The sequence below is a fragment of the Agrobacterium vacciniicorymbosi genome, assembly GCF_040427045.1.
Taxonomy (GTDB): Bacteria; Pseudomonadota; Alphaproteobacteria; order Rhizobiales; family Rhizobiaceae; genus Agrobacterium.
On the sequence record NZ_JBETMF010000018.1, the window covers coordinates 1 to 54737 of the forward strand.

60 protein-coding genes and 1 other RNA gene (1 of these 61 running past the window's edge) are annotated in these 54737 nt (G+C 58.0%); 43 read left to right on the forward strand and 18 right to left on the reverse strand.

Translation table 11 applies throughout. The features are described from left to right. Positions 1-154: 154 nt before the first annotated feature. Positions 155-1672, reverse strand: a complete 1518-nt coding sequence (locus tag ABUK73_RS21845; protein ID WP_353579108.1) for a surface lipoprotein assembly modifier — start codon at positions 1670-1672, stop codon at positions 155-157. A 159-nt stretch (positions 1673-1831) separates the two neighbouring features. Here ABUK73_RS21845 and ABUK73_RS21850 point away from each other — a divergent pair, with 159 nt between their 5' ends. Next, positions 1832-2827, forward strand: coding sequence for a KpsF/GutQ family sugar-phosphate isomerase (locus ABUK73_RS21850; protein ID WP_353579109.1), 996 nt, complete (start codon positions 1832-1834; stop codon positions 2825-2827). 17 nt (positions 2828-2844) lie between these two features. Here the strand turns inward: ABUK73_RS21850 and ABUK73_RS21855 are convergent, their stop codons facing one another. The 5 genes from ABUK73_RS21855 to ABUK73_RS21875 form a co-directional block, all read right to left on the reverse strand. Further along, positions 2845-3471 (reverse strand): tetratricopeptide repeat protein, encoded by a 627-nt coding sequence (locus ABUK73_RS21855; RefSeq protein ID WP_353579110.1) that lies wholly within the window; start codon positions 3469-3471, stop codon positions 2845-2847. Positions 3472-3572: 101 nt separating this feature from the next. Next, complete coding sequence (ykgO, locus tag ABUK73_RS21860) at positions 3573-3698, reverse strand: type B 50S ribosomal protein L36 (RefSeq protein ID WP_062584498.1); 126 nt, start codon at positions 3696-3698, stop codon at positions 3573-3575. A 127-nt stretch (positions 3699-3825) separates the two neighbouring features. Then, positions 3826-4917 carry a 5-(carboxyamino)imidazole ribonucleotide synthase gene (locus ABUK73_RS21865; RefSeq protein WP_353579111.1) on the reverse strand — a complete coding sequence of 364 codons (1092 nt, stop codon included), beginning with the start codon at positions 4915-4917 and terminating at the stop codon, positions 3826-3828. Continuing rightward, the gene (purE, locus tag ABUK73_RS21870) at positions 4914-5381 is read right to left on the reverse strand and encodes a 5-(carboxyamino)imidazole ribonucleotide mutase (protein ID WP_454892408.1); all 468 of its coding nucleotides are present in this window, start codon (positions 5379-5381) and stop codon (positions 4914-4916) included. Before purE ends, ABUK73_RS21865 begins: the two co-directional genes overlap by 4 nt. A 46-nt stretch (positions 5382-5427) precedes the next feature. Then, positions 5428-5631, reverse strand: a complete 204-nt coding sequence (locus ABUK73_RS21875; RefSeq protein ID WP_067650819.1) for a YdcH family protein — start codon at positions 5629-5631, stop codon at positions 5428-5430. A gap of 234 nt (positions 5632-5865) precedes the next feature. Here ABUK73_RS21875 and ABUK73_RS21880 point away from each other — a divergent pair, with 234 nt between their 5' ends. Further along, positions 5866-6042 carry a YdcH family protein gene (locus ABUK73_RS21880; RefSeq protein ID WP_113089419.1) on the forward strand — a complete coding sequence of 59 codons (177 nt, stop codon included), beginning with the start codon at positions 5866-5868 and terminating at the stop codon, positions 6040-6042. Between the two features lie 100 nt (positions 6043-6142). Here ABUK73_RS21880 and ABUK73_RS21885 read toward each other — a convergent pair whose 3' ends face one another. Then, the gene (locus tag ABUK73_RS21885; protein WP_353579113.1) at positions 6143-6910 is read right to left on the reverse strand and encodes a sulfite exporter TauE/SafE family protein; all 768 of its coding nucleotides are present in this window, start codon (positions 6908-6910) and stop codon (positions 6143-6145) included. Positions 6911-7016: 106 nt separating this feature from the next. Between ABUK73_RS21885 and ABUK73_RS21890 the strand changes: the two genes are divergently transcribed. The 5 genes from ABUK73_RS21890 (at position 7017) to ABUK73_RS21910 (ending at position 12081) form a co-directional block, all read left to right on the forward strand. Continuing rightward, the gene (locus ABUK73_RS21890) at positions 7017-7670 is read left to right on the forward strand and encodes a thiamine phosphate synthase (protein WP_353579114.1); all 654 of its coding nucleotides are present in this window, start codon (positions 7017-7019) and stop codon (positions 7668-7670) included. Positions 7671-7678: 8 nt separating this feature from the next. Continuing rightward, on the forward strand, positions 7679-8875 hold the full coding sequence (locus tag ABUK73_RS21895) for a tetratricopeptide repeat protein (protein ID WP_353579115.1): 1197 nt from the start codon (positions 7679-7681) through the stop codon (positions 8873-8875). Positions 8876-9015: 140 nt separating this feature from the next. Further along, positions 9016-9816 carry an inositol monophosphatase family protein gene (locus ABUK73_RS21900; protein ID WP_353579116.1) on the forward strand — a complete coding sequence of 267 codons (801 nt, stop codon included), beginning with the start codon at positions 9016-9018 and terminating at the stop codon, positions 9814-9816. A gap of 211 nt (positions 9817-10027) precedes the next feature. Next, a complete protein-coding gene (locus tag ABUK73_RS21905) occupies positions 10028-11047 on the forward strand; it encodes a flagellar motor protein MotA (protein WP_353579117.1) in 1020 nt (339 codons plus the stop codon). Positions 11048-11049: 2 nt separating this feature from the next. Then, positions 11050-12081: a peptidoglycan -binding protein gene (locus tag ABUK73_RS21910; protein WP_113089423.1), complete on the forward strand. Its 1032-nt coding sequence runs from the start codon at positions 11050-11052 to the stop codon at positions 12079-12081. A 152-nt stretch (positions 12082-12233) separates the two neighbouring features. Here ABUK73_RS21910 and ABUK73_RS21915 read toward each other — a convergent pair whose 3' ends face one another. After that, positions 12234-12389 (reverse strand): hypothetical protein, encoded by a 156-nt coding sequence (locus tag ABUK73_RS21915; RefSeq protein WP_353579118.1) that lies wholly within the window; start codon positions 12387-12389, stop codon positions 12234-12236. Positions 12390-12684: 295 nt separating this feature from the next. On the opposite strand from ABUK73_RS21915, the gene ABUK73_RS21920 reads away from it, so the two are divergent. The 3 genes from ABUK73_RS21920 (at position 12685) to rcdA (ending at position 15024) form a co-directional block, all read left to right on the forward strand. Continuing rightward, positions 12685-13962, forward strand: coding sequence for an MFS transporter (locus tag ABUK73_RS21920; RefSeq protein WP_113089424.1), 1278 nt, complete (start codon positions 12685-12687; stop codon positions 13960-13962). Continuing rightward, positions 13959-14153: a DUF1192 domain-containing protein gene (locus ABUK73_RS21925; protein WP_353579119.1), complete on the forward strand. Its 195-nt coding sequence runs from the start codon at positions 13959-13961 to the stop codon at positions 14151-14153. The genes ABUK73_RS21920 and ABUK73_RS21925 overlap by 4 nt, the downstream gene beginning before the upstream one ends. 355 nt (positions 14154-14508) lie before the next feature. Beyond that, a complete protein-coding gene (rcdA, locus tag ABUK73_RS21930) occupies positions 14509-15024 on the forward strand; it encodes a protease adaptor protein RcdA (protein ID WP_062585549.1) in 516 nt (171 codons plus the stop codon). A 325-nt stretch (positions 15025-15349) separates the two neighbouring features. Here the strand turns inward: rcdA and rpmE are convergent, their stop codons facing one another. Beyond that, positions 15350-15571, reverse strand: coding sequence for a 50S ribosomal protein L31 (rpmE, locus tag ABUK73_RS21935; protein ID WP_062452087.1), 222 nt, complete (start codon positions 15569-15571; stop codon positions 15350-15352). A 256-nt stretch (positions 15572-15827) separates the two neighbouring features. Here rpmE and ABUK73_RS21940 point away from each other — a divergent pair, with 256 nt between their 5' ends. Next, a complete protein-coding gene (locus ABUK73_RS21940) occupies positions 15828-17636 on the forward strand; it encodes an ABC transporter transmembrane domain-containing protein (RefSeq protein ID WP_353579120.1) in 1809 nt (602 codons plus the stop codon). On the opposite strand, the gene ABUK73_RS21945 is transcribed toward ABUK73_RS21940, so the two are convergent. Both ABUK73_RS21945 and ABUK73_RS21950 read right to left on the reverse strand, forming a co-directional pair. Next, on the reverse strand, positions 17633-19279 hold the full coding sequence (locus tag ABUK73_RS21945) for an FAD-binding dehydrogenase (protein WP_353579121.1): 1647 nt from the start codon (positions 19277-19279) through the stop codon (positions 17633-17635). The two genes, ABUK73_RS21940 and ABUK73_RS21945, sit on opposite strands and share 4 nt — an antisense overlap. Before the next feature lie 1962 nt (positions 19280-21241). After that, positions 21242-22267, reverse strand: coding sequence for a class I fructose-bisphosphate aldolase (locus ABUK73_RS21950; protein WP_353579122.1), 1026 nt, complete (start codon positions 22265-22267; stop codon positions 21242-21244). Between the two features lie 219 nt (positions 22268-22486). On the opposite strand from ABUK73_RS21950, the gene ABUK73_RS21955 reads away from it, so the two are divergent. Further along, entirely contained in the window at positions 22487-22768 is a 282-nt protein-coding gene (locus ABUK73_RS21955; RefSeq protein WP_353579141.1) for a type II toxin-antitoxin system RelE/ParE family toxin, read from the forward strand. Beyond that, positions 22761-23054, forward strand: coding sequence for an addiction module antidote protein (locus tag ABUK73_RS21960; protein ID WP_062452080.1), 294 nt, complete (start codon positions 22761-22763; stop codon positions 23052-23054). Before ABUK73_RS21955 ends, ABUK73_RS21960 begins: the two co-directional genes overlap by 8 nt. Positions 23055-23065: 11 nt before the next feature. Here the strand turns inward: ABUK73_RS21960 and ABUK73_RS21965 are convergent, their stop codons facing one another. Together ABUK73_RS21965 and ABUK73_RS21970 are read right to left on the reverse strand one after the other, a co-directional pair. Further along, the gene (locus tag ABUK73_RS21965; protein WP_353579123.1) at positions 23066-24268 is read right to left on the reverse strand and encodes a phosphoglycerate kinase; all 1203 of its coding nucleotides are present in this window, start codon (positions 24266-24268) and stop codon (positions 23066-23068) included. A 74-nt stretch (positions 24269-24342) separates the two neighbouring features. Further along, a complete protein-coding gene (locus tag ABUK73_RS21970; RefSeq protein WP_353579124.1) occupies positions 24343-26217 on the reverse strand; it encodes a potassium/proton antiporter in 1875 nt (624 codons plus the stop codon). Between the two features lie 326 nt (positions 26218-26543). Here ABUK73_RS21970 and ABUK73_RS21975 point away from each other — a divergent pair, with 326 nt between their 5' ends. Both ABUK73_RS21975 and ABUK73_RS21980 read left to right on the forward strand, forming a co-directional pair. Further along, a complete protein-coding gene (locus ABUK73_RS21975; protein WP_045228457.1) occupies positions 26544-26834 on the forward strand; it encodes a type II toxin-antitoxin system RelE/ParE family toxin in 291 nt (96 codons plus the stop codon). 9 nt (positions 26835-26843) lie between these two features. Next, positions 26844-27176, forward strand: a complete 333-nt coding sequence (locus ABUK73_RS21980) for a HigA family addiction module antitoxin (RefSeq protein WP_353579125.1) — start codon at positions 26844-26846, stop codon at positions 27174-27176. Between the two features lie 81 nt (positions 27177-27257). Here ABUK73_RS21980 and gap read toward each other — a convergent pair whose 3' ends face one another. Together gap and tkt are read right to left on the reverse strand one after the other, a co-directional pair. Then, positions 27258-28268 carry a type I glyceraldehyde-3-phosphate dehydrogenase gene (gene gap / locus ABUK73_RS21985; protein WP_353579126.1) on the reverse strand — a complete coding sequence of 337 codons (1011 nt, stop codon included), beginning with the start codon at positions 28266-28268 and terminating at the stop codon, positions 27258-27260. A 94-nt stretch (positions 28269-28362) separates the two neighbouring features. Continuing rightward, on the reverse strand, positions 28363-30345 hold the full coding sequence (gene tkt / locus ABUK73_RS21990; RefSeq protein WP_353579127.1) for a transketolase: 1983 nt from the start codon (positions 30343-30345) through the stop codon (positions 28363-28365). A gap of 324 nt (positions 30346-30669) precedes the next feature. Between tkt and ABUK73_RS21995 the strand changes: the two genes are divergently transcribed. From ABUK73_RS21995 to ABUK73_RS22025, 7 genes are all read left to right on the forward strand, one after another. Then, positions 30670-30942: a DUF4164 domain-containing protein gene (locus ABUK73_RS21995; protein ID WP_062584532.1), complete on the forward strand. Its 273-nt coding sequence runs from the start codon at positions 30670-30672 to the stop codon at positions 30940-30942. A 12-nt stretch (positions 30943-30954) separates the two neighbouring features. Next, positions 30955-31332, forward strand: coding sequence for a cell division protein ZapA (locus ABUK73_RS22000; RefSeq protein WP_113090060.1), 378 nt, complete (start codon positions 30955-30957; stop codon positions 31330-31332). A gap of 126 nt (positions 31333-31458) precedes the next feature. Beyond that, positions 31459-31617: non-coding RNA, 6S RNA (gene ssrS, locus ABUK73_RS22005), on the forward strand. Between the two features lie 303 nt (positions 31618-31920). After that, on the forward strand, positions 31921-33183 hold the full coding sequence (locus ABUK73_RS22010) for a hemolysin family protein (RefSeq protein ID WP_162727928.1): 1263 nt from the start codon (positions 31921-31923) through the stop codon (positions 33181-33183). Continuing rightward, complete coding sequence (locus ABUK73_RS22015) at positions 33183-33788, forward strand: 5-formyltetrahydrofolate cyclo-ligase (protein WP_353579128.1); 606 nt, start codon at positions 33183-33185, stop codon at positions 33786-33788. The genes ABUK73_RS22010 and ABUK73_RS22015 overlap by 1 nt, the downstream gene beginning before the upstream one ends. After that, positions 33785-34609 (forward strand): TIGR00282 family metallophosphoesterase, encoded by an 825-nt coding sequence (locus ABUK73_RS22020; protein WP_113090064.1) that lies wholly within the window; start codon positions 33785-33787, stop codon positions 34607-34609. The genes ABUK73_RS22015 and ABUK73_RS22020 overlap by 4 nt, the downstream gene beginning before the upstream one ends. 326 nt (positions 34610-34935) lie before the next feature. Further along, the gene (locus ABUK73_RS22025) at positions 34936-35790 is read left to right on the forward strand and encodes an MBL fold metallo-hydrolase (RefSeq protein WP_353579129.1); all 855 of its coding nucleotides are present in this window, start codon (positions 34936-34938) and stop codon (positions 35788-35790) included. Between the two features lie 27 nt (positions 35791-35817). Here ABUK73_RS22025 and ABUK73_RS22030 read toward each other — a convergent pair whose 3' ends face one another. Continuing rightward, positions 35818-36321, reverse strand: a complete 504-nt coding sequence (locus tag ABUK73_RS22030) for a pyridoxamine 5'-phosphate oxidase family protein (protein ID WP_113088934.1) — start codon at positions 36319-36321, stop codon at positions 35818-35820. A 306-nt stretch (positions 36322-36627) separates the two neighbouring features. Here ABUK73_RS22030 and ABUK73_RS22035 point away from each other — a divergent pair, with 306 nt between their 5' ends. Together ABUK73_RS22035 and ABUK73_RS22040 are read left to right on the forward strand one after the other, a co-directional pair. Continuing rightward, the gene (locus ABUK73_RS22035) at positions 36628-37374 is read left to right on the forward strand and encodes a YebC/PmpR family DNA-binding transcriptional regulator (RefSeq protein ID WP_353579130.1); all 747 of its coding nucleotides are present in this window, start codon (positions 36628-36630) and stop codon (positions 37372-37374) included. A 160-nt stretch (positions 37375-37534) separates the two neighbouring features. Beyond that, positions 37535-38230 (forward strand): DUF3592 domain-containing protein, encoded by a 696-nt coding sequence (locus ABUK73_RS22040; RefSeq protein ID WP_353579142.1) that lies wholly within the window; start codon positions 37535-37537, stop codon positions 38228-38230. 28 nt (positions 38231-38258) lie between these two features. Here ABUK73_RS22040 and ABUK73_RS22045 read toward each other — a convergent pair whose 3' ends face one another. After that, positions 38259-39260, reverse strand: coding sequence for an LLM class flavin-dependent oxidoreductase (locus ABUK73_RS22045; protein WP_353579131.1), 1002 nt, complete (start codon positions 39258-39260; stop codon positions 38259-38261). Positions 39261-39489: 229 nt separating this feature from the next. Here ABUK73_RS22045 and ruvC point away from each other — a divergent pair, with 229 nt between their 5' ends. The 8 genes from ruvC (at position 39490) to ABUK73_RS22085 (ending at position 44114) form a co-directional block, all read left to right on the forward strand. Then, positions 39490-40002 carry a crossover junction endodeoxyribonuclease RuvC gene (gene ruvC / locus ABUK73_RS22050; RefSeq protein ID WP_113088932.1) on the forward strand — a complete coding sequence of 171 codons (513 nt, stop codon included), beginning with the start codon at positions 39490-39492 and terminating at the stop codon, positions 40000-40002. A gap of 24 nt (positions 40003-40026) precedes the next feature. Further along, positions 40027-40644 carry a Holliday junction branch migration protein RuvA gene (ruvA, locus tag ABUK73_RS22055; protein ID WP_353579132.1) on the forward strand — a complete coding sequence of 206 codons (618 nt, stop codon included), beginning with the start codon at positions 40027-40029 and terminating at the stop codon, positions 40642-40644. Between the two features lie 84 nt (positions 40645-40728). Next, positions 40729-40998 (forward strand): AbrB/MazE/SpoVT family DNA-binding domain-containing protein, encoded by a 270-nt coding sequence (locus ABUK73_RS22060; RefSeq protein ID WP_353579133.1) that lies wholly within the window; start codon positions 40729-40731, stop codon positions 40996-40998. After that, a complete protein-coding gene (locus tag ABUK73_RS22065; protein WP_353579134.1) occupies positions 40995-41399 on the forward strand; it encodes a PIN domain-containing protein in 405 nt (134 codons plus the stop codon). The genes ABUK73_RS22060 and ABUK73_RS22065 overlap by 4 nt, the downstream gene beginning before the upstream one ends. Next, positions 41396-42436 (forward strand): Holliday junction branch migration DNA helicase RuvB, encoded by a 1041-nt coding sequence (gene ruvB / locus ABUK73_RS22070; protein WP_113088928.1) that lies wholly within the window; start codon positions 41396-41398, stop codon positions 42434-42436. Before ABUK73_RS22065 ends, ruvB begins: the two co-directional genes overlap by 4 nt. Positions 42437-42438: 2 nt before the next feature. After that, a complete protein-coding gene (locus tag ABUK73_RS22075; protein WP_454892407.1) occupies positions 42439-43332 on the forward strand; it encodes a metallophosphoesterase in 894 nt (297 codons plus the stop codon). A 49-nt stretch (positions 43333-43381) separates the two neighbouring features. Further along, complete coding sequence (locus tag ABUK73_RS22080; RefSeq protein ID WP_353579135.1) at positions 43382-43600, forward strand: hypervirulence associated TUDOR domain-containing protein; 219 nt, start codon at positions 43382-43384, stop codon at positions 43598-43600. Between the two features lie 202 nt (positions 43601-43802). Then, positions 43803-44114: a hypothetical protein gene (locus ABUK73_RS22085; RefSeq protein WP_156462727.1), complete on the forward strand. Its 312-nt coding sequence runs from the start codon at positions 43803-43805 to the stop codon at positions 44112-44114. On the opposite strand, the gene ABUK73_RS22090 is transcribed toward ABUK73_RS22085, so the two are convergent. Beyond that, positions 44107-44700: a hypothetical protein gene (locus tag ABUK73_RS22090; RefSeq protein WP_113088947.1), complete on the reverse strand. Its 594-nt coding sequence runs from the start codon at positions 44698-44700 to the stop codon at positions 44107-44109. The genes ABUK73_RS22085 and ABUK73_RS22090 overlap by 8 nt on opposite strands. A gap of 110 nt (positions 44701-44810) precedes the next feature. On the opposite strand from ABUK73_RS22090, the gene ABUK73_RS22095 reads away from it, so the two are divergent. The 11 genes from ABUK73_RS22095 to ftsH form a co-directional block, all read left to right on the forward strand. Beyond that, the gene (locus ABUK73_RS22095) at positions 44811-45299 is read left to right on the forward strand and encodes an NUDIX hydrolase (protein WP_353579144.1); all 489 of its coding nucleotides are present in this window, start codon (positions 44811-44813) and stop codon (positions 45297-45299) included. Then, positions 45296-45814: an NUDIX hydrolase gene (locus tag ABUK73_RS22100; RefSeq protein ID WP_353579136.1), complete on the forward strand. Its 519-nt coding sequence runs from the start codon at positions 45296-45298 to the stop codon at positions 45812-45814. Before ABUK73_RS22095 ends, ABUK73_RS22100 begins: the two co-directional genes overlap by 4 nt. Further along, complete coding sequence (ybgC, locus tag ABUK73_RS22105) at positions 45807-46247, forward strand: tol-pal system-associated acyl-CoA thioesterase (RefSeq protein ID WP_353579137.1); 441 nt, start codon at positions 45807-45809, stop codon at positions 46245-46247. Before ABUK73_RS22100 ends, ybgC begins: the two co-directional genes overlap by 8 nt. A 260-nt stretch (positions 46248-46507) precedes the next feature. Then, on the forward strand, positions 46508-47227 hold the full coding sequence (tolQ, locus tag ABUK73_RS22110; protein WP_113088925.1) for a protein TolQ: 720 nt from the start codon (positions 46508-46510) through the stop codon (positions 47225-47227). A 30-nt stretch (positions 47228-47257) separates the two neighbouring features. Beyond that, complete coding sequence (gene tolR / locus ABUK73_RS22115) at positions 47258-47713, forward strand: protein TolR (protein WP_113088924.1); 456 nt, start codon at positions 47258-47260, stop codon at positions 47711-47713. Positions 47714-47720: 7 nt separating this feature from the next. After that, positions 47721-48905 (forward strand): hypothetical protein, encoded by a 1185-nt coding sequence (locus ABUK73_RS22120; protein WP_353579138.1) that lies wholly within the window; start codon positions 47721-47723, stop codon positions 48903-48905. An 81-nt stretch (positions 48906-48986) separates the two neighbouring features. Continuing rightward, positions 48987-50300, forward strand: coding sequence for a Tol-Pal system beta propeller repeat protein TolB (gene tolB, locus ABUK73_RS22125; protein WP_113088922.1), 1314 nt, complete (start codon positions 48987-48989; stop codon positions 50298-50300). A 203-nt stretch (positions 50301-50503) separates the two neighbouring features. Beyond that, positions 50504-51040 (forward strand): peptidoglycan-associated lipoprotein Pal, encoded by a 537-nt coding sequence (gene pal / locus ABUK73_RS22130; protein WP_113088921.1) that lies wholly within the window; start codon positions 50504-50506, stop codon positions 51038-51040. A gap of 156 nt (positions 51041-51196) precedes the next feature. Beyond that, positions 51197-52213, forward strand: coding sequence for a tol-pal system protein YbgF (gene ybgF / locus ABUK73_RS22135; RefSeq protein WP_353579139.1), 1017 nt, complete (start codon positions 51197-51199; stop codon positions 52211-52213). A gap of 9 nt (positions 52214-52222) precedes the next feature. Then, positions 52223-53575, forward strand: coding sequence for a tRNA lysidine(34) synthetase TilS (gene tilS, locus ABUK73_RS22140; protein WP_353579140.1), 1353 nt, complete (start codon positions 52223-52225; stop codon positions 53573-53575). Between the two features lie 154 nt (positions 53576-53729). After that, a protein-coding gene (ftsH, locus tag ABUK73_RS22145) for an ATP-dependent zinc metalloprotease FtsH (RefSeq protein ID WP_113088920.1) crosses the window boundary here: on the forward strand, positions 53730-54737 show its 5' portion. Its footprint extends 939 nt past the window's final position; 1008 of the gene's 1947 nt are visible here — the first part of the coding sequence; it begins with the start codon at positions 53730-53732; its stop codon lies off the right edge, out of view.

Here is a 54737-nt window from a genome sequence, read left to right on the forward strand (position 1 = left end):
CGTCGCCAAACGCTTGAATACGAGTAGAATCAACACCGTGCGCCGTGTCTACAGATTTAAACCGGACAGTAGTGGCACAAGGCCGAGGATGACGTCCAGCAAGAATTGAAGCTGTGCCTTCCCTGAATCCCGGCCTCGTGCCGGGATTTTTCGTTCAGCGCTTCAGCGTCAGACCCGCGCCGATCCGCCATGTGCTGTTGTCGGTCACGGGCGTGGTTTCGTAGGTGATGTCGGTGGTCAGATCGAGGTAGCGGTTGATGCTCCAGGTCAAGCCGGCACCCAGCGCATATTCCGTCTGGTCCTCGATAGAGGAGGTGAGATAGGAGCGGCGCTCAAGACCGGCGGTTAGTTTGGCCACCAGATCGCTACGCAATTGCTGGGTCAGGCCGACGATCAGCTCACGCGAAATCCAGCCGCCGATAGGGCCGCCCGCGAAATCTTCGATTGTGGTGCGCAGGCCAAGGCTGACATCGGTGCCGCGTTGCGGTGACCAGACGAGCGTGCTGTCCAGCGACAGAGCATTGATGGCCGACAGGCGGTTGTCGTCATATTCCTTGCGTAGATAACCGACGGCGGCTTCGCCTTTCAGCTTTTCGCCGAGATCGATCTGTGCGCCGACCTTTGCGCCATAGGTCTGGGACGAACGCTCATAGCCGGTATTGTCCCGTGTCTGATCGTAATTGGTGAGCGACGCCGTCGCTTCCAGAAACGGTATGAGGGCAGGGGAAAGCTCATAGCCCAGACGTCCACGCAGGCCAGCGCCGTAACGGTCGCGGTCGCTGAGGCTGATCGACTGGCCGTTGATACCCTTGGCATCCGTATAGACGGTGCGCGACAGGTCGAGCGCGGCGAGAGCCTTGAGGATGCCGACATTGCGCTCGACGGACGCGCCGCCGGTAAAAATATGTTCGCCGCCCTGCACGGACGCGCCGGAGACGGCGTTGGGATCATTGGTATCTTCACGGCTGAACGCATAGCCCGCCGTCAGATTGGCCTGCGTGCCATCGCCGAGGTCGAGACGAAGATTAGCGGCGATATTGGCGGTCGGCTCTTCGCCAGCACTGCTGCCACCCAGATTGCGCTGGTAGGCACCGTCCCCGGTAATGGTCAAAGCGTGGCGGGCCCAATCGCTGGTCAGCGTGCCACGAATGCCCGTGGTCAGATAATTGCGGCTGGTCGATCCGCCGGGGAACGACTTGCTTTCGTGATTCACAGTCTGGCTGATGGAGGGGCGCAGCGTCAGCGTGCCGATGCGAATGCCCGGCGTCTGTGTCGGGTCATTGACCGTGACGTTCTCGCCACCATCGACGGTCGGCTCATAGGGGTTTTGCGGGTCTTCGTAATTGACCGTTGCCTCATCACTCGGCTGCGAAATGTCTTCGCTCAGATTGGATGTGGTGCGAAGACTGCCCGTGGTGACGGCGTCCGCAGCAGTTGGCTGAGTAGGCGTAACCGGCTGGCGGCTGACGCTATCGGGATCGATGACGGAAAGATCGTTCTGGCCGAGATAGGGGTCGGCGCTGGTCAGCGTTCGGGGCGCACTCGTGGCCGCTGTCGGGGTGGTGGATTGCGCGAAACTCAATGCCGCCGGGCACAGCATGGTACAGGCCAGCAGCAGAGTGGCTGCTTTCCGCCACGTCATTAGACGTCTTGCGGTGCTCTGATGAACCATGCTTGCTATTACCTGGGTCTGTTCAAATCGTTACCCGAAAGTAAAAGCATAGGGTTAATAACTTGTTGACCGCGCCTGCAAAGCCCGGATGTATTTATAGGCCTTGCTGGCAGTTTTGCCGGATAGACATATTTTGCCGAAAAGAGTATCTGTCCGGGCATGATTACGAGAGCTGTCACACTGGTTGAAAACCACGCCATTGAATCCGCTTTGCGGACCGTCTCCATCGAGAAAAACGGTCTGATCGCGCTGGAAAAAGCGCTGATGGGCACGCTGGGCGATGGTTTTTGCAAGGCAATTGATGTCATCGGCAAGTCCGATGGTCGGCTGATCATTACCGGTGTGGGCAAAAGCGGGCATATTGGCTCCAAGCTTGCCGCCACCTTTGCATCGACAGGAACGCCTGCCTTTTTTGTGCATGCGGCGGAAGCCAATCACGGTGATCTGGGCATGATCGGCGGCAATGATGTGGTGTTGGCCATCTCCAAGGGTGGCGAAAGTGCCGAGCTTCGCAGCATCATCAATTACACCCGCCGTTTTTCCATTCCGCTGATTGCGCTGACCTGCGCTGAGCAGGGTTCGCTTGCCAAGTCATCGGATATCGTTCTGCTGGTGCCGGATGAGCAGGAAGCCTGCCCGCATGGTCTGGCCCCAACGACGTCGACCATGATGCAGCTGGCTCTTGGCGATGCGCTGGCCATTGCGCTTCTGGAAGCACGCAGTTTCACCGCCGGGGATTTCCGTGTGTTCCATCCCGGCGGCAAGCTGGGTGCGAGCCTTGCGCTGGTTGGCGATATCATGCACACGGGCGAGCGTCTGCCGCTGGTGCCGAAGCGCACCTCCATGCAGGAAGCCATCGGCGTTCTGGCGCGCAAACATTTCGGCTGCGTTGCGGTACTGGATGATGACGGTCGTCTCTGTGGCATCGTCACCGAGGGCGATATGGCGCGTAATCTGACGCGCAATCTCTCTGAACTGGTTGTCGATGACATCATGACCACGAAGCCGAAGACGGTGGCGAAAAGCGTGCTGGCAACGGCGGCCCTGGCGACGCTGGAAAAACACCACATCGGTGCACTGATCGTGGTGGATGAAGACAACCGCCCTATCGGCCTCGTGCATTTCCACGATCTGTTGCGCATCGGCGTGGCGTAACCGCCACTCACTACAGGTTAGCTGCGTGTCCCGGCGAGCTTTTCTGAAAGGTCGCTGGCTTCCTTCTGCGCTTCCTTATCTGCCGGGTAGAGCGCCAGATACTGTTCCCAGACTTTCAGCGCCAGTTCATTGCGCTCCGTGCTTTCGAGAATATTGGCAAGGCTTGCCAGCGCCGGGAAATAGCGCGGCTCTTTTTCCAGTGTCTGGTTGAGGTCCGACATGGCCTTGCGGGTGTCGCCATCGGCAAAATGGACGAGCGCGCGACGGTACCAGGCCTGTGCGTAGTCCGGATCGAGCAGAATCGCCTGATCGAGAAAATCGTAAGCTGCGGCCTTACGTTTCTCGTCGGCGGCCTCTTCGGACCACTTCATCAAAAGATTGATTGTGGCACTGCCGGAATCATTCCATTCGCCAACGATTTCATTGGCGATCACGCGCGCTTTTTGGGCGTCACGCTCTTTCTTCAGGTTGGTAAACAGGTTGCCGACAGAATCACCGGGGATCGCTTGCGGCTGTTCTGCACTGTTTCCCGGCTTGGTTTCCGTCACGGGCTCTGCGGCGTGAAGCGGAGAAAAACCGGCGGAGGGCAGGGCAGTCAAGCCAAGCACGGCAGCGAAAAGGGCGTGGAAACGAAATTGGCGCATGCGAATAGAGTAATCCGCCTGCGCCAATTATGGAATCAAATTCTGTATGCTATCAACAATGTGATCCGTCTTTAGCAGACGGAACGCCTTGCGATCCACGATCAGCCCTGACGAGCCTTGAAGCGTGGGTTCAGCTTGTTGATGATGTAGACGCGGCCCTTGCGGCGAACCAGACGGTTATCGCGGTGACGGGCCTTAAGCGCTTTGAGCGAGTTCTTGATCTTCATTTTTCTGGTCCGCAGTTTGGCGCGACGTCTTTTGCCACGCGTAGCTAAACAATCAAAAGCGCGCTACGAGGGCGCGCCTTTTTCGGTTGGCAGGCAAATACCTCGTCAGTCTTTGCCTGTCAACACGTCAAGGAGTCTTTTGCCGGGAAAGACTTGGTTTTCCGGGGTTCGTCAGCTGTGTGACATGGCCCATCTTGCGGCCCGCACGCGCTTCCGTCTTGCCATAGAGATGCACGAGGCAATCGTTTTTCGAAAGCCATTGCGGCACGTCGTTCATGTCGTCACCGATCAGATTGGTCATCACGCAGTCGGAATGACGATGGGTTGCGCCCGGTGCAAGCCCGGCCACGGCGCGAATATGCTGCTCGAACTGAGAAATCACACAGGCCGCTTCCGTCCAGTGCCCGGTATTGTGGACGCGCGGTGCCATCTCATTGGCCACCAGCGATCCATCCTGCAGGACGAAGAACTCGATGCCGACGACGCCGACATAATCCAGCGCGGCCAACAGCTTTTCAGCTGATTCCGTGGCCACCGACGTTGCCTGCTCGGACAGCTGTGCCGGAACGGTGGACGTGTGCAGAATACCGCCCAGATGCACGTTTTCCGCCGGGTCGTAGCAAGTGACAGTGCCGTCCTGAAAGCGCGCGGCAATGATGGAGACTTCGCGCTCGAAGGCCACGAAACTTTCGAGAATGAGCGGTACGCCGCCCAGCGCGTCGAAGGCGCCGGTCAGGTCTTCGCCGCCCTTAAACACGCGCTGGCCCTTGCCATCATAGCCCATGCGGCGGGTCTTCAGCACGCCCTTGCCGCCGAAATCGGAAAGCGCAGCTTCCAGCCCGGCCTGATCATCTACCTGCCGGAAATCGGCGGTGGGAATGCCGCAATCATTGAGGAACCGCTTTTCCGTCAACCGGTCCTGAGAGGCATTCAAGGCCTGTGCCGGTGGATAGACGGGAACGGAAGCCGCCAGCGTCTGTGCAGCGACGACCGGGACGTTCTCGAATTCATAGGTCACGACATCGCAGACGCTTGCGAGTTCCGCCAGCGCCTTTTCGTCGTCATAGGCAGCAACGATCTGGCGGTTGCAGACCTGCGCTGCCGGACAGTCGGCCTGCGGCTCCAGAACGATGGTGCGGAAGTTGAGGCGGGCAGCCGCCATGGCCAGCATGCGGCCAAGCTGGCCGCCACCGATAATGCCGATGGTTCCAGATTTCATTGCGGGGTGTCCATTGGGTATTCGGCAATGGCCGCCGTCTGGCGGGCGCGATATTCGTACAGCCGGTCGGCCAGATCTTCGTCAGACAGGGCCAGAACCGCAGCAGCCAGAAGGGCTGCGTTGATCGCACCGGCTCTGCCGATGGCAAGCGTGCCGACAGGAATGCCAGCGGGCATCTGCACGATGGAATAGAGACTGTCCTGCCCGGACATGGTTTTGGACTGCACGGGAACGCCGAAAACCGGCAGTGGCGTCAATGCCGCCGTCATGCCCGGAAGGTGGGCCGCACCACCGGCACCGGCGATGATGACCTTGAAGCCTTCGTCGCGTGCACCGCTGGCAAAGCTGAACATCCGCTCTGGTGTGCGGTGGGCGGAAATGATGCGCGCTTCATATTCCACATCAAGCGCGTCCAGCGTATCGGCGGCGTTTTTCATGGTCTCCCAGTCGGACTGGCTTCCCATGATGATGGCGACGGGCGGTGTCTCTGTGCTCAACGGTCTCTCCGTCTCAGGCAATGATATCGGGGATGATCTGGTCTTCGATCTGGGTCATCTTGTCCTTGATGACCAGCTTTTTCTTTTTCATGCGTTGAATGCGCAATGCTTCGCAGTTGGTCTGGATCATCGCGTTGATTGCCGCATCGTAGTCTTCGTGCTCTTGCCGCAGTCTTGCCAGCGCAAGCCGAACATCAGCATGGTCCTGATCGGGCATGTCTTTATCCCCATATGATACAACCGGACCGCCATCCGGCCATTTTGTTGTCGGTCTTCGTGCCTGTACCACCAAATCACGGTAACGGGAAGTTTCCCTTGCGACCATTTTGCCCAACTATTGCCTTGATTCCTCCTTCGACAATCGCGGCATTCCATGTCACATTGCCGTCGTAAACCTGAAACTCCAGCGATGGAGCGCTGGAGGTAGGTTCAACAAGGAAGGACGTGCCGCATGACCATTCAGGCTCATATTGCATCGCTCGAAAAGAAACACGGTGCTCTTGAGGAGGAGCTCGAAAGTATTCTTGCTTCCCCCTCCTCAGATGATCAGCAGATTGTGGACTTGAAACGCAAAAAACTGCGCCTGAAGGATGAGATGCAGAGGCTACAGGCCTCGACAAGGCATTAATTGACAAAATGTCTGCCAGCTTCATGATTGAAGCGGCTTGAAAATTCGGCCCTGGTTGCTCTCGCGATCAGGGCCTTTTGATGTGTAGGGATTGCCGTACTTAGATCGGCAGTCCGTCCCATAGGAGTTTCAGCGCCGCCATGAAGGCCATGGCGTACATCAGTGGGTAGAACACGGCTGGTTTCATGTATTTCACGACTTTTGCCCCGGCAAAGGTCGCAATCATGGCCACCGGCAACAGCATGGCGGATGTCGTTAGATTGGTCGCATCCAGCGCGCCAAGGGCGAAATAGGGTATGAGTTTGATGGCGTTCATGATCGCGAAAAAGCGAACGCTCATGCCGGTATAGACCTTCGGGTCCAGTTTCAGCGGCAGCACGTAAATCTGGAAGGGCGGGCCACCCGCATGGGCCACGAAGCTGGCATAACCCGAGAGACTGGACCAGATGGTGGCCAGGACCGGGCGTTGTCCCTTCGCGGGTGTTTCATGTGCGCCGCGTGCGGTTTTGAAGGCGTCGTAGAAATAGCGCAGGACGAAAATGATCGTCACGCTTGCCACCACGAGACGCATCGCATCCGGCGAAATCATGCTCGACATCGCCCAGCCCAGCGTTATTCCGGCAATGGCGCCGGGAAGCATGATCAGCAGGGTCTGGCGGTGGTTATATTTGCGCCAGGCAATCAGCGCCACAATATCCATGACCACCAGAATGGGCAGAAAGATTGCGGCGGCCTGCACCGGGGGCACGGCCAGCGCCATCAAAGGTACACCCATCAGTGCCAAAGCGCCGCCCAGCCCGCCCTTGGAAAGGCCGACGAGGATGACTGCGGGAATGGCGACGACAAAGAAATGGAAATCAGTCAGCATGGATGGACAGTTGATCCTTTCGCCTGTCCGGTCTATCGGAATTAGAACATGAAAACGAGTGCAGATTGCGCGCGAAGCGTCCTCTCTGCGGAAAATGGATAATTCGATGAGTGCACCTGAAGATCGCTGCCGCCTCGTTCTGATCGTTCCAGCAAACGACGATGCTGCAAATCAGGCCAAGACCCTGGAAGATGCGCTGCGCGGCGGTGACGTTGCTTCCGTTATCATTCCGCAATACGGGCTGGATGATGGCGCTTTCCAGAAACTGGCCGAGACACTGGTGCCGATCGTTCAGGAAGCCGGTGCGGCGGCGCTGGTGGCAGGCGACAGCCGTGCCGCAAGCCGTTCCAAGGCAGATGGTCTGCACGTCGTCGGCAATGCCGAGGCGCTTTCTGAAGCCGTGGAGAATTTTTCACCCAAGCTGATCGTTGGTGGCGGCAATGCGGATGATCGCCACAAGGCGCTGGAGCAGGGCGAGTGTACGCCCGATTACATGTTCTTCGGCAAGCTGGAAGGCGATATCAAGCCGGAAGCGCACCCCAAGAACCTCGCGCTTGGCGAATGGTGGGCCTCGATGATCGAGATTCCGGCCATCGTCATGGGCGGTTCTGATGTCGCTTCTGTTGTTCCCGTTGCCGAAACCGGCGTGGAATTTGTGGCGCTTCGTCTGGCCGTGTTCAGCCATGCCGGTGGGGCGGCCCAAGCGGTTGCAGAAGCGAATGCGCTGCTTGACGAAAAAGCGCCACGGTTTGGCGGTTGATACAGGCGATGATCGCTCGCTCTTTGTCTTTTCGTTTGTCCGTCTCTGCCCTTGCCATCGTCTGGGCAGCGATGCCGCATGTGGCGTTGGCGCAAAACCCGCAGCCGCAACAGCCGGCCCTTTTGCCGGGCCTTGAGAATCAGGCCCCGGCAGGCGATGTGACACCGACGGAAGACGATACGGATTTCGGCCCCGCGGCTCCGGCTGGCCCGGAGGTGCTGTCGCGCCCTTCGGATGAGAATGCCGAACCAATCCGCAAGGGGCGTGTCATTTCCGAAGAGCAGAAGGATTTGCAGCCATCTGGAGGCGTCAATGTCTACCAGCGCATGGGTGCCGATCTTCCCGCTCTGCCGCCTGAGAAGAAATTTACCGGCAAGGTCGATGAGGCTTACGGACACTACCAGCGCGGCGAATATGTGCAGGCGCTGGACAAGGCGCTGGCCCGCGCCCAGAACGGTGACGCCGTCGCTCAGACACTTGTCGCCGAAATGATGTCGCGCGGCTTCGGCATTGCCCGGGACGATAAAACCGCAGCTTTCTGGTACGAGCAGGGGGCAAAGGGCGGCGATGCCGTTGCCATGTTCAAATATGCATTGCTCTTGATGGAAGGCAAAGTCGTCAAGCACGACAAGACGCTGGCAGACGATTACATGCGCCGCGCAGCGGAAGCGGGCAATGGCGAGGCGGAGTTCAACTGGGCGCAAATCCTCGTCTCGCAGACCCCCGGACCTGCCGGACTGCATGCCGCCCTACCGTTTTATGAAAAATCCGCCGAAAAGGGCATTGCCGACGCGCAATATGCCGTGTCGCAAATCTACTGGAACCTCAAGGACATTCCGGCCGATAAAAAGGCGAAAGCCCGCGATTGGCTGACCCGTGCGGCAAAGGCCGGTTTCGATACGGCGCAGGTCGATCTCGGCATCTGGCTGGTCAATGGTGTTGGTGGCGAGCGCAACCTGGAAGAGGGTTTCCGCTGGCTTTACGGTGCCGCCCAGCGCGGCAATGTGGTTGCCCAGAACAAGGTTGCGCATCTCTACATTCAGGCGCTCGGCACCAAGCCAGACCCTGTCGAAGCGGCCAAGTGGTATGTGCTGTCACGCCGCGCGGGCCTCAAAGATCCGGGTCTTGAAGATTTCTATCTCGGCATCGAAGAGGAACAGCAGAAAAAGGCTATCGAGGCCGCCAACCGCTTCCGCCCGGCCTGAGCCAAGGCGGTTTACGGCTTTTTGCCTTGAATTGCAGCGCGTTTTGTGGTCTTGAACCGCAAACTTTCCATCAGAAACCATATCTGCGTGCCTGCCAGACTTTTGGCTAGCAGGTTCAGCCACCTTTCAGGAACATCTTCATGGCCCGTTCAGCCCTTCTCAATGTCATGGTTCAGGCCGCGCTCAAGGCGGGAAAATCTTTGGCGCGTGACTTCGGTGAAGTGCAGAACCTTCAGGTTTCGGTCAAAGGTCCCGGCGATTTCGTTTCGCAGGCGGACCTGAAGGCCGAAAAAATCGTCCGTGACGAGCTGATGAAGGCCCGCCCGACCTATGACTTTCTGGGCGAAGAAGGCGGCGAGGAAAAGGGCTCTGACGGCGCGCATCGCTGGATCGTCGATCCCTTGGATGGCACCACCAACTTCCTGCACGGCATTCCTCAGTTCGCCGTTTCCATCGCGCTGGAGCGCAATGGCGAGGTCGTGGCAGGTGTGATCTTCAATCCTGCCACCGACGAACTCTTCACCGCCGAGCGTGGTTTTGGCGCGTTCCTCAATGACCGCCGCATTCGCGTGGCCGCCCGCAAGCAGATCACCGATTGCGTCGTCAGCTGCGGCGTGCCGCATCTGGGCCGTGGCAATCACGGCAAATTCCTGGTCGAGCTTCGCCACGTCATGGGTGAAGTCGCCGGTGTGCGCCGCTTTGGTGCCGCTTCGCTCGACCTTGCTTATGTCGCGGCTGGCCGTCTGGACGGTTTCTGGGAAGCCGATCTTGCGCCATGGGACATGGCCGCTGGTCTCATCATCATCCGTGAAGCGGGTGGCTTCGTCAGCGAGATGGGTGGGCAGCAGGATATTCTCAACCAGGGCAACGTCGTTGCCGGAAATGAATATATCCACAAAGCGCTGATGGAAATCGTCAACCGCCCCGTTCCTGGCCGCTAAGGTCGGTTTTTCGCTGGATAAACTGCAAGAGAGGCGCCTTGAAACGCCTCTCTTGGCATAAGGTGTAAAAAGCCTTGCTGCCTTACCGGCTTTTCACTTCAATTCGTCGTAATTTTCTACTAGCTTCCGGTCGGAACCGCGATCACGCCTGACATAAACCCTTTAAGGTTTTCGCGCGGGCGTTGCGGCAATGCCAGAGGGAATGAGAATTATGGCGGATACGGAACGGCTCGATGTTGGCGTCGAAAAACCGGTGACGAAACAATATCATCACAAGCTGTCGAGCCCCACGCCGTTTTTGTGGACGATGGTCATCTTCCTCATCATCGTCGCCTTTCTTGTCGCCATTCTCTTCCGGCAGGCACAGACTGCTTTCATGACCAATCCGGGCCTCAACGGCTTCATTCTCGGCGTTTTGGTCATCGGCATCATTCTGGTTTTTACGCAAATTCTCTCGCTTCGTCCGGAAGTGCGCTGGTTCAACGGCTTTCAGGCCGCCGGCACGGTGGACAAAGCAGGCCGCTCGCCGAAGCTTCTGGCACCCATGCGCTCCGTCATCGGCAAGCGTGGTGAGGTGCGCCTGTCCACTGTCACGCAGCGCTCCATCCTCGATTCCATCGCCACACGGCTGGACGAATCGCGTGATACCTCGCGCTATCTCATCGGCCTTCTGGTGTTTCTCGGCCTGCTCGGCACCTTTTGGGGTCTGATCGGCACGATTGGGGCCATCAGCGATGTCATTCAGGGGCTGGACCCGACGGCGGGCGATAGCACCGATATTCTCTCCTCGCTGAAATCCGGTCTGACGGCACCGCTTTCCGGCATGGGCACGGCGTTTTCCTCGTCGCTTCTCGGTCTCTCCGGCTCGCTCATTCTCGGCTTTCTGGATTTGCAGGCCGGTCGCGCACAGAACCGCTTCTACACCGAACTGGAAAACTGGCTGTCTTCCGTGACCGATCCGGGCACGGATGCGAGCGGCGAGGCGCGTGGCAGCGGTTACGGAACTGTCGGCACCGAACGGTCGCTGGCCGCCATGACCAGCCTTGCAGAGGGCATTCAGGGACTGGTCAAGAATATGCGCGGCGAGCAGCAGATGCTGCGGGACTGGATCGAGGCACAGCAGGAGGAATCACGAGCGCTACGACGCACGCTCGACCGCCTTTCTGCCCGCATCGATGCCGAGCAGAAAACTGCCCCCCGTCCCATCCGCCACGATAACGGGAGCGAGTGATCATGGCGCTTGCGCGCAACCGCCGCCGCGACCGGGGTGTCGATTACTGGCCGGGCTTCGTCGATGCCCTGTCGACCCTGCTCATGGCCATCATGTTTCTGCTCACGGTTTTCGTGCTGGCGCAGTTCATCCTCTCGCGGGAAATTTCCGGCAAGGATGAGGTGCTGAACAGGCTGAACAACCAGATTTCGGAACTCACTGAATTGCTGGCACTGGAGAAGGGCAGCAAGCAGGATATCGAGGACACGCTGGCCAATCTGCAATCCACGCTGGCTGCCTCCGAAAGTGAACGCTCACGCCTGCAATCCCTGCTCGATTCAGGCGCTGGTAACAGTTCCGCCGCCAATGCGCGTGTTGGCCAATTGTCGGGTGAACTCGAAGATGCGCGTCAGGCGGGTCAGCGGGCCTCGGCCCAGATCGATCTTCTGAACCAGCAGATCGCCGCTCTTCGCGCCCAGATATCTTCGGTCGAAGCTGCCTTGCAGGCATCCGAAGCCAAGGATTCCTCATCGCAGGTCAAGATCGCCGACCTCGGTCGCCGCCTTAACGTGGCGCTGGCGCAGCGTGTGCAGGAGCTTAACCGCTACCGTTCGGATTTCTTCGGGCGCCTGCGGGAAATCCTGTCCGACCGCGAAAACATCCGCATCGTCGGCGACCGTTTCGTTTTCCAGTCCGAAGTGCTTTTCCCCTCGGGCGGCAACGACCTGAACCCCGAAGGCCAGGCCGAAATGGCCAAGCTCGCCACTGCCATCATTGATCTCGCCAAGGAAATCCCGGCAGAGATCAACTGGGTACTGCGCGTCGATGGTCACACAGACAACGTCCAGCTTTCCGGCTCTGGCCGCTTCCGCGACAACTGGGAACTCTCCTCAGCCCGCGCCACCTCCGTCGTCAAATACCTCATCTCCAAGGGCGTGCCCGCCAACCGGCTTGTTGCCGCAGGCTTCGGGGAATATCAGCCGCTGGCCGAGGGTGACACGCCGGAAGCACGCTCGCAGAACCGGCGGATCGAGTTGAAGCTGACGGAGCGGTGAGGGGATGCTGCTTCGGTAGCAATCCTCATTCTGAGGCCGAAGCGAAGCGACCCTCGAAAGAAGAGGGTTGCGGTCTTTGGGAGTGTGCTTTGATTTCTGGCCAAAGCGCTTCAGCATGAGGCTGGAAGTACGGCTTCTATATTTGCTCGCCCTTAAGGCCGCAACAACAGCACCAGCGTCCAGATCACGAAGGCAGCTACGGCGATCTTCCAGCAATCCCCGCGCTTGCGAAGCCCCGGCAGGCCGAGCGGGCGGATGAGCTGGATGCACATGGCCAGAAGCAGAAAAAGCCCGATTGCTTTCGTCATCGTTAGAGCCTTTCTGGGGCAAATAAAACCGTTCTGCGGGAGCAGATTTTCGGCAAGGCAGAGGTGATTGGCGAAGAGCATATCTCCGGATATTGTCGAGACGAGCGTCTCTGATCCTGATGGAAATATGCCCGGTAGAATGGTTTCATTTGCTCCCGAAAGACTCTAAACCTTTTGGCTTTATTGAAACAGCGTCACAGGCTGGACATTTTTAATGTTCACCAATGACCGGCAACCTATTCGCGCGTCGTCGACCCAGATCTACACCTTGAATCGCTTAGCATGAAAGTGGCTTATGAGCAGAAACCTTCTACCCGTATTCGCTCTTTTATCCAGCACCTTGTTTCTGTTTCTGGGCAATGGCCTGCAAGGGCTTCTGCTTCCCGTGCGGGGATCGGCGGAAGGGTATTCCAATGAAGTTCTCGGCTTCCTCGGCACGTCATGGGCGGCGGGATTTGTTATCGGTTGCTTTGTAGCACCGGCCATCGTGCGGCGTGCGGGCCATATCCGCGCCTTTGGCAGTTTCGTCGCCCTCATCTGCCTCACTGTGCTTTTGACCGGTCTGTTCATCGATGACGTCGCATGGGTCACGTTGCGCGCGCTCACCGGCTTCTGCACTGCCGGGACGTCGATGATCATCGAAAGCTGGCTGAACGAACGCGCCACCAATGAAAGCCGGGGCGCAATTTTCTCGCTCTACATCGCCATCACGCTGTTCGGCGTCGTCGCAGGTCAGCTCGTTGTTCCCTTTGGTACGGTCAGCGGCACGTCGCTCTTCATGGTCTGCGCCATCATCTATTGCGTCGCCATCATGCCCGCCATGCTGTCCAAGGCGGAAAGTCCGCAGCCTTTGAAAAAGGTGAAGCTGGATCTACCCGCCCTCTACCGAACGTCGCCCGTATCCTTCGTCGGCATCTTGCTGATCGGCATTGCCAACGGCGCTTACGGCACGCTGGGTGCCGTGTTCGGTGCCCGCGCCGGGCTGGACCCGACGACGATTGCCATCATGGTCAGTGTCACCATCTTCATCGGCGCGCTGGCGCAGTTTCCGGCCGGAAAGCTGTCCGACCGTATCGACCGTCGTTTCGTGCTGGCTGGCCTCTCGGGGGTCGCGGCTTTTGCGGGCCTTGCCGTTACTCTCATCCAGCCGAGCCATGTGTATATGCTGATTGGCATGATCGCGGTTTATGGTGCAGCGGCCAATGCGCTCTACCCGATTGCGGTTGCCCACGCCAACGACTTCGCCTCTTCGGAAGACTTCGTCAAAGTCTCCGGCGGCCTGCTGCTGCTCTATGGTATTGGCACCATTATCGGCCCCACACTTGGCGGCCCGATCATGACCTCCTTCGGCCCCTACGCCCTGTTCATGGTCACGGCGGTTTCCCACCTTCTCATCAGCGCTTATGCTATATTCCGCTCCAGGCAACGTGCAGCCCTGCCAACGGCAGAGAAGGATAACTTCTCCACGGCAGCCGCAGCACCGCTGGCGACACCCGAAAGCGTGTCGCTCGACCCGCGTGCGCCTCACTATCCCGAGGACGAGGCGGAACTGGAAAAAGGAGCTGGCATATGAGTGTTTTCGAAGAAGAACCGCTAAAACAGCAGGCCACGACTCACGTAGTGGGTGGCGATCTCAGCCTGCTTTCCGTAGACGAACTGACCGGTCGCATCGCTATTTTACAAATGGAGATCAAAAGGCTGGAAGCCGAGCGTGAGAAGAAGTCCGCAGGTCGCAAGGCCGCAGAAAGCCTTTTTCGGTCTTGAGGCGGCAAGAAACGCTTCATTAACGTTACGGCGCGGTGCAGCTTTTCGTTTACCATTAACGAAAAATTAAGCTTTTTGAGCGATTACTATACATGTCCAGTTCTTCTGGACCTCAGGCAGTTTCTCCTATCGGCGAATTGGTCTGATTTTTCTCCCTGTTTTACCTTGAGAGCCGCTTTTGCGGCTCTTTTTTTATCCCTTAACAATATTGCCAAAACTGTGGGTATTAACCTTTCTTTAATAATCAGCTTGCGCATTTGCGTTATTGATATCATCCTGAAAATACAAAGAGGCCGGAACTATTAAGCCTCTATCCCGTTGCCAGTAGTATGGTGCGTAAGCAGGATTTGGAAAAATGTCAGAACAGGTTTTGAATACCATCAGTTTTGCTGGCCGTGCTGCAGCATCCAACCAATTTAAGACTCTCTATTCTGAGGGTATGACTTTGGTGGAGGAAACGGCGACCTATCTGGACGGTTCCGGACGCGCCGCCTCCAAGGTTCTGCCCCGCATGGCATCGGTTCTCTACGCAGCGGAATCCATGCGCCTCACAACACGTCTCATGCAGATGGCCTCCTGGCTTCTTCTTCAGCGCGCCGTCAACAATGGCGAGATGAGCCGCGATCAGGTTCTCAGCGAGAAGAACAAGGTCCGCCTCGACAACTTCAATGTCGACCGCAACGCACCGGGCTGGAACGACCTTCCAGAATCCTTCCGCGATCTGGTCGAGCGTTCGCTTCGCCTCCAGAACCGCGTCGCTCTTCTCGACCGCGAAATCTATCGCCCGGCAGAAGCTGCGAAGGTTCCAGACAATGAGAACAGCGTTCAGGCCCAGCTCAACCTGCTGCGTACCGCATTTGCCGGCAACTGATTCAGCTGACATCAATGGTTGAAGAAGCAGGCTTCCGCCTGCTTTTTTGTTTTTGTGCTGTCAGTACAGGTCGCGGGTGTGACTTACCCCCCTCTGCCCTGCCGGGCATCTCCCCCACAGGTGGGGAGATTGGCTGGGCGCTCCCGCTCGCCTCATCTGCAACGTTTAAGATAGGTGAGACATGGCCACGATTCGATCTCCCTCCTTGTGGGGGAGATGCCCGGCAGGGCAGAGGGGGGTAAGCCACACCCACCAACGTCAGACCCCCAAACAACAAAAACCCCGGATCGCTCCAGGGTTTTTGCATTCGACAGTATCAACAGGATTAGAGGCCGAGGCCGCCGAAACGCTTGTTGAACTTGGAAACGCGGCCGCCGCGGTCCATGAGCTGCTGGTTGCCACCAGTCCATGCTGGGTGCGACTTAGGATCGATTTCGAGGTTCATGGTCTGACCCTCGGAGCCCCATGTGGAGAATGTTTCGTATTCTGTGCCATCGGTCATGACCACTTTGATCATGTGATAGTCGGGATGAATTTCAGCCTTCATGACAATCTTCCTGCTTTAGTGACATGCGGACCATTTGCCGCAATTGCGTCAACTGAGCCAATTCAATAATGAAGCTCTAGACCATTTGGCCATGGCTTCCCAATTCGATGCGGAGCCTATACATGAAGGTCGCCGAGATAACAAGTGCCTGCCGATGCTTGGACCCATAGTTGGTCACACATCTGACATGACACATTTGAGATTGCCGCAGGCTGGTGAAAACCAAAGCTTACGCTGGCAAATGCAGGAGTAGAACGTGGCAGACATTCAGGAACAGAAATCGGCAGGCCGCAAGACGCCAAAGCCGCTGGCCAGCCTCTTTCCCTATCTGAAGCGCTATCGCGGGCTGGTCGCAGCTGCGCTGTTTGCCCTCGTTCTCTCGTCCGCCACTACCCTTGCTTTGCCGCTGGCCGTTCGCCGCATCATCGATCATGGTTTCGAGGGCGCCGATGGCGCGATGATCAACAGCTATTTCGCCGTGCTTCTGGCCATCGCCGTCGTTCTCGCGCTGGCCAGCGCCATGCGCTATTACTACGTCATGACAATCGGTGAGCGGGTCGTTGCCGATCTGCGCCGCGACGTTTTCGCGCATCTGACGTCTCTGTCGCAGGCCTTTTTTGACGTCAACCATTCCGGTGAGCTGACATCGCGCCTGACAGCAGACACGGTACAGATCCGCTCGGCTTTCGGTTCCTCCGCATCGGTCGCCCTGCGCAACATTCTGCTCTGTCTCGGCGGCGTGGCGATGATGGTCTATACCAGCCCCAGCCTTTCCGGCCTTGCGCTGCTGGCCATTCCGCTCATCGTCTTCCCGCTCATTGCCTTTGGTCGCTCCGTCCGTTCCCGCTCGAGAACCACGCAGGATACGTTGGCCGCATCCGCTGCCTTTGCGGCAGAGACCATTTCCGCCAGCCGCACCATCCAGTCTTTTAACGCCGAAACGCTGGCCAATGCCCGCTATAATGAGGCGGTGGAAAAGGCCTATCACGGCGCTCGCGCCGCCATCAGCGCCCGCGCGGTTCTGACCGCCGTCGCCATCAGTTTCGTCTTCGGCAGCGTCGTGGCCGTTCTGTGGTATGGCGCCCATAGCGTGCTGGTCGGCACCATCTCTGCCGGTACGCTCAGCCAGTTCGTTCTTTATTCCGTCATCGCCGCCAGCTCGCTTGGCCAGTTGTCGGAAGTCTGGGGCGAGCTTTCGCAGGCGGGTGGCGCAGCAGAACGCCTGTCCGAACTGTTGAACGAAAAATCCCCGGTCGAAAATCCGGCTGCACCGATGACGCTGCCATCACCCGCACGTGGTGAAGCCAGCTTTGAGAGCGTTGCCTTCCATTACCCGCAGGGCGACCACAAGCCGATCATTTCGGACCTGTCCTTCAAGGTCGCAGCGGGCGAAACCGTCGCCATCGTCGGCCCATCGGGAGCTGGCAAGAGCACGGTCTTTTCGCTGCTGATGCGCTTTTACGATCCGCAGGCCGGACGCATCACCGTCGATGGCACCGACATCCGCTCTGTTACGCTGGAAGAGCTGCGCTCCCGGCTTGCCATCGTGCCGCAGGATGTGGCGATTTTCGCTTCCTCCATTCACGATAACATCGCCTTCGGCAAGCCCGGCGCGACGCGTGATGAGGTCCGCGCTGCTGCCTTAGCCGCACAGGCCGATGGCTTCATCTCCAGACTTTATGACGGCTATGACACCGTTGTCGGTGAACGCGGTGTCACCCTTTCCGGCGGTCAGCGCCAGCGCATCGCCATCGCCCGCGCCATCCTTCGCGATGCGCCGATTCTGTTGCTGGATGAAGCGACTTCGGCGCTGGATGCCGAAAGCGAAACGCTGGTGCAAAAGGCGCTTGATCAGCTGATCAGCAAACGCACCACCATCGTCATCGCCCACCGCCTCGCCACCGTGCTGAAGGCCGACCGTATTCTGGTCATGGATGAAGGCCGCATCATCGAGGAAGGCACGCACCAGAGCCTGTCGCGGCAGGGAGGCCTCTACGCCAAGCTCGCCCGCCTGCAATTCGAAACGGGCAGCGATGACGTGGTGCCGCTGGTGAAGACCAGCTAAGCACCGACGCTGCGGCCCGCAACCCGTCCGGAAAACAGGCATCCGCCGAGAAACGTGCCTTCCAGCGCGTTGTAACCATGCATGCCGCCACCGCCAAAACCGGCGACTTCGCCCGCCGCGTAAAGCCCTGGCACCGGCGCACCGCTACCATCCAGCACCCGCCCGTTGAGGTCGGTATGCAGACCGCCCAGCGTCTTGCGGGTGAGGATATGCAGCCGCACGGCAATCAACGGCCCGGCGGCGGGGTCCAGCAGCCGATGCGGCTTGGCCGTGCGCATCAGCTTGTCGACGAGATAATTGCGCGCACCTCTGATGGCCGTGACCTGCGCATCCTTGCTGAAGCCATTGGCAAGCTCCCGGTCCCGCGCTTCGATCTGCGTGCGGATATGGGAAACATCCAGCCGTTCCTCACTGGTGATCGCATTCATCGCCTGCACCAGTTCTTCCAGCGTATCGCGCACGGCGAAATCCTCGCCCCGCTCCATGAAAGCTTTCACCGGCCCCGGCGGCTCCTTGCCCAGACGTTTCAGCAGCAGGCGAATGTTCTTGTCAGTGAGATCGGGATTCTGCTCAGAGCCGGAAAGCGCGAATTCCTTCTTGATGATCGCCTTGGTCAGAATGAACCAGCTGTAATCGCTATTTCTCTCCCGCAGGATTTTCAGCGTTCCGAGCGTATCGAAACCCGGCATGGCAGGCGCCGGTAATCTCTCGCCATTGGCATCGCACCAGAAGGATGAGGGCCCGGGTAGAATGCGGATGCCATGGTTCGGCCAGATCGGATCGTAGTTCTTCACGCCTTCGGTATAGTGCCACATACGGTCGCGGTTGATGACGGAGCCACCCGCCGCTTCAGTAATGCCAATCATCCGGCCATCCACATGGGCTGGCACGCCGCAAACCATATCCGCAGGCGGCTGACCCAGCCGCTCCACCGGCCAGTTCTGGCGCACCAGATCATGATTACCACCGATCCCGCCGGAGGTGACGATAACGGCAGCGGCCTCGTATCGAAAATCTCCTGTCACAGCCCGACTGCTTTGCTCGCCGCGTTGAACAGAATCGGCCTCTAGCAGGGTACCGGACACGCCGGTAATAACCCCATCCGTGCTTTCTAGAGCATCAACTTGATGGCGGAATTTGAAGGTGATCCGCCCACTCTGTGCATAGGTTCTCGCTTTTTTGACGAAGGGGTCCAGAACGCCCGGTCCAGTTCCCCATGTCACATGAAAGCGCGGCACGGAATTACCGTGACCATGGGCATGCGCCCCGCCGCGCTCCGCCCATCCCACGACGGGAAACCAGCGCATGCCAAGCCCATGCAACCATGCCCGCTTTTCACCCGCCGCAAACTCAAGATAGGCTTCGGCCCACCGGCGCGGCCAATGATCTTCAGGGCGGTCAAAACCGGCAGAGCCCAGCCAGTCCTGACGGGCGAGATCGAGACTGTCACGAATGCGCATGAAGCGTTGTTCGGGACTATCGATGAAAAACAGCCCACCCAGAGACCAGAAAGCCTGGCCCCCAAGGTTCTGCTCTCCCTCCTGATCAAGGACGCAAACCCTCAACCCCCGCTCCGCAGCCTCCGTCGCCGCCACCAGCCCGGCAAGCCCCGCACCCACGACAATAACGTCAAATCTCTCCATCAACCCCTCCCGGTGGATTCGGATTACTTTTACGCGAACGTCAATGTGTTGCAACGGGGGTGGGTGTGAATGTGGGTGGAGGGGGCTGGTTCGGCTTTTGGAAAGGGGCGGGGAGTTGCTTTTGGATGATGCCAACTGGGAAGGGTGGGGGCTTGCTCTGCGCCCTCATGGGTAGGGTCAGCCACACCCTCCGCCCTCATGCTGAGGTGCTTTGGCCGAAGGACAAAGCCTCGAAGCATCCGCCGCATACTCTGCCACAAGCCCGCACTGCCACAAGCCCGCAACCCTCGTCCTTCGAGGCTCCGGCTGCGCCTGCGCACCTCTCCTTCGACAGGCTCAGGATGATGGATGAGGGTTGCTCCGTTGTGCCCTGCCTCATCGGCTTTTTTTCGTCAGCCGGGCAACCACAACCTCCACCCTCTCATGGGGAGGCCTGCCACACCCACTGCCCTCATGCTGAGGTGCTTTGGCCGTAGGGCAAAGCCTCGAAGCATCCGCCGCGCATTCTGCCTCAAGCCCGCAACCCTCGTCCTTCGAGGCTCCGGCTACGCCTGCGCACCTCAGGATGAGGGTTGCTGCGGTGTGCCCCGCATCACCGTCCAAAGCATTCTTCATACCCGCTTGCATGCCGCGTTGGTTCGGTGAAGGCAATCACACCCACCAACCTCAGCATCATCCTGAGCCTGTCGGGGAGATGCCCCGCAGCGCCCTCGACGCATCCAGCCACACCCTCCAAAATCCAATCCTGTCAAAAACCCCGGCCTGCTCGTGCCCAAGCTTCGCCGTTCACGCGGCAGCATCTGCCCGTGGTGTGCTTTACTCTCAGGTCCCATCACCATTTACGGCCATGGGTATGTCGGACGGGGCGCTGTAAGCTGCCTCGTTGGGTAGTCTAAGAATGGCACCTCGCAGCGCCCCGTTCGGCTCTTTTGGCCAAACAGCAATCCACTTGCCACGGCTGGCAGAAACCGGATGGCGAAGGCGAAACCTTGCCGGAGAACCGGTCGGACATTTTTCAAGGTCCAACCCTTCCCATCCGGGTGGTGCTGCTTCCTTGCGGGAAAAGCACCCTGCCAGTTCGGCCACACCTGCCTTCGATTTGCTCCCGCGCCGATAATCCAGGGGCGGAAGGATCGATCCGTTTTTCGCAAGGGTTTGCCGCGTCCATAATGGCTGCGGTTCATCCTTGCGATCCGTCCGCGCCGTCATCCGACGGTGCGGGGCAGATGCAGCGTGTTCCTGTGTACCGCCTGACTTTCGCTTCAATCCCCATGGTCGCGTTCGACCAGAGGACGATGAGCTGTCGGTACACCCGGCGGCGGTTAAGCCTTTCGGGCATCGGGAGAATGACACCGGCCGGTCCGAAACCGTGTCACGCTCCTCCCGTTGCCGCCGGGGGGATTGCTGCTCGACCCCGATGGTCAAGAGGTTGCGTAGCCTCTCACCCATCAGCGCCGGTCCTGCCTCGCCGCAACGCCTTGCGGTGTATCCGAGGGCGGAACGGGGCCATTGTCGCTGAGGTTGGGAGGCTGTGAATGAAATTTTGTGGGAATTTTTTTGGGGGTTTGGCGGATTTTGTTTAAGGTGTTGATTTGGTTTGTATGTTTTTATTGTTTGAGGGTTTTGGGTGGGGTTTACCCCCCTCTGCCCTGCCGGGCATCTCCCCCTCAGGTGGGGAGATTGGCTGGGGGTGAGCTTGTTGGCCATCTTGAGCGTTGTGGACGGGGGAAGGCGATTCAGCCGGTTACCAATCCCTCTGACAACTACGATTGGAGCGAGGAGCGTGCCTCTTGCCAATCTCCCCACCCGTGAGGGAGATGCCCGGCAGGGCAGAGGGGGTGAGCGGCTGGCTCCGGCCTTGCGCCCCCTGGAAGCAATTGCCGCATGGCATGAGCTTGAAAAGAAAACCGCCCGCAACAGGGTTGCGAGCGGTTTCATAAGACGGTCGTCGAAGCGCTAAGCTTAAGCGGCCTTCTCGAGTTCCTGCTTCCAGTTGCCGAGTGCGGCGAGCGTGTTCATTTCGGCGCGGTGGCGGAAGGCGCGTTGGCCGGCGGCGACGTTTTCAGGCTTGCCACCCCATGCATTGAGAGCGGCTTCCTGCAAAGCGCGGCCATAGGAATAGGTGAGGGGCCACGGCAGGTCGTAACCGCTGTTCATGGCAGAGAGGTGGGCGGTTGCTTCTTCCGAGGACTGGCCACCGGAGAGGAAGGCGATGCCGGGAACGGCGGATGGCACAGTGGCCTTGAGAACCTTGACGGTCTTTTCAGCCACTTCGGCAACCGATGCCTTACGGGCATTCTTGCCATCAATGACCATGTTCGGTTTCAGGATCATGCCTTCGAGGTTGACGCGGGCGTCATAGAGGTCTGTGAAGACAGTGCGCAGAACCCATTCGGTCACTTCGGCACAGCGATCGATGCTGTGCGTGCCGGGCTCGCCATCCATCAACACTTCAGGCTCAACGATGGGCACGATGCCTGCCTGCTGGCAGAGGGCTGCGTAGCGGGCCAGCGCCTGCGAATCCGCCTTGATGGAACCCCACGTCGGCAGTCCATCGCCGATGTTGATGACGCCACGCCACTTGGCGAAGCGCGCACCGGCATCGTAGTATTTCTTCAGGCGATCAGCGAGGCCATCGAGACCTTCGGTGACGGTTTCGCCGGGGAAGAAAGCCTGTGGCTTTGCGCCCGTGTCCACCTTGATGCCAGGAATGGAGCCTGCAGCCTTGATGATATCCACGAAGGGCGTGCCATCGGCAGCCTTCTGGAACAGGGTCTCTTCGTAAAGAATGACGCCGGAAATGCAATTCGTCATCGCTTCGTCTGTGCGGAACAGCATTTCGCGATAATCACGACGGCTGGTTTCCGTCGATTCCAGATTGATGCTGTCAAAACGCTTTTTGATCGTGCCGGTGGATTCATCCGCAGCCAGCAGACCCTTGCCATCGGCAACCATTTTCAATGCGATATCTTCAAGACGCTCAGTCATTTTTCAATCTCCCTTGGCATAATGATTTTTGGGTATCAGAAGTTCCAAGGCGAGAAAATGGCACGCTAACTCATTGAAACGATTGAAATGATTTCAATCGTTTGAAACTTTAGGAAATCTTTAAAAAAATTTAAATGCAAAATGGCCTTCCACCAGAGGATTGTGTGTTTGTAGTTTTTATACTACAAAACATTCATGATCGAGCTAAGGTAGACGACCATATTCGCCAGATGGGAATCCCGTCTCAGGGACAAGCGTGCCAGAACCCTCATCGCATCGCGATTGATGCGGCTGGCGGCAGGGTTGCCCGGTGATGTCGAGCCAGTTGGTGAGGGCGTCAGTGAATTACGAATTCACCACGGGCCGGGATATCGCGTCTATTTTCAGCAGCGCGGAAATCTCCTGATCGTCTTGCTCTGTGGTGGAGACAAGGGATCTCAGGCCCGCGACATTGCTGCTGCCAAGAAGCTTGCCAAGGAATGGAGTTTAGAAAATGAGTGAAAAGCTTTCCACTTACGACCCAGCCGCCGCACTGGTGGATGATGAAGAAATCGCCGCTTTCATGGCTGATGCCTTTGAAACCGGCGATGCGGCCTATGTTGCCAAAGCCCTTGGCGTAGTGGCACGCGCCAAGGGTATGACTGAAATATCCCGCAAGACCGGGCTGTCGCGTGAACAGCTTTATCGGTCCTTCAGCGAACGGGGAAACCCGACGCTCAAGACAACGCTGGCCGTTATGCGTGCGCTTGGCGTCGATATGACCGCCAAGGCGCATTCGGCACAGTAATTTTTGAGCGATTACTTCTGTTCGTTGAGGATCGCTACACCCGGAAGAACCTTGCCTTCCATCCATTCCAGGAAGGCACCGCCTGCGGTGGAGATGTAGGTGAAGTCGTCTGCCACGCCGGCGTGGTTGAGAGCTGCTACCGTATCGCCACCACCGGCCACGGAGACGAGCTTGCCGGACTTGGTGCATTCGGCGGCGTGCTGGGCGGCGGCGACTGTTGCCTTGTCGAAGGGGGCGATTTCGAAGGCGCCGAGGGGGCCGTTCCAGACCAGCGTTTCGGCGCGGGAAATCCAGCCCTTGATGGCTTCGACGGATTTGGGGCCGACGTCCAGAACCATGGCGTCTTCGGGGATTTCGTTGATATCAACGACGTGGTTTTCGGCATTGGCCTTGAACTCGCGGGCAACGACGCCGTCTTCCGGCAGCACGATGGCGCAGCCTGCGGTGGCGGCTTCGATCATGATCTGCTTGGCGGTTTCGGCCAGATCATGTTCGCAGAGCGACTTGCCGACATGGGTGCCGCGTGCGGCCAGGAAGGTGTTGGCCATGCCGCCACCGATGACGAGAGCATCGACTTTCTTGACGAGGTTCATCAGCAGGTCGATCTTGCTCGATACCTTTGCGCCACCGACGATGGCAACGACCGGGCGGGCGGGTGCGCCGAGGCCCTTTTCCAGCGCTTCTAGCTCTGCCTGCATGGTGCGACCGGCGTAGGCAGGCAGGTGGCGGGCGAGGCCTTCCGTGGAGGCGTGGGCGCGGTGGGCGGCGGAGAAGGCGTCGTTGACGTAGATATCGCCGTTCTTTGCCAGTTCGGCCACGAAGGCGGCATCGTTCTTTTCTTCGCCCTTGTGGAAGCGGGTGTTTTCCAGAAGCAGGACATCGCCGTTCTGCATCTTGGCGACCGCATCGGCCGCCGGTGCGCCGATGGCTTCCGCAGCGAAATGGATGGAGCTGCCGAGCACCTCTTCGACGGCGGAGGTGATGAGGGAGAGCGACATATCGGCGACCGGCTCACCCTTCGGGCGGCCGAAATGGGCCAGCAGAATGACTTTCGCGCCCTTTTTCGACAGTTCGAGAATGGTCGGAGCAACGCGCTCGATGCGGGTCTTATCTGTGACCTTGCCGTCAGCAACCGGCACGTTGAGATCGACGCGGACGAGAACGCGCTTTCCGGTGATGTCGGTGAGGTGATCGAGGGTCTTGAAGGCGGGCATGTATCGATCCTGTAACGTTGAACGGAATGGCTTGGGGCGCGACCATACTATGCCTGACCGGCGGTGCAAGTCGCTCAGTGATCATTTTCTGCGTGACCGGTGGCGTCTGCCGAAGCTGGTATCTTGCTACCGGCGACAGCGGCTCTGCGCGCCCTCCGTTTTTCGGCAAAATGGCTGCGGGTGCGATGGACGATTTCCTTGAGGCTGATGAAGACGGGCAGCGCCATGGCAGGCTCCACCGGCTCCAGCGAAATGCCCACGCTGGATATTGCGTGGTTTTCATCGAGGTCACGGACGATGAGGATGAGCGAGCCGAGGCGGACGCGGTCGGCATATTCCGCTTTTCCACCGAACCTGTTCTGGATGAGTTCTCCGACTGTCATTGACAGTTCCTGCTGTGACAGGAGGCCGGGGCCGTACGACGCATCGAGTTCCTTTGCCGGGCCTTGAGGCGAAATGGCGAAGGTGCCGAAAATGTCCTCGTCATCCTTTGTCACCGGTTTGGCGCTGGCAAACAGCCGGTCCAGCAGGCGGGCATAGCTGGGCATGACGAAGAGATAGACCAGATCGTTTTCGCGCAGGCGACCGGCATATTGATAGCGGATGGATTTGCCATCGCGCACCACCAGCGAAGGCATGGCCCAGCGGGGAATACGCTCACCCTGAAGCACGGCGCTGCCTTTGGCGACGCGGTAGGAGATGAGTTCGTGGTTGGCGGTGCCGGGCAGGTCTACCTCCAGCTTGTCCACATCGCCCATGCGCGGTGGTACGATGAGGCCAAGGCGGGTGGCGACGGGCTTGATGGTCCAGCCTTGCAGCAAGAGCGACACCAGCACGATGATAAAGGCGGCGTTGAAATAGGTTTCAGCGCCCTCAAGCCCTCCGAGAGCAGGAAGAATGGCAAGAAGAATGGAGACAGCGCCACGCAGGCCGACCCATGCGACAAAGGTGGTTTCCTGCTGGGTATAGTTGAAGGGCATGAGGCTGAGCCAGACGGCGAGCGGCCTTGCGATGAAGATGAGAAATAGCGCCAGCAGCACCGCAGGCACGATGATGGCGGGGAACTGTGAAGGCGTGGCGAGAAGGCCGAGCATCAGGAACATGATGATCTGGGCGAGCCACGTCATGCCCTCGTGGAAACGGCGAATGGCGCCTTTGGCGAAAATCTTGCGATTGCCCGCCACGATGCCAGCGACGTAAACGGCAAGGAAGCCGCTGCCATGCAGCGCGCCGGTGAAGGAAAAGACCAGCAGCGCCAGCGCCAGAACGAGAATCGGCACCAGCCCGCGATCCACCTGAAAACGGTTGACGACATTGACGATCATCAGGCCGCCCAAGACGCCGAAGATGACGCCGAGGCCCATTTCTTGGATGAAGAGCAGCAGGAAGCTGGCATCGATACCCGCCAGCCCCTGACCTTTCGAAACGATTTCCACCAAGGCCACGGTGAGGAAGATTGCCATCGGATCATTGGTGCCGGATTCGACTTCCAGCGTGGAGCGGACCTGATCGCGGATATGGATGCCGCCGATGCGCAGCAGGAAGAACACCGCCGCCGCATCGGTCGAGGCCACGATGGAGCCGAGCAGAAGGCCTTCGAGCCATGAAAAGCCGAGCAGCAGGGCTGCGGCACCGGCGAAAAACACCGAGGTCAGCACCACGCCAACAGTAGCAAGCGAAATGGACGGCCCGGCAGACAGTTTGAAGGATTGGATGGAGGTGCCGAAGCCGCTATCGAACAATATGACGGCCAGCACCAGCGAGCCCAGCATATAGGCGAGCGGATTGTTGCTGAAATGAATGCCGAGCCCATCCGTGCCCGCGGCAAGGCCGATCATCAGGAAGAGCAGCAACAGCGGAGCGCCGAAGCGGTAGGCAATGAGACTGGAAAAAGCGGCAACGAGAACGAGGACGGTGGCGACCAGCAGCAATAAATAAAACGATTCCACGCACACGTCCTTTTCATGAAAGGCCGCGTGGCACACATGCTCCCGCACGTCAGCAGTCAATGCGCCACGTTTTGGACGGTCACGGCGCAGGGGTTTCGCGCAGCAGACAGGGCAAGGCGAGGTGTATCGAATGATACGGCAGGGCACGATGCGCAATAGAACGCGACCGAATCCCTCGCTTGGATTTTTCCGTATCAAAATGGACCAGAGCAAGGCGAGCGGCGAGGAAAATGACGCTTTTGCCCATCGATTTGACGTTACGTCAGCTGGGTATCGAGTGTATAGCGTAGCTTGACACTTTTCGCAGTGCCGGATAGTTTTAATCCATGAAAATCCGAAACGTGATCCATAAGGGTTTGCGCCGTTTGATTGAGGACGATGACGCGTCCGGCTTGCAAGCCGCCGTGGTCCCAAAACTGCTCCGCATCGTTTCCTTTCTGCAGGATATGGAACGCGAAGATGAATTGCGCACGGTGCCGAGCTGGAAAGCGCATCAGCTGACCGGTGATCGCAAAGGTACGTGGAGCCTGTTCGTCACCAAAAATTGGCGGATTACACTGCGGATCGATCAAGCGGAAATCGAGATTGTCGATCTGGACTATGAAGACTACCACTAGGAGGTGGCTATGAATGCGATGCAAGGCATCCGTCTGAAAAACCCCGCTCACCCCGGCGGTTTCATCAAAAGTGAGATTATCGAACCGCTAGGCCTTTCGGTGACGGCTGCGGCGCAGGTTCTCGGCGTCACGAGAGCGGCCTTGTCGGCTCTGCTGAATGAACGCTCGCATCTCTCCTCGGAGATGGCGTTGAGAATCGAGAAAGCCTTTGGCGTGTCCATGGATACACTGATGAGGATGCAGAACAGCTTTGATATTGCTCAGGCCCGCAAGCGGGAAGGGGAGATCAACGTCGAACCTTTCCAAGGGAAGCCAATCGAGCAGCATACCGCGCTGGGCTGACGTAAAAACTGATAGTCCCAAAACACAAAACCCGGCGGGATTGCTCCAGCCGGGTTTTGCTTATTCGCTCTCTGCGAAAAATCAGATGGTCTTGGCCAGTGCTACTGCCGTGTCGGACATGCGGTTGGAGAAGCCCCATTCGTTGTCGTACCAGGTGAGAATACGCACGAAGTTGCCTTCCATGACCTTGGTCTGGTCCGTTGCGAAGATGGAGGAGTGGCTGTCGTGGTTGAAGTCACGGCTTACCAGCGGCTCGTCGGTGTAGCCAAGGATGCCCTTCAGCTTGCCGTTGGAGGCAGACTTGATGGCTTCGTTGATCTCTTCGACGCTGGTTGCCTTCTTGGCTACGAACTTGAAGTCGACGACCGAGACGTTTGGTGTTGGAACGCGGATCGAGGTGCCGTCGAGCTTGCCCTTGAGGTGCGGCAGCACGAGGCCGACGGCCTTGGCAGCGCCGGTCGAGGTCGGGATCATGGACAGGGCTGCGGCGCGGGCGCGGTACAGGTCCTTGTGCATGGTGTCCAGCGTCGGCTGGTCGCCCGTGTAGGAGTGGATCGTGGTCATGAAGCCGTGGTCGATGCCGACTGTATCATCCAGAACCTTGACGACTGGCACCAGGCAGTTGGTGGTGCAGGACGCGTTGGAGATGACGAGGTGTTCGCTCGTCAGCTGGTCGTCGTTGACGCCGAAGACGACCGTGAGATCCGCACCTTCAGCCGGAGCCGAGATGATGACGCGCTTTGCGCCAGCGGTCAGATGCGCGGCTGCCTTGTCGCGGGCGGTAAAGATGCCCGTGCATTCCAGAGCGATATCGACGCCGAGTTCCTTGTGCGGCAGCTGGGCTGGATCGCGCACGGCTGTAACCTTGATCGGCTTGCCGCCAGCAACGATGATCGTGTCGCCTTCGACCTTCACGTCTGCCGGGAACTTGCCGTGGATGCTGTCGTAGCGCAGCAGGTGAGCATTGGTTTCAACCGGGCCGAGGTCGTTGATGGCAACGACTTCGATGTCGGTGCGGCCGGATTCCACAATGGCGCGAAGGACGTTACGGCCGATACGGCCAAAACCGTTAATGGCAACTTTCACAGTCATTTACATACTCCCTATCAATATTTTCGAACGTGATTGGAATGGTGACGGTCTGGCGCGGCGAGATCGGTTCCGCCGCACCAGATGGAAGAATTCGTCAGCCGAGCTTCGCTTCTGCGGCGGCAACAACGGCTTCCGCCGTGATGCCGAAATGCTTGTAGAGATCCTTGGCCGGGGCAGATGCGCCGAAGGAATGCATGCCGACAAAGGCGCCGTCATTGCCGATGAAGTAATCCCAGCCCTGACGGATGGCAGCTTCAACGCCGATCTTGACCGGCGAATTGCCGATGATGGCCTTGCGGTAAGTCTCTGGCTGCTCCTTGAAGAGTTCGAAGCAGGGAACGGAAACGACGCGGGTGGAAATGCCCTTTACCTTGAGGTCGGCGGCAGCCTTCAGCGCGATTTCGACTTCCGAACCGGAAGCGAAGATCGAGACCTTGGCATCGCTTGCCGAAACCAGCTCGTAAGCACCGTAGGAAACGAGGTTCTTTTCCTCATATTCCTTGCGGGCCGGTGCCAGGTTCTGACGGGTCAGCGCCAGCGCCGACGGGCGGTGCTTTTCATGCAGTGCGATCTGCCAGGATTCCGCGGTTTCCGTTTCATCCGCAGGGCGGAAGACCAGAAGGTTCGGAATGGCGCGAAGCGCTGCAACCTGCTCCACCGGCTGGTGGGTCGGGCCGTCTTCGCCAACGCCGATCGAGTCATGCGTCAGAACGTGAACGACGCGGATGCCCATGAGAGCGGCGAGGCGGATGGACGGACGGCAATAATCCGAGAAGATCATAAAGCCGCCAGCGTAAGGAATAAGACCGCCATGCAACGCGATACCGTTCATGGCAGCTGCCATGCCGTGTTCACGGATGCCATAGTGCAGGTAACGGCCCGAGAAATCGGTCGGCGTGATCGACTTCATCTGGCTGGTCTTGGTGTTGTTGGATGGCGTCAGGTCGGCAGAGCCGCCGACTGTTTCGGCCAGTACACCGTTGATGACTTCAAGCGCGTCTTCGGATGCCTTACGGGTGGCAACCGTTGGGTTGTCAGCGGCAACCTTCTTCTTGAAGGCGTCGATGGAGCTGTCGAAGTTGCCGGTCAAGTCACCAGCAAAGCGGCGCTTGAACTCGGCCTTCTTGTCGGCATCGGTTGCTTCGAGGCGGGCTTCCCATTCCTGACGGGTCTTGGTGGAGCGAAGACCGGCCAGACGCCATGCGTCGAGCACATCTTCCGGTACCACGAAAGCGTCGGCTTCCCAGTTCAGGGCCTTGCGGGTCGCTGCAATTTCTTCAGCGCCGAGCGGAGAACCGTGAACCTTGTGTGTACCGGCCTTGTTTGGCGCGCCGAAACCGATGGTGGTCTTGCAGGCGATGAAGGTCGGGCGGTCGGATGTCTGCGCGGCTTCGATGGCGCTTGCAATCGCTTCCGGATCATGACCGTCAACTTCGATGGTGTTCCAGTGAACGGCCTTGAAACGGGCAACCTGATCGGTCGAATCGGACAGGCCAACTTCACCATCGATGGTGATGTTGTTGTTGTCCCAGAAGAGAACCAGCTTGTTGAGCTTCAGGTGGCCAGCCAGCGCAATGGCTTCGTGGCTGATGCCTTCCATGAGGCAACCGTCGCCGCACAGCACATAGGTAAAGTGGCTCTGCAGATCGGAGCCGAATTCTTCTTCCAGCTTGCGCTCGGCAATCGCCATGCCCACGGCATTGGCAATGCCCTGACCAAGCGGGCCAGTGGTGGTTTCGATGCCGGTGGCATGACCATATTCCGGGTGACCGGCGGTCTTGGAACCGAGCTGACGGAAATGCTTGATTTCGTCGATCGTCATGTCCTCATAACCGGTGAGGTAGAGGAGCGAATAAAGCAGCATGGAGCCGTGACCGGCAGACAGCACGAAGCGGTCGCGATCTGGCCACTGCCATGCCTTGGGATCGAATTTCAGGTAACGTGTAAAGAGAACCGTGGCCACATCCGCTGCACCCATAGGCAGGCCTGGGTGGCCGGAATTGGCCTTCTCCACTGCATCCATGGCAAGAAATCGGATCGCATTGGCCATCCGGTCGTGTTTATCGCGAGAAATCATGGCTTTTCCGTCTGTTCCGGGTGATAGGAGATAGCCATTATGACTATCCAAAAAGCGGGTTGATCCATAGCAGGTAGGACGGGTGAGTCAATAAATCCGGGCCGGTTTGCGGTTCGATCAGCAACAAAAATCGTTTCGTATTCCGGCAATATTTAGGCGACGGCCATCTTGGCGCCGTTCCGGTGCTGCATTCATCCACAGCGCAAAGTGCTTGAATGTATTGGTTTGATTGACGTGGCTGTGAAACGGGTAATATCGTGGCACGGCCCTGATTGACACCAAGCAATAACGATTCGGCTTGGCTCATGCGGTTTGGAAGAAACGATGACGGCGGAAAAAACCATACAAGTCGCTTTGTCGGAGCTCAGCTCCGCCATCAACAGTCTTGAGAACGCGATCGACATGCGGATCGAGCGCCAGCGGGAAAATGGCGAGGTCGAAAGCGAAGTCAAGCGTGTGCATGTGGACCGTGCACGGCTGGCGCAGGAGCTTGACCAGTCGCAATTCCGCGCCAACCGCCTCGAAGAAGTCAACCGCGAGGTTTCCCGCCGCCTCGTAACCGCGATGGAAACCATCCGCGCCGTGCTGGATCGATAAGGACTGTAATTCATGGCTCAAGTGACAGTGATGATCGATGGCAAGGCCTATCGCATGGCCTGCGAAGCGGGGCAGGAAGCACATCTGACCGATCTCGCCAGCCGGTTCGACCAATATGTCGGCCATCTGAAAAGCCAGTTCGGTGAAATCGGCGACCTGCGCCTCACCGTCATGGCTGGCATCATGATCACCGATGAAATGTCGGAGCTCTCCCGCAAGATCGAAGCACTGGAAAGCCAGGTCGCATCCCTGCAGCACAACCGCGATGGAATGGCGGAAAGCAAGGCGAAAACCGAGGAATTGCTGGTGGACGCGATTTCCGATCTTTCTGCGCGACTGAACGGCATTACCGAAAAGCTGGTGGCGCGACCGAAGCCGGTTGTGAACTGACGGCGTCTTTCGTCTTTCGTCTTTCGTGTCACAAAACATCTGGATAGTTTTGTGACAGCCGCTTGGGCGCAATATTCTCGCCTTCGCCCCCCTTCCGCAATTCACAGAACCACCCTATATACGAAGTGCGTTCTGCGCTTCTCGACAGGAACCACAATCCCTGGGGCCATACTCGATCCAAAGGGAGCTGTCCCTGGCCAGGCCCGTGGGCTTGGACATATGGCGCCCACCTACGTTTGTAGGCACCCAGGATCGTAAACCTCCATCGGTTGCCGCGGATCGCACTTTTCATTTTGCTGGCCTTTAAATGGCAAGCTTTCTGGGACACCGGTAGGCGGCTCTGGAGACCGGCTGCATACCGTATTACCGCACGACTATCGCACTCTCTTTAGGGGTGAGATGGATTCGATTCCTCCTCAACGGCCTGTATGCCTTTATTTTTTAGGCCACTGGTCATTGCATTGGTGGAACAATTCCCTATTATCCGTGTTGGTATGTCCGCTCCCGCTCTCAACTATAGCGATTGTGGTTGCAGCCGCGACATGCCGTTCAACAGCCCAAAAAGAGCTAAACTTGTTTACTGAAATTATGATCGTGGTTCTGCTCACCGTACTCAACGGTGTGCTTGCCATGTCCGAACTTGCCGTTGTCTCCTCCAGACCGGCGAGGCTTAAAGTGCTTGCCGCTCAAGGCAGCAGAGGCGCCACCATGGCGCTCACTCTTTCCGAAAACCCCGGACGCTTTCTCTCCACCGTGCAGATCGGTATTACGCTGGTCGGCGTTCTCTCCGGTGCGTTTTCCGGTGCCACGCTGGGTGCCCGTTTCACCGCCTGGCTTCTGGAGCAGGGTGTGCCGGACCGTGCTGCCGATGCCATCGGCGTCGGCGTCGTGGTTGTCGCCATTACCTACCTATCGCTGATCGTCGGTGAGCTTGTGCCGAAGCAGATCGCATTGCGTGACCCTGAAAAGGTTGCCGTGCGGGTATCCCCCGCCATGGTGATGCTGTCGAAGATCGGTGCGCCCATCGTCTGGCTGCTGGATCGTTCGGGTAAGCTCGTTCTGGCCATTCTCGGCCACAGCGGTGAGTCCAACGCGTCCGTGACGGATGATGAAATTCGCACGGTTCTGGCCGAAGCGCACAGTGCAGGCGTGATCGAGACGGAAGAATCCGCCATGATCACCAGCGTCATGCGCCTTGCAGACCGCAATGCCCGTGGCCTGATGACACCGCGTCGTGACGTGGAAGTGGTGGATATAGAAGATACGGCGGAAGAAATCCGTGAGCAGCTTCGCGGCACGCAGCGTTCGCGCCTGCCGGTGCGCAATGGTGCTTCCGATGAAATTCTCGGCGTGCTTTTCGCCAAGGATGCCTTCGATGCGCTGGCCTCCGGCAAGGAGTTGAATGTCCGTGAACTTCTGCGCGAAGTACCGGTTGTTTCCGACCTGACAAGCGCCGTTGATGTCATCCAGTCGCTGCGCCGTTCCACGGTGCACATGGTTCTGGTTTATGACGAGTACGGCCACTTCGAAGGCATCATCAGTTCCGGCGACGTTCTGGAAGCCATTACCGGCGCGTTTCAGGAAGATGATGGCGAAGAGCCAGCGATGGTGGAGCGTGAGGATGGCAGCTTCCTCGTGGCCGGGTGGATGCCCGCCGACGAATTTGCCGACCGCATGGGCTTCCAGATTTCCGACGATGCCGAATTCGAAACCGTGGCCGGTTTGGTGCTGGACGAATTCCGTCGTTTGCCGGAGCTTGGCGAACACGTCACCCGCAATGGCTGGCGCTTCGAAGTCATTGATCTTGACGGGCACCGGATCGACAAGGTGCTGGTCAGCCGGGCGGCTTGATGACGTCGGGCGACCTCAGCAAAGCCCAACTTCGTATCGAGCGTCTCGCCCTGCGGGACGCTCTTTCCGTTGAAGAGCGCGGTGAGAAAAGTCTCAGTATCGCTGCCAAGGGTGCAGATGCGCTGACGTCTTCTGCTGGACAGATCGTCTCCGGCTTCATGCCGATCCGCTCGGAGGCCGATCTGCGGCCCTTGATGGAGGCCCTGCGCAGGATTGGTATGCGCCTGTGCCTGCCGGTCATTCTGGACCGCGAGACCATTGTGTTTCGCGAATTTGCCAAGGACGTGCCGCTCGTCAAAACCGGCTTCGGCACCACGGGGCCGGATGACAGCGCCGCGGTGCTGGACCCTGATATTCTGCTGGTGCCGCTCTCTGCATTCGATGCCAAAGGCCACCGGATTGGCTATGGAGCGGGTCATTATGACCGCGCAATCGCCAAACTCCGCGCAAAAGGTCTTGATACAACCCTCATCGGCATTGCATTCGACTGCCAGGAAGTGCCATCAGTGCCCGCGGAGCCGCACGATGTGGCGCTGGATGCCATTCTGACCGAGAGCGGCATGCGGTATTTCAATGACAAGATGGCGGGCAGGACGGCGGAATGAGATTATTGTTTCTCGGGGATATGGTTGGCAAGACGGGCCGCACGGCGGTGTGGGAGCGTCTTCCGGGGCTGATCTCCGATCTCAAGCTGGACTTCGTCATCGTCAATGGCGAGAATGCCGCTGGCGGCTTCGGCATCACCGAAGAGATCTATCTCGAGACGATCAATGCCGGAGCCGATGTGGTGACCACCGGCAACCACGTCTGGGACCAGAAAGAGGCCGTTTCCTTCTGCGAACGGCACGACCAGTTTCTGCGGCCAGCCAATTACCCCAAGGGCACGCCCGGCAAGGGCTCCGGCCTGTTTTATGGCCGCAACGGCGCCCGCATTCTCGTTGCCAACATCATGGGCCGCGTTTTCATGCACCCGGAACTGGACGATCCCTTCAGCTCGGCGGAAAGCATTCTGGGTGCCTGCCCACTGGGTGAACAGGCCGATGCCATCGTGTTCGATTTTCACGCCGAAGCGACCAGCGAGAAACAGTGCTTCGGCCATTTCGTCGATGGCCGCGCCAGCTTCGTCGTGGGAACACATACGCATGTTCCCACTGCCGATGCGCAAATCCTGAATGGCGGCACCGCCTATATGTCGGATGCCGGCATGTGCGGCGATTACGATTCTTCGCTCGGCATGGAAAAGGAAGAACCGATCAACCGCTTCATTTCGAAAATGCCGAAGGGCCGTTTTGAGGCGGCGAGCGGTCCGGCGACGATTTGCGGCGTTGGTGTGGAGATATCGGATCGCACCGGGTTGGCGGAGAAGATCGCGCCGTTGCGGATTGGGCCGAGGTTGGCGGAGACGGTTCCGGCGTTTTGGGTTTGATCGTTTGACATTAAATGGCGGCGGGTGGGGTTTACCCCCCTCTGTCCTGCCGGACATCTCCCCCTCAAGGGGGGAGATCGACTCGTGGTTAGCTGTCGGCCATCTTGAACGTTGCAGATTGAGCGGGGACTGTGCGCCCAGCCGATCTCCCCACCTGAGGGGGAGATGCCCAGCAGGGCAGAGGGGGGTGAGCCACACCCAAAAACCTTAATAGGGATGCACCCCCCCCAATGACGACATTGTGAGCGCCATCCACCTCTTGCGTCTGGACGATCCACCACCCTTGCCGCATCCTGCCCGCACTCATCTCGTTTCTGGGAGTGGTGTTGATGCTTCGCATGCTCATGCTCGCATTGTCAGGGCTTTTGGTGGCCGCTGCCGCATCGGCCCAGCAACAGCCTAGCCGTCCTTCCGCCAACCGCCCTCCGATCAGCCAGTGCCAGGCCATTGCCCAGACCATGCCTGGCGCGACCTTTGCCAGCTTTCAGCCTTCCGATGTTCAACTGGCGCAGGCGAGTGCGAAGGAAGAGGTGCAGATCCAGTATATCGGCCATTCGACCTTTCTGATCACCTCGCCTGAAGGCGTCACCATCGCTACCGATTATAACGGTATTTACCGCCCGCCCGTTACGCCCACCGTGGTGACCATGAACAATGCGCATTCCACGCATTATACGCTGCATCCGGACCCGGCGATCAAATATGTGCTGCACGGCTGGAGCGATGTGCCGGGCGAAAAGGCCGTGCATAAATTGCAGGTGGGTGATGTCTATATCCGCAACGTCACCTCGGACATCCGCAACCGCTGGGGCGGCGGCGGGTTGTTGCAGAAGGATGGCAATTCGATCTTCATTTTCGAAGTCGCGGGCCTGTGCATCGGGCATCTGGGTCATCTGCATTATGAGTTGACGGAAACGCAATATGCCGAAATCGGGCGTCTGGATATTTTGATGGTGCCGGTCGATGGTGGCTTGACGATGGGGGCTGACAGTATGAGCCGCATCGTGAAGCGACTGCGGTCGGCTCTGATCCTGCCGATGCACCAGCCAAGTGCTCTGGAGCAGTTTCTGGTCACGTTCGGCCCGCAATTCAAAATCGCTTATGCCAATGACCCGGTTATCAGGGTGTCTATGAGAAACCTTCCCCGCCAGCCGCAAATTCTGGTGCCGCAAGGCATGTGAACGGGCAACGGGCGGGAAAGGGAAGTTTTAGGCGAAAGCCAGATGTTGTCTGACGCCGACATCCGGCACCTTATGATCAGACATGTTTGCCTTGGCGATTTCCCAACCAAATTTCAGGGTGCTGTCCGTCGATGCCCAGATATCGGCATCGTCCACATGGAGGGCGAGCATCGTCAGATCAGGGTCGCTCTTGCCGTGTTCATACCAGGCGGCGGTGACGGAATTCCAGTATTCGTCCAGCTTTGCCTTGTCTTCGCGAACTTCCAGCTTGCCGGAGAGGCAAGCATGATAGTCGTGATCCTTGCCGATGACACAGAAGTGGGCGCGGGAGCCGGACTTTAAAGTCTGAACAAGATCAGCGCTCTTTTTGGTGAAAAACCAGATCGTGTTGGTCTTCGGGTCGGCGTGGGGTGCCATGGGCTGCATATGGCTGTGAAGGCCTTCAAGGCCCAGCATGCCCGCATGGACGGAATTGATTTCGTCCCAAAGCTGACGGGCGGGGGCATCGCGTGCTTCACTCAAGCTGACCATTTAGGGGTCTCCTTCACGTTTCTCGTTATCCTCACGATCAACGGACAAAGCTGCCCGCTTTCGCACTGGTAACCAAACGAAGAGAGTAGATTTCAGTTCCCTAAAGCGTTTCCTTGTTCACTGGAACGGGTTTGCCGGGCATTTCTCCGCAAGGATCAAGGACGAAAACCTGCGCCGGCAGACCTGCTCCAGTGAGTAAGGAAACGCTTTGATGTGTGCGAGAAGAGTGGGCATGTGGGCTTGAACAGCCGGGCCATCGCACTTATAAGCACCGCAATCCAAACAAACGATCCGATCAGGGGTGCCATGGCTGGCCATTCACAGTTCAAGAACATCATGCATCGCAAGGGAAAACAGGATTCGATCCGTTCGAAGATGTTCTCCAAACTCGCGCGTGAAATCACCGTTGCTGCCAAGTCCGGTCTGCCGGATGTGAGCATGAACGCGGCGTTGCGTCTGGCAGTGCAGAACGCCAAGGCACAGTCGATGCCAAAGGACAACATCGACCGCGCCATCAAGAAGGCGTCCGGTGCAGATGCTGAAAACTACGATTACGTGCGTTACGAAGGCTACGGTCCGGGCGGTACGGCGGTTATCGTCGAAGCGCTGACAGACAACCGCAACCGCACGGCCTCCAACGTTCGCTCCATCTTCACCAAGGCTGGCGGCGCGCTGGGCGAAACCGGCTCTGTTTCGTTCTCCTTCGACCGCGTCGGTGAAATCACCTACAAGGCCTCTGTTGGTGACGCCGACAAGGTCATGGAAGCTGCTATCGAGGCGGGTGCCGACGATGTGGAAAGCAATGAAGACGGCCACACCATCATCTGCGGTTTCGAAGCCATGAACGAAGTGTCCAAGGCACTGGAAGCTGTTCTCGGTGAAGCCGAAAGCGTCAAATCCATCTGGAAGCCGCAGAACACGGTTCCAGTCGATGAAGAAAAGGCACAGTCGCTGATGAAGCTCATCGGCAACCTTGAAGACGATGACGATGTGCAGAGCGTCTATTCGAACTTCGAAGTGTCCGAAGAAATCATGGCCAAGCTTTCGGCCTGATTTTTCTGCCGATTATGATTTAATAGGCCCCTGCGCAGCCATGCGCGGGGGCTTTTGTTTGAGCGCATAATGGCTGATCACGTAAAAAATTGAATTTCGACCCTTGGTTTAATTTTTAGTCGCACTATCTCGATCTCATCAACCGGAGAGGGTTTTGCGTATGAAGGCAACTGTTAAACTTATTGCTTGGGCGTTTGTCGTGTTCGGCCTTGCATTTGCTGGGTTGGGCGCGTTCTTTTTTTATCAGGATAGCCAGTTCGCCCAACGCGCGCTGACGGCGCAGGGCGTCGTCTCGGAGGTCGTTCGCAGGACACAGGAAAGCAGCTATACGGCCATTGTCCGTTTTACCGATGCTCAAGGACAACAGCAGGAAATGGCGGACAGGATCAACTCATCCCCGCCGCGTTTTTCACAGGGTGATGTGGTGGAGGTTCTCTACGATCCGCAATCGCCATCGAATGCCTTGGTCAACGACCTCATGGGACGGTATTTTCTTATCGGCATATTCACGATCCTGGGTGTCCTGCTAACCCTTGTGGGTACCGGCATCTTTCTTTTCCTGGTTTTGAAGAAGCGGCGCGAGACATGGCTGTTGCGCTTTGGTCGACCTGTCGAAGCGGAGTTTCTGCACGTTTTTCAAGATGAGAAGGTCTCGGTCAACGGAGCAAATCCATTCCGGGTGGTGGCGCAGGGGACCGACCCTCAAACCGGGCGTATACGACGCTATGAGAGCGGCGCGATATGGGTTGATCCCACCGCACAGTTGGAGGGGCGAAAATTGCGGGTCCTGATCGACCCGAAAAAGCCAGACCGCCACATGATCGATCTCACTGACGTCGTCGGCGATCCCGCTTGAGCGCGGGGTCGCTCTCGGTCAGGCTCGATCAGGCGGCTAGTTTCAGGCCGCTTCTGACTTCGGCGAAAACCTCGACGGAACGAAGTCGTTTCTGAATGTCGTGAACGGGCATGGAGACGATCAGCTCATCCGCGCCGGTTTCCGACAGGAACTCGCCCAGTTTATGTTCGACTGTGGCATGCGAGCCGACCACCGCATATCTGAGCGTGTGTTCGACCGTGATGCGTTCCATGTCGCTCCAGTAATCGTCCATGGTTTCGACGGGACGTGGGAACTGGGTGCGGACGTTCTTTCGCAGATTGACGAATTGCTGCTGGGCGGAGGTGAAGAGGTGTTGTGCTTCTTCATCCGTATCTGCACCTACACCCATAACGCCAACCATGACATAGGGCTTTTGCAATGTAGCCGATGGCTGGAAGCGTTCGCGGTAGATAGCGATGGCGTCCATCAGCATATCTGGCGCGAAATGCGAGGCGAAGGAGTAGGGCAGGCCAAGTGCTGCGGCCAGATGGGCGCTGTAGATGCTGGAGCCCAGAAGCCAGATCGGCACATTGGAGTGCATGCCGGGCACTGACAGAATAGCTTGATCCGGTTCCGGCGCGCCGAGATAGCGCTGCAATTCGACAATATCATGCGGGAAGTTTTCAGCGCCCGCATCCAGATTGCGGCGCAGAGCGCGGGCGGTGCGCATATCCGTTCCCGGCGCGCGGCCAAGACCGAGATCGACGCGACCTGGCAGGAGTGCTGCCAGCGTGCCGAACTGTTCGGCAATCACGAGAGGCGAGTGGTTTGGCAGCATGATGCCGCCGGAACCGACGCGGATGCGTGTGGTTGCCGCGCCGACATGGGCGATGACGAGTGAGGTTGCGGCGCTGGCAATGCCCGGCATGCCGTGATGTTCGGCAAGCCAAATGCGTTCATAGCCCTGCTCTTCAGCCTTGATGGCCATGCGGCGCGAATTCTCCAGCGCCTTGCTCACGTTCTCGCCTTCACCAATGGGCGACAGATCGAGAATGGAAAAAGGGATCATCGGACGCTCCTGTTGGGATTTTTCAGATTTTACCCGATGTAAGTTGCAGTGCGGAATTTGCCAGAGCAGTCGCGCCGAATTGATCGATGCATCAAAAAAACTGGTCCAACTTTGCGACGTTTGGGAGTGAGAGCCGCGTTCAGGCGTAGAAGCTGTGCGCAAATGACGGATGTTGTCGTTTTGTTCACTTATCGCTGGCAGGTTTTGCCACTGAACGGTAGGGTGACATATGCAAAATGCGATTCGAATTATCGGGATTGATCCCGGGCTACGGCGAATGGGCTGGGGTATCATCGAAACCCTCGGCAACAGCCTGCGTTTCGTGGCCTCCGGCACGGTGACGTCGGACGGCGATATGGATCTGGCCTCGCGCCTTTGCCAGTTGCATGATGGCCTGTCGGATATCGTACATTCCCATCAACCGCATGAGGCGGCGGTAGAGCAGACCTTTGTCAATAAGGATGCGGTGGCCACGCTGAAGCTGGGTCAGGCGCGCGGCATTGCCATGCTGGTTCCGGCCCGTGCTGGCCTGCCCGTGGCGGAATATGCGCCCAATGCCGTCAAGAAAGCGGTGATCGGCGTGGGCCACGGTGAAAAGCAGCAAATTCACATGATGCTCAAAATTCTGATGCCCAAGGCCGAGTTCAAGGGCAATGACGCTGCCGATGCGCTTGCCATCGCCATTTGCCACGCGCACAACCGGGCAGGCGAGCGCATGCGCCGCGTGCTGGCGGCAAGCTGATTTCCTCATTTCACAGGCGTTACCATGATCGGAAAACTCAAAGGCACCATCGATGAAATTGGCGACGACTATGTTCTCGTCGATGTGCATGGCGTCTGTTACGTGGCCCATTGCTCGGCCCGCACGCTTTCGCGGCTTGGCTCGCCGGGCGAAGCCATCGTCCTTTTCATCGAGACCTATGTGCGCGAAGACCAGCTGAAACTCTTCGGCTTCATGAGCGCGCTGGAGCGCGAATGGTTCAACCTGCTGCAGAGCGTGCAGGGCGTGGGTTCCAAGGTTGCGCTGGCGGTGCTTTCAACGCTGACGCCATCTGAACTCGCCAATGCCATCGCGCTTCAGGACAAGGTGGTCGTTTCGCGTGCGCCGGGCGTGGGTCCGAAGGTCGCGGTGCGTATCGTCACCGAGTTGCGCAACAAGGCCCCGGCCTTTGCGGGCGAGGCCTCTGCCTCGATCGGTCTCAAGCAGGAACTGGGTGAAGGGGTGGCCTCTGCGCCCGTTGCCGATGCCGTCTCGGCTCTCACCAATCTCGGCTATTCCCGCGACCAGGCCGCCAATGCGGTTGCTGCGGCGCTGAAGAATGGCGGCGAGGGTGGAGATAGCGCCAAGCTGATCCGGCTGGGGTTGAAGGAGCTTTCGCGGTGATGCCAGATTGATATTCCGTTGGAGAAATGATAAATTTTCCTACGATTATGATTTTCTCGGAGGGCTTTCGATTTGGGATGGGAATTGACACTTTCGTCTAAAGGGCAGGTGACTCTTCCGAAAGAGATGCGTGAGGCTTTGAATCTTCGCCCCGGGGACCAGATTGTCTACTCGATCATTGACGGCGAAGTGGTGTTGACACCCAAAAATGTCGATTTCAACGATCTGGCAGGTCTGCTGGGTAAGCCGCCAAGAGGACGCGCGACATTGGAAGAGATCGATGAGTCTGTCCTGAAAGCTGCCGGCGGCAATGTTATCGACACCGACGAAGAGAGCTCGGAAGCTGCCGCATGAATATGTTTGGTCTTGATACGAATGTGGTACTGAGACTTTTCGTAGGGGATGACCCGAAGCAGCATCAGGCAGCATTGCGTTTTGGTGCCGAAATAGGGAAAAGCCACACTGTCTTTGTCACCCTCATGACGCTTATAGAGCTCGATTGGGCGCTGCGATCCCAATATGGATACGATCGAAAGCAGGTTATGATCGCCGTACAAAAGCTGTTGCACACCCGGGGGCTTTTTGTCGAAGGTCACGACCTTGTGGTCAAGGCATTGCGCTTGGTCGAGAAGAACAACGCGGACTTTACCGATGCGTTGATCGCGTGTCGGTCCGCGAGCGAAGGCTGCACAGTGACCTACACATTCGACCAGAAAGCGGCGCGTAAAATACCCGGAATGGAACTTCTGACATGAGCGAGGCGGCACGGCTGATTTCTTCGGAAAAGCGCGGCGAGGATATCGATACCACGCTGCGTCCGCAGACGCTGGATGATTTTACCGGTCAGGCGGAAGCGCGGGCCAATCTCAAGATTTTTATCGAGGCGGCGAAGAACCGGGGTGAGGCGCTGGACCATGTGCTGTTCGTTGGCCCTCCGGGTCTCGGCAAGACGACGCTGGCGCAGATCATGGCCAAGGAGTTGGGCGTCAACTTCAAGTCCACATCAGGGCCCGTCATTGCCAAGGCAGGCGATCTGGCGGCGCTTTTGACCAATCTAGAAGAACGCGACGTTCTGTTCATCGATGAAATCCACCGTCTGAGCCCGGCTGTGGAAGAAATTCTCTATCCGGCGATGGAGGATTTTCAGCTGGATCTGATCATCGGTGAAGGGCCTGCGGCGCGGTCGGTGAAGATCGATCTGTCGAAATTCACGCTGGTTGCCGCCACCACGCGGCTTGGGCTTTTGACCAACCCGCTGCGGGATCGCTTTGGCATTCCTGTCCGCCTGTCTTTCTATACCGTCGAAGAGCTTGAACTGATCGTGCGGCGTGGCGCACGCATCATGGGCTTGCCGATGACGGACGAGGGCGCGCGCGAAATCGCTCGCCGTTCGCGTGGAACGCCGCGCATCGCCGGGCGGCTGTTGCGCCGCGTGCGCGATTTTGCCGAGGTGGCGCGGGCGGAATCGGTGACGCGTCAGATTGCCGATGAGGCGCTGACGCGGCTGCTGGTGGACAATATGGGCCTCGACCAGCTGGACATGCGCTATCTGACGATGATTGCCGTCAATTTCAGTGGTGGGCCGGTGGGGATCGAAACCATTGCGGCTGGATTGTCCGAACCACGCGATGCCATCGAGGATATTATCGAGCCCTATATGATCCAGCAGGGCTTTATCCAGCGCACGCCGCGCGGACGTATTTTGACCGCAACGGCGTGGAAACATCTGGGCATGCAGCCGCCTAAAGACATCGAGGCGGCGCAGTTTCGCCTGACACTCGAGGACGATTGATCGTGATTACCCGTCGCGCTTTGCTCAAGACCGCTGCCACAATGGCGGCGGGGTTGGTCTCGTTGGGTGCCTATGCCGGCGGCATCGAGCCTCTGGCCCGGCTTTCCACCACACGCTACCGTATCAATCCGCCCGGCTGGCCGAAGGGGCAAACGTTGCGCATCGTGGCGCTTGCGGATTTCCACGCCTGCGAGCCATGGATGCCTGCAGAGCGGATCGCCAAAGTCTGCGACTACGCCAATACGCTGGGCGGCGATATCATGCTGCTCCTGGGCGACTACATGTCCGGCATGAAGCTGGTCACCGGCGTTGTGCCGCCGGAAGACTGGGCAAAGGCACTCTCCGGCCTGAAAGCACCCTATGGGGTGCACGCCATTTGCGGCAATCACGACTGGTGGCAGGACCCGGAGGCGCAGCGTTTGCGGCTGAAGGAAACGGTGGCGCACCGGGCCTTGCGCGCTGTTGGCATTAATGTGCATTCCAACGATGCGGTGCGAAGCGGATCGCCTGAGCAGCCGTTCTGGATTGCCGGTCTGGAAGACCAATGGGCCTATCTTCAGGGGCGCCGAAGGAGTGGGCTGGATGATTTGCCGGGAACGCTGGCGCAGGTGACGGACGACGCGCCGGTTATTCTGCTGGCGCATGAGCCGGATATCTTTGTCTCCGTTCCCGACCGTGTGTCCTTGACGCTTTCGGGCCACACACATGGCGGGCAGGTCAATCTGTTCGGCTGGCGACCTGCGGTGCCTTCGCGGTTTGGGGAGCGCTTCGCTTACGGCCATGTGGTCGAGGATAACCGGCATCTGGTGGTGTCCGGCGGGCTTGGCTGTTCCATCGCCCCCGTCCGCTTCATGTCGCCGCCGGAGGTGGTGGTAATCGAACTGGGAGAGGCTTGAGGAACCATTGGTGGCGCGAGGTCATTTGCCGTTTTTTAAGGAGCGTCACATGACCAAATTCCGCAAGGGTGCCAAGGTTCAGTGGAAATGGGGAACGGGCAAAGGCGAGGGCAAGATCGCCGAGACCTTCACCGAGGATGTCGAGCGAAAGATCGAAGGCTCCGTCATCAAACGCAAGGCGAGCGCAGAAGAACCGGCCTATCTGATCGAGCAGGAAGATGGCGGGCGTGTTCTGAAAAGCCATTCAGAACTGGAAAAGGTGGATTGATTTTGAATTTCTTCTAAAATGAGCCAATGAGTTTATAGCTTGGCAGGGTATTCCGAATAACGATCCTAAAATTGGCGTAGGTTATTCGGATAGTGAACTAGTGCTACCTTAATATGCAGTATTTTGAGAATGCACTTGAAATCTTTAGTTGCGTGACTAAACATAAAAGCTGTTAGATTCGGCTAGATGTGAAGGTTATGCTATGCCCAAGTTGAGAGAACCAGAAGCTCGTCTTGTCGCCCTTAGAATTGCGGCGTTATCTCCAAACGGAGAAGTCAGTACCGCAGAAATCAAAGAAAAATTTCCAAAATATCGACCGATGTCTCCTGAGGATTTAATTCCGTCAACTACCCGTTCCAACGAGCATAAATGGGAACAGATAGTGGGAAATGTAATATCCCACAAGAATAGCTCTACCAGTATATTTAAAAAAGGGCTTGCTGAGCGAACTCTTGATGGTATTAAAATTACAAACTTAGGCTTGTCTGTTTTGAAAGCAAAAAAACTTATTTAAATTTTTTTTTGTATCCAAGGGGTAACCATTTTAATTCAGGCGCGGTCGTTTGGGCTTTATCCCAAATGAACCATGCATATGCTGTCGTGCCAGATCCTCTTATTTCCGCGTCTAAAGGGTAAAATGTGATACGTTCACTGAACACCCATACTCTTGAGGGAGGCGTTTTACTAAATATAGAGGTGTTGCGGCCCGCGCCTTCTAAAAAAGCAAGGCGCAATAGCAGGGCCACCTTTTCTCCAGCCTTTTCTAAGCCAGCCTTAACAAATCCTTCAGCACTGTTATACGGAGGGTTAGTGATGATGTTGTTCGACTGCCTCTTTGCTGTCAAAAAATCGATACCAGTGTCGCCGTATCCGCGATCGTATAAATCCGAACTGTAGACATCACATCCAGTTCTTCTTAAAACTTCCGACATCGCTCCGTTGCCACAAGCACATTCCCATATCTCTCCTTTGAACTCCTCTACATCGACCAGAGCTTGGGTTGCCCACGCAGGCGTCGGAAAGAAATCAGGCCCATCGATGTCCGCCGATCTTTTAGCTGTTGGTTTAAAACCGCCATTAAGATTATATGTAGCGTCCATCTCGTCCTCACTCTGTATTTTTATCATCGTACTAACATATTTGTATTTCCATCCCAACGCTGGGTGGAGTTAGAAGGATATATTTTTTGACTGAAGACACCCGCATCCGCATGAAATTCAAACCCAAGCGCATTTTCCAGATGCGCGTGGCAGGCATCGCCTTTCGCGATGGCCATGTGCTGGTGCACCGGGCAACGCATGAAAAGTTCTGGAGTTTTCCCGGCGGTCGTGCCGAAATGGGCGAGCAGTCGCAGGAGACGCTGGCGCGGGAAATGGTGGAAGAGCTAGGCGTCGAGGCCAAGGTCGGTCGGCTGCTGTGGGTGGTGGAGAACTTCTTTCACTATGAGGGCAAGGACTGGCACGAGCTTGGTTTTTATTACCTGATGGAATTGCCGGAGACGTTCCCCTTCCACGAAGAAGACATCGTTCACCGCATGCAGGACGGGAAACACCCGCTGGAGTTTCGCTGGGCCAAGGCAACAGCCGAATCCTTGACAGCGCTTGATATCCCGCCCTATTTCATCGCTGGTGACATCGAAAACCTTCCTGTTTCGACCCAGCATATCGTCTGGGATGATGGCAATCTGGACGACAAATGACCTCCGCAGCTTCTACACGCCACATGATCAGGCTTGATCACAAGCCGCAACTCTTCAGCTTTCGCGTTGCCGGTCTTGTGTTTCATGACGGTCATCTGTTGGTAAACCGGGGGACGACTGACCGCTATTGGGCGCTGCCCGGCGGTCGTGCCGAGATCGGGGAAAGCTCGGAAGAAACGCTTTTGCGAGAGATCGAGGAAGAACTGCATGTGAAGGCGCGTATTGAGCGTCTACTATGGTCAGCTGAGAACTTTTTCAGCTACGGCGATTACCAGGCGCATGAGCTGGCCTTCTATTACCTGATCCATCTCGAACAGGCTTTTCCCTTTCATGAAACCGAAATCGTCCATCGCATCGTGGATGGCGTTGATGTCGAATTCAGATGGCTGCCCGCAACCGTCTCTGCGTTAATGGAGCATGATTTGAGGCCTGCATTTATCGCCGAACGGATCAACGCGCTGCCGCAACGACACGAGCACTTGATCGTGCGCGAAGGGTCACCACGGAATGACTGACCTCACCGTATCGCTCTCCGGCGAACTCATCGAACACGGCCATCGCCTCACGCAGCGCGTCTATTACGAAGACACCGATTTTTCCGGCCTCGTGTATCATGCCCGCTATCTGCATTTCCTCGAGCGTGGTCGCACCGATTATCTGCGCTGCCTCGGCTGTGAGCAGAGTGCGTTGCTGACCGCCGATGAGGAAGGCCTGGTCTTCGTAGTTCATCGTATGGAGATAGATTTCAAGTCGCCGGCTCGCATGGACGATGTTTTGACCATTACCACGCTGACCGAAAAAGCGGGGGGCGCGAAGATGGTCCTCAATCAGGAAATCCGGCGGGGCGATACACTCCTGGTTGCCGCGAAAGTGATTATTGCCGTGATCAACGCCAAGGGAAGACCGCGCCGTTTGCCCGATACCATTGCCGAAAAATTTTTAAAGTAAGAAACGGGAAATCCGGGCTTCCTATTTAAAGTGTCCATTTCGTAACACTCCCTTAACCATAATGTAGTCTTACTTAACCATCCGGTATTTGTAAGCCGCACGCCTTCCTTTTACCAAATTTACCGGCAAGTAAGGCGTAATGGCAATATCGGGGCATGGCTCAAGGGGTTTTCGGCGGTTGTCGCAGGACTTCAAGCGTTGATGCGCGTTTAAATCGCCCGGTCATGCACCGGGCGTTTGGATTCGGGGATTGGATATTTATGGAACAGGCAGGTTTGGCAGCGGCAACGCACGACGTAAGTCTCTGGGCTCTGTTCATGCAGGCTGGCCTCATCGTCAAGCTGGTTATGATCGGTCTTATTGCCGCCTCGGTTTGGACGTGGGCCATCGTCATCGACAAATACGTCGCCTTCGGCAAGGCAAGACGCCAGTTCGACCAGTTCGAACAGGTGTTCTGGTCGGGTCAGTCGCTTGAAGAGCTGTACCGGACGCTGGCCGAGCGCCAGAATACCGGCCTTGCGGCGATTTTCGTGGCCGCCATGCGCGAGTGGAAGAAGTCCTTCGAGCGCGGTGCCCGTTCGCCCATCGGCCTTCAGATGCGTATCGACCGTGCAATGGACGTAACCATGGCGCGTGAGGGCGAAGGCTTCGAAGCACGTCTCGGTTCGCTGGCGACCATCGGTTCGGCTGGTCCGTTCATCGGCCTGTTCGGTACGGTTATCGGTATCATGACCTCGTTCCAGGCGATTGCCGGTTCCAAGTCCACCAACCTTGCGGTCGTGGCACCGGGTATCGCCGAAGCGCTTCTGGCGACAGCCATTGGTCTGGTCGCCGCTATCCCGGCGGTTATCGCCTACAACAAATTCACAGCCGATGCGGGCAAGCTCTCTTCGCGCATGGAAGGTTTTGCGGACGAATTCTCCGCCATCCTGTCGCGTCAGATCGATGAGAAGCTGCAGACACGTCAGGCCGCGCAGTAAGCGCGCACTGAAGCGAGTGGAGTAAAGACTATGGGAATGTCAGCAGGTGGCGGCGGCGGTGGTTCCGGTGGACGCCGGGGCCGGGGACGCCGCAGAGGTGGCGCGATCAGCGAAATCAACGTGACGCCACTCGTGGACGTCATGCTCGTGCTGCTCATCATCTTCATGGTGGCTGCACCGATGATGACGGTTGGCGTGCCGGTCGATCTGCCACAGACATCCGCCAATGCGCTGAATTCCGATACGCAGCCGATCACCATTTCGGTCAATGCGGATGGCGTGATCCATTTGCAGGAAACGCCGATCCAGGCCGCTGAAGTAGCCGACAAGCTGCAGGCGATTTCGAGCACCGGCTATAATGAGCGCATTTTCGTGCGCGCGGACTCGGTTGCCGCTTACGGCATCGTGGCCGATGTGATGGCGCGTATTCAGGCCGCGGGCTTCAAGAATATCGGCCTCGTAACACAACAGAAACAGGACAATTGATCTAAGCATGAAGGGCAGCGTCACCACATCTGCGATTGTGCACGCCTCGCTTCTGGCCTTTGCCCTTGTGTCTCTGGGCTCGCCAGCGCCGCTCGAGGTGTCTCAGGCCGAGTCGATGCCTGTTGATCTCGTATCCGTGGAAGAGATGACGCAGATCCAGCAGGGCGACAAGAACGCGCCCAAGGCTGAAAAGTCCGCGCCTGTGCCCACGACCCGTCCCGACATTGTCGCCAATGCCCAGAATACCGGCAACAACACGGCTGATCTGGAAGCGCCACCGACGCCGACCACCAAGCCGAACAACAATGAGAGCGCCGCTGCCCCGCCCAAGCAGGAAAAGCCGGCACCCGTTGTCGATACCAAGCCGAACGATGTGAAAGACATCGTCAAGGAAGAGACATCTGCGCCGAAGCCGATGGAAACGGCGTCGCTTCCTATTCCGAAGCCGGAAATAGCGACACCGCCAACGCCGACACAGCCGCCAGCGCAGCAACAGGCGCAGGAGCCGCCGCCTCAAAATCAGGAACCGGCAGAAATTCCCGTGCCGCCGAATGTGCCGCGCCCGAATTCGCGTCCGCAGCCGCCTGAGCCCAAGCCGGAGCCACCTAAGCCTGAGCCGCCCAAGCAGGCAGAACAGAAGCCTGCCGAAAAGCCCGCCGAGAAGAAGCCGGATCAGGCCAAGTCGACCGAGAAACCGTCCGACAAGAAGCCAGCGGACCGCAAGCAGGAAACGGCGAAATCCGCCGCATCCCAGGCCAGCGAATTCAATGCCGACGATATCTCGAAGCTCTTGAACAAGCAGGCTCCATCCGGTGGTGGCGCTAAGCGCTCTACCGAAACGGCATCGCTGGGCGGCAAGAAGACGATTGGTACGGGGCTGAGCGCCAGTGAAATCGACAATGTCAGAGGCCAGATCGAAGGCAACTGGGCCATGGCTTCCGGCTTGACTGGCGTTGCCGAGGTGCGTGTCGTCGTTCGCGTGTCGCTCGACCAGAACGGCAATATCGTCGGCCAGCCAGAGGTAACCGCGACAGGTGGTCCGGAAGGAACACGGCGTGCCGTTGAAGGCAGCGCGCGCCGCGCGATCTTCAGGTCTCAGCCGCTGAAAAACCTGCCGCCCGAAAAATACGAAGGCGAAAAGGGATGGAACACGATGGTCCTGAACTTCGACCCGTCCGAGTTTGCGATTTAAACCGACAGTTTTGGGACCGATGACAACACCCACACCCAAATCGATGTCCAATTTTTGTATGAAGCTGAAAGGCTTGTCTCAATGATCAAGTTCTCTCTCCTGCGCGCGATGGTGGTTGCCTCTGGCATGCTGTTCTCGTTTGTCGCGGTTACACCGGCCAATGCTGAAGTTCAGATCAACATCAACAGGGGTAACGTCCAGCCGCTGCCCATCGCCATCACCGACTTCATGTCGACTGACGGCATCGGTGCGCAGGTCTCGCAGGTTATCGCCGCCGATCTTCAGCGCTCCGGCCTGTTTGCGCCGATCAACAAGAACGCCTTCATCGAAAAGATCAGCAACCCGGATCAGCAGCCGCGTTTCGAAGACTGGAAGGTCATCAATGCGCAGGCACTGGTCACCGGTCGTGTGACGAAGGAAGCCGACGGTCGTCTGCGCGCGGAGTTCCGCCTTTGGGACACATTTGCCGGTCAGCAGATGAGCGGCCAGCAGTTCTTTACCCAGCCGGAAAACTGGCGTCGTGTGGCCCATATCATCGCCGACGCGATCTATGAACGCGTGACCGGTGAGAAGGGCTACTTCGATACCCGCGTCGTCTTCGTTTCCGAAAGCGGCCCAAAGACAGACCGCAAGCGCGCTTTGTCGATCATGGACCAGGACGGCTTCAACGTTCGCAACCTGACCAACACCAAGGATCTCGTTCTGACACCGCGCTTTTCGCCAAGCCGTCAGGAAGTGACCTACATGTCGTTCGAAGGTCAGCAGCCGCGCGTTTACCTGTTGCAGCTGGAAACCGGACAGCGTGAAGTGGTCGGCAACTTCCCCGGCATGACGTTCTCGCCGCGCTTCTCGCCCGATGGCCAGAAGGTCATCATGAGCCTTCAACAGGAAGGTAACGCGAATATCTACACGATGGACCTGCGTTCGCGCACCACGACGCGTCTGACGAATACCGGTGCCATCGATACCGCACCGTCCTATGCGCCGGATGGTCAGCGCATCGCTTTCGAAAGTGACCGTGGCGGTCGTCAGCAGATTTACGTGATGAATGCCGACGGCTCCGGCCAGACGCGTATTTCCTTCGGTGATGGTTCCTATTCTACGCCGGTCTGGTCTCCGCGTGGCGATCTGATTGCCTTCACCAAGCAGTCCGGCGGCAAGTTCTCCATCGGCGTGATGAAGCCGGATGGTTCGGGCGAGCGTATTCTGACCTCGGGCTTCCACAATGAAGGACCGACATGGGCGCCGAATGGCCGCGTGCTGATGTTCTTCCGTCAGGCAGCCGGTGCCGGTGGCCCGCAGCTCTATTCTATCGATCTGACCGGCTATAACGAACAGCTGATCAAGACACCGACATTCGCATCCGACCCGGCATGGTCGCCGCTTCTGGATTGATCAAACCATTATGGCGGTGCAGTTGCGCCGCCATATTTTCTACGCATGCCATCGGGAATTGCCCTGCTTTCTTGCTGCAAATGTTGTGAGGGAGCAAAAAAGGCGGGACATTTCCTTTCTGTTAACCATAATTGTTTGGGGGCAATTAACTGCAATCGGTTATTGTCTGGCAACGTTACTGAAATTCTAAGGAGAGACCGGCGATGAGCCGTACACACACCTCGGCACTCAGCCCAATGCAGAAAATCGCCCGTAACCCTGCTGTTCTGGCTCTGACGCTCGCGCTTGCGCTGGCTGGTTGCGCCAACAAGAAGAACATGCCGAACAGCGCTGGCGAACTCGGCCTTAACGGCGGTGCCGGTTCTGCGACACCGGGTTCTGCACAGGACTTCACTGTCAATGTCGGCGACCGTATCTTCTTCGATACCGATAGCACGTCCATCCGCGCAGACGCCCAGCAGACATTGCAGCGTCAGGCACAGTGGCTGGCCCGTTATCCAAACTACGCCATCACCGTTGAAGGTCATGCCGACGAACGCGGTACGCGCGAATACAACCTTGCGCTGGGTGCACGTCGTGCAGCCGCCACCAAGGAATTCCTCGCTTCGCAGGGTGTTCCTGCAAACCGCATGAAGACCATTTCCTACGGTAAGGAACGTCCGGTCGCCGTTTGCGACGACATTTCCTGCTGGTCGCAGAACCGTCGCGCCGTAACCGTTCTGGGTGGCGCAGGCATGTAATTGCCTCGCAACGACGTGATCAGAATTGTAAGGCGGTCCTCGGGCCGCCTTTCTTTTTTTCCATAGTTTGGCCGAAGTTAAGTTGCTTTTTCACGCCAGATGGAAAAAATCCGGTTTTGCGTCGTTGGGGCGCAAATCAACCAGACAGGACGCAACATGAAGAAACTTGTCGTGGCGGGGATGCTGGGGCTTGCAGCCTGCACCGGCTTGAGCGGCACCGCCGTTTCAGGACCGTTGTTCGGTTGGGGGGGCTCGAGCACAGGCAACGCACATCAGCCACCGGTGATCAACGTGCAGGCGAATGAAACCTATCGCGTGCAGCAACTCGAAGAGCAGATCCGTCAGCTCAATGGCCGCATCGAGGAAATGAGTTTCCAGCTGCTGCAAATGCAGGAAACCATCCGCAAGGCTCAGGAAGACAACGAATTCCGTTTCCAGGAGCTTGAAGGCGGAAAGGCTTCCGCACCAGCCGCACCGAAGAAGAAGGCCGAGGCCGACATTCCTTCGGCAACGGGTGGGCAGGATGACGTCGCAACCATCATTGAAACGCCGTCCCAGGGCGGCGCTTCAATGGGTGGTGCAGCACCGGGTGCTGGCCAGATGGCGACGGCACCGCGCAGCAATGCGGCACCGGGTGAATCCACGCTCGGCTCCATCGAACTCGATTCGCGTGGTCTGCCGGTGGGCGGTACGCTGAACCCCAACGTCAACAATTCCGCTGGCGCCTTGCCGGGCGTGCAAACGGGCCGCACATCGAGCCCAGATCCCGTCAATACGGCGGCCTTGACCAGCGAAAACGACATCTATCAGGCCGCCTACAGCCATGTTCTGTCTGGCGACTACAAGGCTGCGGAAAAAGGTTTCGAGCAGTATATTCTGGGCTACCCAAAGGGTGCGAAGGCAGCGGATGCGAATTTCTGGCTGGGCGAAGCGCAATATAGCCAGGGCAAGTTCACGGATGCGGCAAAGACCTTTCTGAACGCGCACCAGACCTATAGCAAGTCCCCCAAGGCACCGGAAATGCTGCTGAAGCTCGGCATGTCTCTGGCCGCCCTCGACAACAAGGAAACCGCCTGCGCGACCCTTCGCGAAGTGCCGAAGCGCTACCCAACCGCATCCAAGACCGTTCTGGGCAAAGTGACCAGCGAGCAGAAGCGTTTGAGCTGCCAGTAAGTGGCATTCGTGGCCGAGACCCTATCGTCTTCCGTGACGCCGGCCCCCATGAAGTCGCTTGCGCCCTTTGAGGCTGCGCGGCAGTTCATCGACAAAATTTCTAAGCCCGCCTGTATTCTCGTCGCCATTTCAGGCGGCAGCGATTCCACCGGATTGCTGTTTGCCCTTCGCACGGTTCTGCGCGATGCGGGCAGAGACGGCATCTCCCTTCAAGCCGTCACCATCGACCACGCGTTACGTCCGGAATCCGCAGAAGAGGCGCGCGGTGTCGCAGCCCTTTGCGCGAAACTCGACATTCCCCACCAGTGCCGCCGTTGGGATGCGGAAAAACCCCCGACCGGAATTTCGGCTGCGGCACGGCTTGCGCGCTACGCCCTGATCGGCGCAGTTGCGGAAGAGATCGGCGCGGACATGATCGTCGTCGGCCATACGCTTGGCGACCAGCAGGAAACCATCGCCATGCGCGGTGCCCGCAGCCAGCGGCCAGACAATCTCGGCCTTGCGGGCATGGCGGATGCAGTTCTCTACAATGGCCGCCACTGGATCATGCGACCGTTTCTGTATTCGACCCGGCAGGACATCCGCGATTTCCTCATCGGGGAGGGGGTGTCCTGGTACGATGATCCGAGTAATGACGATGCCAAATATGAGCGCGTGCGGACGCGCCAAGCTCTGCCCGAGGCGTCTGAGATTTTGAATGATCGTTCAATCAACCGTTTCGAGCTTTCGGCACGCGCTGCGCAATTCATTGAAAACCATGTCGAATCCTTTCTTGATTGTCTGATCAAGATCCGCGTTGAGGGTTTGTCCGAAGAGGCGATCGTTCTGCGCCACGCGCTTTCGGTGCTGGCCTCCGTCATCGGTGGACGGCGCTTTGCCATGGCGGCTGATAGCATGGACAAGGTCATGGCCTTCGTCGCGCAGGCTGAGCCGGGAAGGATAACGGCAGGCCGGGTGGTGTTCGACCGCCGCAAGGACGGCCTCTATCTCATGCGTGAGAACCGCAACATTGCTTCGGTGACGATACGGGCTGGCAAGACGGCGATCTGGGACGAGCGATTCGAGATCACCAATGCGTCCGATAACGATCTGCTCGTGCATGCCATGGGCTCTGAACTGCGGGCGGAAATGCTCGGCAGTTTCCCGGCCTCTGTTCCTCAAGGTGTTGTCAAGCGCGCGGTGCAGGCCATGCCCGGCACAAGCGGTGAGGGACGCACGCAAATGTTATCCACGCTGAAAAACGTCGAAATCCGGCCTTTGCTTGCCCCTTACGATCTCTTTCTTCCGCGTTTCGATCTTGCATTGGCCAACAGCATTGCGCGGCTTTTCGTTCGTCCTGCCTATACTCAGCCCATGGTTTAAGTGGATCGGCTTTTTCAAATCGATTTTTCTCAGAGTTTTTACCTCAAATCGCAACTGATCTTCCCGCCTGCCTTGGCAACGGCAACTGTCCTCCTTATGTTAGGGGCTACATAATGGCGGGCGCGCATTTGCCCGTTGGAGTTCGGGGAGTTCGATGAACCCAAATTTTAGAAATTTCGCCTTGTGGGCAGTGATCGCTCTGTTGCTGATCGCATTGTTCAGCATGTTCCAGACATCGCCGTCACAATCGGCTTCGCGTGAGATTCCCTATTCGCAGTTCATACGCGATGTCGATGCCGGGCGAGTGCGTGACGTAACCGTCACCGGCAACCGGGTTCTCGGCACCTATACGGAAAACAGCACCGCCTTCCAGACCTATTCGCCTGTGATTGACGATGCCCTGATGGAGCGCCTTCAGAGCAAGAATGTCAGCATCGTTGCGCGTCCGGAAAGCGATGGTTCCTCTGGCTTCCTCAGCTACCTCGGCACCTTGCTGCCCATGTTCCTCATACTCGGCGTCTGGCTGTTCTTCATGCGGCAGATGCAGGGCGGATCCCGTGGCGCGATGGGCTTTGGCAAGTCCAAGGCCAAGCTTCTGACCGAAGCGCATGGCCGCGTGACCTTTGACGATGTTGCCGGTGTCGATGAAGCCAAGCAGGACCTGGAAGAAATCGTGGAATTCCTGCGTGACCCGCAGAAGTTCCAGCGTCTGGGCGGTAAAATTCCGCGCGGCGTGCTGCTCGTCGGCCCTCCCGGTACGGGTAAGACGCTTCTGGCGCGTTCCGTTGCCGGTGAAGCAAACGTTCCGTTCTTCACCATTTCCGGTTCCGACTTCGTGGAAATGTTCGTCGGCGTTGGCGCAAGCCGCGTGCGTGACATGTTCGAACAGGCCAAGAAGAACGCACCCTGCATTATCTTCATCGACGAAATCGACGCCGTCGGCCGCCATCGTGGCGCCGGTCTTGGCGGCGGTAACGATGAGCGCGAGCAGACGCTGAACCAGTTGCTGGTCGAGATGGACGGCTTCGAAGCCAATGAGGGCATTATCCTTATTGCGGCGACTAACCGTCCTGACGTTCTTGACCCCGCACTGCTGCGTCCAGGCCGTTTCGACCGTCAGGTCGTGGTTCCGAACCCGGATATCGTCGGTCGTGAGCGCATT

Coding starts and splice junctions, on each gene's coding strand:
- ABUK73_RS21925 (WP_353579119.1), top strand. CDS start 13,959: ATGAGTGTTTTCGAAGAAGAACCGCTAAAACAGCAGGCCACGACTCAC.
- ykgO (WP_062584498.1), bottom strand. CDS start 3,698: ATGAAGATCAAGAACTCGCTCAAAGCGCTTAAGGCCCGTCACCGCGAT.
- ruvA (WP_353579132.1), top strand. CDS start 40,027: ATGATCGGAAAACTCAAAGGCACCATCGATGAAATTGGCGACGACTAT.
- ABUK73_RS22030 (WP_113088934.1), bottom strand. CDS start 36,321: ATGGTCAGCTTGAGTGAAGCACGCGATGCCCCCGCCCGTCAGCTTTGG.
- pal (WP_113088921.1), top strand. CDS start 50,504: ATGAGCCGTACACACACCTCGGCACTCAGCCCAATGCAGAAAATCGCC.
- ABUK73_RS21865 (WP_353579111.1), bottom strand. CDS start 4,917: ATGAAATCTGGAACCATCGGCATTATCGGTGGCGGCCAGCTTGGCCGC.
- ABUK73_RS21975 (WP_045228457.1), top strand. CDS start 26,544: ATGAAAATCCGAAACGTGATCCATAAGGGTTTGCGCCGTTTGATTGAG.
- ABUK73_RS21945 (WP_353579121.1), bottom strand. CDS start 19,279: ATGGAGAGATTTGACGTTATTGTCGTGGGTGCGGGGCTTGCCGGGCTG.
- ABUK73_RS21905 (WP_353579117.1), top strand. CDS start 10,028: ATGGCGGATACGGAACGGCTCGATGTTGGCGTCGAAAAACCGGTGACG.
- gap (WP_353579126.1), bottom strand. CDS start 28,268: ATGACTGTGAAAGTTGCCATTAACGGTTTTGGCCGTATCGGCCGTAAC.
- ybgC (WP_353579137.1), top strand. CDS start 45,807: ATGACTGACCTCACCGTATCGCTCTCCGGCGAACTCATCGAACACGGC.
- ABUK73_RS22100 (WP_353579136.1), top strand. CDS start 45,296: ATGACCTCCGCAGCTTCTACACGCCACATGATCAGGCTTGATCACAAG.
- tkt (WP_353579127.1), bottom strand. CDS start 30,345: ATGATTTCTCGCGATAAACACGACCGGATGGCCAATGCGATCCGATTT.
- ABUK73_RS21895 (WP_353579115.1), top strand. CDS start 7,679: ATGATCGCTCGCTCTTTGTCTTTTCGTTTGTCCGTCTCTGCCCTTGCC.
- ABUK73_RS22120 (WP_353579138.1), top strand. CDS start 47,721: ATGAAGGGCAGCGTCACCACATCTGCGATTGTGCACGCCTCGCTTCTG.
- ABUK73_RS21910 (WP_113089423.1), top strand. CDS start 11,050: ATGGCGCTTGCGCGCAACCGCCGCCGCGACCGGGGTGTCGATTACTGG.
- ABUK73_RS22010 (WP_162727928.1), top strand. CDS start 31,921: ATGATCGTGGTTCTGCTCACCGTACTCAACGGTGTGCTTGCCATGTCC.
- ABUK73_RS22020 (WP_113090064.1), top strand. CDS start 33,785: ATGAGATTATTGTTTCTCGGGGATATGGTTGGCAAGACGGGCCGCACG.
- ABUK73_RS22065 (WP_353579134.1), top strand. CDS start 40,995: ATGAATATGTTTGGTCTTGATACGAATGTGGTACTGAGACTTTTCGTA.
- ruvC (WP_113088932.1), top strand. CDS start 39,490: ATGCAAAATGCGATTCGAATTATCGGGATTGATCCCGGGCTACGGCGA.
- ABUK73_RS21915 (WP_353579118.1), bottom strand. CDS start 12,389: ATGACGAAAGCAATCGGGCTTTTTCTGCTTCTGGCCATGTGCATCCAG.
- ABUK73_RS21850 (WP_353579109.1), top strand. CDS start 1,832: ATGATTACGAGAGCTGTCACACTGGTTGAAAACCACGCCATTGAATCC.
- ruvB (WP_113088928.1), top strand. CDS start 41,396: ATGAGCGAGGCGGCACGGCTGATTTCTTCGGAAAAGCGCGGCGAGGAT.
- ABUK73_RS22045 (WP_353579131.1), bottom strand. CDS start 39,260: ATGATCCCTTTTTCCATTCTCGATCTGTCGCCCATTGGTGAAGGCGAG.
- ABUK73_RS21980 (WP_353579125.1), top strand. CDS start 26,844: ATGAATGCGATGCAAGGCATCCGTCTGAAAAACCCCGCTCACCCCGGC.
- ABUK73_RS22015 (WP_353579128.1), top strand. CDS start 33,183: ATGACGTCGGGCGACCTCAGCAAAGCCCAACTTCGTATCGAGCGTCTC.
- ABUK73_RS21900 (WP_353579116.1), top strand. CDS start 9,016: ATGGCCCGTTCAGCCCTTCTCAATGTCATGGTTCAGGCCGCGCTCAAG.
- ABUK73_RS21960 (WP_062452080.1), top strand. CDS start 22,761: ATGAGTGAAAAGCTTTCCACTTACGACCCAGCCGCCGCACTGGTGGAT.
- ABUK73_RS21875 (WP_067650819.1), bottom strand. CDS start 5,631: ATGCCCGATCAGGACCATGCTGATGTTCGGCTTGCGCTGGCAAGACTG.
- tolR (WP_113088924.1), top strand. CDS start 47,258: ATGGGAATGTCAGCAGGTGGCGGCGGCGGTGGTTCCGGTGGACGCCGG.
- ABUK73_RS22095 (WP_353579144.1), top strand. CDS start 44,811: ATGAAATTCAAACCCAAGCGCATTTTCCAGATGCGCGTGGCAGGCATC.
- ABUK73_RS21880 (WP_113089419.1), top strand. CDS start 5,866: ATGACCATTCAGGCTCATATTGCATCGCTCGAAAAGAAACACGGTGCT.
- ABUK73_RS22080 (WP_353579135.1), top strand. CDS start 43,382: ATGACCAAATTCCGCAAGGGTGCCAAGGTTCAGTGGAAATGGGGAACG.
- ybgF (WP_353579139.1), top strand. CDS start 51,197: ATGAAGAAACTTGTCGTGGCGGGGATGCTGGGGCTTGCAGCCTGCACC.
- purE (WP_454892408.1), bottom strand. CDS start 5,381: ATGGGAAGCCAGTCCGACTGGGAGACCATGAAAAACGCCGCCGATACG.
- tolQ (WP_113088925.1), top strand. CDS start 46,508: ATGGAACAGGCAGGTTTGGCAGCGGCAACGCACGACGTAAGTCTCTGG.
- tolB (WP_113088922.1), top strand. CDS start 48,987: ATGATCAAGTTCTCTCTCCTGCGCGCGATGGTGGTTGCCTCTGGCATG.
- ABUK73_RS22000 (WP_113090060.1), top strand. CDS start 30,955: ATGGCTCAAGTGACAGTGATGATCGATGGCAAGGCCTATCGCATGGCC.
- ABUK73_RS21950 (WP_353579122.1), bottom strand. CDS start 22,267: ATGACTGAGCGTCTTGAAGATATCGCATTGAAAATGGTTGCCGATGGC.
- ABUK73_RS21885 (WP_353579113.1), bottom strand. CDS start 6,910: ATGCTGACTGATTTCCATTTCTTTGTCGTCGCCATTCCCGCAGTCATC.
- ABUK73_RS21890 (WP_353579114.1), top strand. CDS start 7,017: ATGAGTGCACCTGAAGATCGCTGCCGCCTCGTTCTGATCGTTCCAGCA.
- ABUK73_RS21920 (WP_113089424.1), top strand. CDS start 12,685: ATGAGCAGAAACCTTCTACCCGTATTCGCTCTTTTATCCAGCACCTTG.
- ABUK73_RS22085 (WP_156462727.1), top strand. CDS start 43,803: ATGCCCAAGTTGAGAGAACCAGAAGCTCGTCTTGTCGCCCTTAGAATT.
- ABUK73_RS22090 (WP_113088947.1), bottom strand. CDS start 44,700: ATGGACGCTACATATAATCTTAATGGCGGTTTTAAACCAACAGCTAAA.
- ABUK73_RS22035 (WP_353579130.1), top strand. CDS start 36,628: ATGGCTGGCCATTCACAGTTCAAGAACATCATGCATCGCAAGGGAAAA.
- ABUK73_RS21965 (WP_353579123.1), bottom strand. CDS start 24,268: ATGCCCGCCTTCAAGACCCTCGATCACCTCACCGACATCACCGGAAAG.
- ABUK73_RS21995 (WP_062584532.1), top strand. CDS start 30,670: ATGACGGCGGAAAAAACCATACAAGTCGCTTTGTCGGAGCTCAGCTCC.
- ABUK73_RS21855 (WP_353579110.1), bottom strand. CDS start 3,471: ATGCGCCAATTTCGTTTCCACGCCCTTTTCGCTGCCGTGCTTGGCTTG.
- ABUK73_RS21845 (WP_353579108.1), bottom strand. CDS start 1,672: ATGGTTCATCAGAGCACCGCAAGACGTCTAATGACGTGGCGGAAAGCA.
- rcdA (WP_062585549.1), top strand. CDS start 14,509: ATGTCAGAACAGGTTTTGAATACCATCAGTTTTGCTGGCCGTGCTGCA.
- rpmE (WP_062452087.1), bottom strand. CDS start 15,571: ATGAAGGCTGAAATTCATCCCGACTATCACATGATCAAAGTGGTCATG.
- ABUK73_RS22040 (WP_353579142.1), top strand. CDS start 37,535: ATGAAGGCAACTGTTAAACTTATTGCTTGGGCGTTTGTCGTGTTCGGC.